The following is a 56190-nucleotide window of genomic DNA, read 5'->3' as shown; positions in this document are numbered from 1 at the left end:
GGACCAGGCGAAGGCGGCGACGGACGGCATCGTCAACGAGCTGAAGATCAACTGGGTCTGGATGCCGCCGTGGGGCCCGGACAAGATCACGGACGATGGGCGCGAGCAGCTGCGCGCGCTCGGCTTCAACGTCTGAGCCTCCACGACGCGGGCCCCGGCGATCCGCCGGGGCCCGCGCGGTACGGGAACGGCCATGCCCCGCGCGGGCATGGCCGTTCCTTTGCGTACGGGCGCCTACCAGCGGCGGGCCGGGGAGCCGTACGGGGGCCAGGACGGGCGGGCGGCGGCCTCGGCCAGCGTGGGCGCCAGGTTCTCCGTACGGATGCGCCGGTCCACGTACAGCAGGGTCTGCACCAGCGGGGTGAACGCCGACGTCACCGTCTGCGAGACCAGCGCGCCGAGCAGGCCGATCAGCACCGCGGCGACCAGCCCGGCCATGAGGGACCCGGAGGACGTGCCGTCGTCCGGCCCTCCCGCCGTCAGTACCGCCGACGGCACCAGTCCCAGGATCTGGAACGGGAGCTGCACGACCCACGCGGCGAGTATGGCGATGACCGCCGCCAGCAGGGTGATGCCGAAGACCCGCCACCAGTCGCCCCGCACCAGCCGGGCCGAGCGGCGCAGCGCGGTGACCGGGCCGAGGCCCTCGAAGACCGCCGCCGCCGGGGCGAGGCTGCACCGCACCCAGAACCAGGCGCCCAGCACCCCCCAGGCGAGGCCGCCCAGCAGCCCCACGGGGACCAGCCAGCCGGGCAGGTCCCAAAGCCGCTGCCCGTCCGCCGCCGCGAACAGGGCCGAGCCCGTCAGCCCGAGCCAGCCCGCGTAGACCAGCACGAACGCCGGGAGCACGGTCACCAGCGACACGAGCAGATTGACGCCGATGACGGCCCACACCCGCGACCACGTCTCGCGCCACACGGTGCCGAACGGCAGCGACCGCCCCAGCACCGCGCCGCGCAGCACGGCCGCGCACACGGCCTGGATCACGCTCGTGCCCAGCAGCAGCGCGCACATGGCCACCAGCCAGATGACGCCGAGGCCGATGAGCAGCGACATCAGCATCTCCTCGGCGCTCGCCGGCGTGATCTCCTCCGGGGGCTCGTCGAGGAAGTCGAGGACGCTCCCGGCGCCGATGAGCAGCGCCGCCCCGGCGAGCAGCGCGAGGACGCCGAAGACCAGCAGCGACATGCCCATCAGCTGCCGCCACGCGCGGCGGTAGGTGGCAAACGCGCCGCCGAGGACGTCCCCCACCCCCAGCGGGCCGAGCGGGATCACGCCCGGCCTGGGCGGACGCGGCGCCCCCCGGGCTACGTACGGGTGTCGGCCGGCGCCGGGCGGTATGCCGGGCCCCGTGTGGTGTGTCATCCGTGTCCCCTCCCCTTGGTCCCCTGTCCGCCCGCCGACGCCTTCGGCGTCCGGGTGGCGGACCGGGACACGGTAGCGGGAGCACGGCAGGGGCGGGAGCGCGGGTGCGGGTGGGGCCGCGGGGCGCGTCCCGGGAGGCGGCTCACGGGGTGGGACCGGTTCGCACGGGGGGCGTCCGGACGGTTAGGTTCGGGGCATGACTTCTGCACCTCGTACCACCGGAGCCGTGGCCGCCGGCCTCGCCACCATCGCCGGTGACGGCACCGTTCTCGACACCTGGTTCCCCGCCCCCGAGCTGGTCGCGGAGGCCGGGCCCGCCGGGACCGAGCGGCTCACCTCCGACCAGGCCGTCAGCCTCCTCGGCGAGGGCGCCGCCAAGGCCGTCGGCACGGACGCCCGGCGCGGCGTCGAGGTCGTCGCCGTACGCACGGTGATCGCCTCCCTGGACGACAAGCCGCTCGACGCGCACGACGCCTACCTGCGGCTCCACCTGCTCAGCCACCGGCTCGTCAAGCCTCACGGCCAGAACCTCGACGGCATCTTCGGCTTGCTGGCCAACGTCGCGTGGACCTCGCTCGGCCCGGTCGCCGTGGACGACATCGAGAAGGTCCGCCTCAACGCGCGCGCCGAGGGCCTGCACCTCCAGGTGACGGGCGTCGACAAGTTCCCGCGCATGACGGACTACGTCGTCCCGAAGGGCGTCCGCATCGCCGACGCCGACCGCGTCCGGCTGGGCGCGCACCTCGCGGCCGGCACGACCGTCATGCACGAGGGCTTCGTCAACTTCAACGCGGGCACGCTCGGCACGTCCATGGTCGAGGGCCGCATCTCGGCGGGCGTCGTCATCGGCGACGGCTCCGACATCGGCGGCGGCGCGTCCACCATGGGCACCCTGTCCGGCGGCGGCAACGTCGTGATCTCCGTCGGCGAGCGCTGCCTCATCGGCGCCGAGGCGGGCGTGGGCATCGCCCTGGGCGACGAGTGCGTGGTCGAGGCGGGCCTGTACATCACCGCCGGTACGCGCGTCACGATGCCCGACGGCCAGATCGTGAAGGCCCGCGAGCTGTCGGGCGCGTCGAACATCCTCTTCCGCCGCAACTCGGTCACCGGCACCGTGGAGGCCCGCCCGAACAACGCGGTGTGGGGCGGCCTGAACGACATCCTGCACAGCCACAACTGAGATCCCCGTGGCGCGACGAGCGCCCCTTCCCGCCTCGCGGCCGGGGAGGGGCGCTCGCGTGCGGGCGGCTCCGGACGGGCGCGGGCGGCCGTTCGCCGGCGCCCTGCCCGCAGGCGAAGCGGCATGGCCCTCGGGGCCCGCGGGCGTCAGGGGCAACGCGACACGCCGCACGCGAGGGTGAAGGGGCGTGACCTCTGGGCCGTTCGGGCGATGGACAGGGAGACGCAGGGTCACATCGAACGGCAAGGCGAGGAACCCAGATGAAGATCACCAGGACCGTAGTGCTCGTGGGACTGCTCGCGGTGGCGGGGGTGTTCGCCGCCGGCACCGCCCACGCCGACGAGACCAACAGCCACGCCCACAACGGGCCGCGGGTCGCGTTGATCAACGCCGGTCAGATCGACGACCCGATGGAAGACGTGCTGGAGCACGTGGCGGTCCTCGGGCGCAACATCATCACCGGCTGACCAGCTCCTCGTACGCCGCTCGCAGCCCGTCGGCCGCCCCGCGGCCCGCGGGCTGCAGCGGTTCGCGGACGGGGCCCGCGTCCAGCAGGGCCTTCGCCGTCACCGCGCCCGGCAGGCCCGACGCCATCATCAGCTCCGTCAGCGGCAGCAGCCGCCGGTTCAGCCGGGCCGCCTCCGCCGTTTCGCCCGCGTCGAAGGCGTCCAGTACGGCCCTGACCTCGGCCGGGGCCACGTTCGCGACCGTACTGACGCAGCCCGCGCCGCCCAGCGCGTACAGCGGCAGGTTCAGCTCCTCGCAGCCCGAGTAGAACGCCAGTGCCGTACGGGCGAGGACCTTCGTGGTGCCCAGCACGTCGTACGCGCAGTCCTTCACCGCCACGATCCGCGGGTGCTCCGCCAGCCGCACCATCGTGTCCGGCTCGATCCGCGTGCCCGTCCGGCCCGGGATGTCGTACAGCATCACCGGCAGGCCCGTCGCGTCCGCGACCCGCCGGAGGTGGGCCTCGACGGCGGCCTGCGGCGGGCGGCTGTAGTACGGAGGGACCACCAGCAGGCCGTCCGCGCCCGCGGCCTCCGCCTGCCGCGCCAGCTCCACCGAGTGCGCCGTGTCCGCCGTGCCGACCCCCGCCACGAGCGGCACCGAGGCGCCGACGGCCGCCCGTACGGCGGTGATCAGCTCCCGCTTCTCCGCGTCCGAGGTGGTCGGGGACTCCCCGGTCGTGCCGTTCAGGACCAGCCCGTCGCAGCCGCGCGCCACCAGGTCCGCCGCCAGCTCGGCCGCCCGGTCCAGGTCGAGGGCGGCGCCGGTCCGGGTGAACGGCGTGACCATCGCGCACAGGGCGCGGCCGAAGGGGCGGGGTGTCGTCGTGTCGTCGATCATGCACGCAGTCTTCCGGCTCCTATTTCTTAGGTCTACTTAGTTCTTCTCCGTGGGTGTGTGAAGTGCTGCTTAAGCGTGGTGTGGCGGGGGTACGTCCGGGTACTCGGAGGACTCCCGTACGCACACAAGGAGGGAGGCGACCGCCGTGGCGTACCGAACCGCGGAACCCTCGGTCGGCGAGCTGGTCAAGCGCGCCTCGGAGCAGCTCACCGACCTGGTGAAGGCCGAACTGCGCACCGCGCAGGCCGAACTCGCGCAGAAGGGCAAACGGGCCGGAGTGGGCGGCGGGCTGATCGGCGGCGCCACCGCCGTCGCCTACGTCGGCCTGATGGCCCTGGCCGGGACGTGTGTGGCGCTGCTCGCCCTGGTTCTGGAGGTGTGGGCCGCCGCCCTGATCGTGACCGGTGTGCTGTTCCTCATCGCCGCCGTCCTGGGCCTCGCCGGACGCGCGCAGATGCGGCGCGCCGTGCCGCCGCTGCCCGAGCGGGCCATCGACGGCGTGCGCTCCGACCTCGACGAGATCAAGGAGAGGGTCCATCGATGACACGGCCGGATGAACTGCGCCTGGAAGCGGCGCGCAAACGGCAGGAGCTGGTCGAGACGATCGACCAGTTGATGGCGAAGACCGATCTGCGGGCGCGCGCCGCCCGCATGGACCGCCGCCCGCTGGTCGCCGCGTCGGCGGGCGGCGTGGCGCTGGCCGCGCTCGGCGCCGTGCTGACGAACCGTGCCCGCGCCCGTACGCGGATGCCCGCCGCGGCCGGTGCGGGTGCCGGTGTGCGGCAGGGCGCCATGTCCGCCTCCGCCGTACGGGTCCGGCGGGGCCGGGCCGCCGCCGCCCGGCCCGGTGGGCTCGCGGCGACCCGGACGCGGACGCGGCCCGGTGCGGGTGGGCGGCGGCGTGCCGGTGGCGGCTTCCCCGGCAGCGTGTTCGGGCACGGGAAGACCGGCCGGGGCGGATGGTCCCGGCGCGGCGGCGGGAAGACGGCTCTCGGGCGGCTCCGGTCCGGGGGCGGGCTCGGGCGGCTCCGGTTCGGAGGGGGCAAGTGATGGCGCGCAAGCCGCCGAGGCCCAGGCCCGGTTCCAAGCGGAAGACCAGTCTCCTGTACCGCCCCTTCGGGCTGCTCGTCGGCATCGTGAGCGGTGCCGCCGCGAGCGCCCTGTTCACCCAGGCGTGGAAGGCCGTCGGCCGGGGCAGCGACGCGCCCGACGCGCTGGACGAGGACCGCACCTGGCGCGAGATCCTCATCGCCTCCGCGCTCCAGGGCGCGATCTTCGCCGCCGTGCGGGCCGCCGTGGACCGGGGCGGCGCCATCGGGGTGCGGCGGCTCACCGGCACCTGGCCGGGTGGCTCCTGAGCGCCGGCCCCGACGAGGCTTGACCTCGAGTTCGCTTGAGCTTCCAGGATGGGTGTGCCCGGCCGGACCACGGGGGTCCGGCCGGGCACCCGTCCGAGGAGGCGACCCATGACCGCGCACCGCACGCACCCGCAGACCCCGAGCCCGCACGCCCCGAGCCCGCACGAGCCGGGCCGGCACCTCGTGGGCCCGTACGTCCGGCCCCATGCCCGGCCCGACCTCTCCCGGCCCGGCGTCGGCCTCGTCAAGGCGAGCACCTGGCGCGTCGGCACCCCCGAGCGGCAGCGGGCGGCCGTCGACGCCATCGCCCGCACCTGGCAGAAGAGGCCCTGGCCCACCGAGGGGCTCCTGTCGTACACCGTCCACATCGGCGAGGACGGCGACACGCTGCTGCACTACTCCCAGTGGCGCTCCGAGGAGGACTACCAGGAGCTCGTGCGCACCGAACGCGCCGAGCGCAACGCGGAGATCGACGCTGCGGTGCCCGGCATCGAGCGGGTCGCCCTCCACTCGTACGAGCCGTACCGCGGGACCGGGCCCGGGGCGGAGGGCGGCGCGCGGGTGCCGGGGTGCGTCGTCACGGTGGACGTGGAGTTCGACGGGCCCGACCCGGCCCGGCAGCGCGCCTGGGCGGACGCGGTCCTGGCGGCGCTCGCCGGCGACCCGGCGCCGGGTGGCATCTCGGCCCGCTTCCACCTCGGCCTCGACGGCACCCGCGTCCTCAACTACGCCGAGTGGGAGAGCGCCGGCGCCCACACCGCGTGGGAGAGCGGCGACGCGGACCTGGAGGCCCCGGACGCGACGGGCGGCGGCACCGGGGCGCCGGCCGCGCGGTGGCGCGCGGTGCGGACGTACCCGGGGCTGGTGCGCAGCACGGTGCGCCGCTACGCGCCCGGGCTCAGCCTCGCCCCGGACGCGTAGCGGCGCCGTACCGTTTCCTCGGCCGGGTCCTCCGCCGCGCTTACGGGCGGAAGCGCAGCACCTGCGGGTCGTGGTCGCTGTTCTGGTCCGCGAACTCCGCGTTGATGTGCACGCTGTCGTACTCGAAGTGGCGGATGCCGGGGCTGGTCAGGATCTGGTCCAGCACCTGGCTGTTGCCCTGGAAGACGTACGAGTAGCGCTCCGCGCGCGGCAGGCTCGTGACGGCCGCGCGCAGGGCGCCGCCGTCGGTGAGGGCCTTCGTCGTGTCGGAGAACTCGAAGTCGTTGATGTCGCCGAGGACCACGACGTCGGCGTTGCGCTGCACCGCGAGGACGTCCTTGACGAAGGCGTTGACGACCTTCGCCTGCTGGATCCGCTTCACCTCGGAGGAACGGTTCGGCGGCTGGCGGTGGCCGACGATCGGCTCGTCGCCGCCCTTGGAGCCGAAGTGGTTCGCGACGACGATCACCGGGCGGCCGCGGAAGACGAACTCGCCGGCCAGCGGCTTGCGGCTGTTCTCCCAGGCGGCGTCCGCCGGGGCGATCCGGCCGGGGGAGGCGGTCAGCGCCGCCTTGCCGCGCTCCTTGACGACACCGGTCGCGGTCGTGGCGTCGCCGCCCGCCCGGTCGGTGAACGACACGCGCTCGGGGTTGAAGAGGAACACCTGGCGGATGTTGCCGCCGGGCTCGCCGCCGTCCTTATTGTTCTCCGGGTCGACGGAGCGCCACTCGTACGCGGGGCCGCCCGCGGCGACGATCGCGTCCGTGAACTTCTTCAGCGTCTCGTCGGCGGCGACCGTGCCGTCGTTCTTGGCGCCGTTGTTGTCCTGGATCTCCTCCAGGGCGACGATGTCGGGCAACGCCAGGTTCTCCACGACGGCCTTCGCCAGCGCGTCGAACTTCTCCTGCGGGTCCGTCGGGTCCAGGTTCTCCACGTTGTACGTGGCGACGGCGAGCTCGCTGATGTGCTGCGGGCGGGTCTTCTCGCGCTTCAGGCCGCGGTCCTCGACCGTGCCCATCGTGCGGGCGGTGAGGGTGTAGCCGCCGTACTGGTTGAAGTCCAGCGGGCCCTCGGTCTCACCGGTCAGCACATCCCCGACGTTCGCGGTCGGGAACGGCTGCTCGGCGAGCGGGACGAGCGACTGCACCTTGAGGCGGCCGGAGTTCTGCGAGGTGTACGAGCCGTAGACCGTGCCGCCGCGGCGGCCCGGGTTCTCGTCGGGCTTGACGGTCACCCACAGCTCGGCGTGCTCGGTGCTGGGGCCGACGACACGGGAGGTGCCGATGCGGATGTTGGCGCCCTCCAGCGACTCGTAGTAGTCCAGGGCGTACGAACCGGGCCGCAGCGGCAGGTGGTTGACGGAGCCGTCCTTGGCCGGGTCGCCCTCGGGGGTGTACGCGTCCGGGACGGACTCGGCGGTGACGGTCACCGGGGCGGGCACCGGGTTGCCGGAGGAGACGACGGTGACGGTCGGCTTCGAGATCTGCGTGAGCGACTGGTTGCCGGAGTTCAGACCGCCCGGAACGTACTCGGTGACCGTGCCCGACACCTTGACGGCGTCGCCGACGGAGACGGTCGGCTTGGAGCTGGTGAAGACGAAGACGCCCTCGCTGGTCGCCGGATCGCCGTCCGCCTGCGGGTCCTGGAACCAGAAACCGCGCGAGCCGTAGGTGCGCACGCCGGTGACGACGCCCGTGACGTCCGTCACGCGCTGGCCGGCGAGCGGGGATATGCGCGTGGAGCCCTGGATGTCGTGGATGCGGACGATGTCGGTCGTGTCCGCCGCCGAGGTGGAGGCGCCGGCGAGCAGCCCGGCGGCGATGGCGGCGGTGACGACCGCCGAGACCGCGGCGGTTCTCGGCAGGGAGGAAGCCATGAAGGGACTCCAAGGGATGGTGGGAGGTGAGGGTGTGTGGAGTGGCCGAAAAGGTGTGGTCGCCGCTCTACGCGCGTCAATCTCTTGGGTGAGCGGGGCACTTGTCAAGGGGTTCCGGGTGGACGCCCCGGGTCGCTCGCGTGAACACCCGGCACGCCTCCCCGTGCGTCTACGCTGGGGTCGGCCTGGACCCGCACCGCCGGCGCGCGGCCTGGACCCGCACCGCCGCCCGCCCCGAGGAGTTGCCGCCGATGCCCGCAGACCGCCCGACCCTGCCGCCGGTACGGCTCCGGCCGGACGCCGAACTGGCCCGGGCCGCGCTGGCCGCCCCGGTACTGGCGCGGGCCGTCCGGCTCGCCCGCTGGGCCGGCCCGGAGACCAGGGTCGGCGCGGGCGGCGAGCTCGTCGACGCGCAACTGGCCGGGGCCGCCGAGGCGCTGGGACTGGCGGCGGACGAGGACGGCGAGGCCTACGCGAGCGAGGCGTGGCGGGTCGCCGTCGACACGGGCCTCGTGGAGGTGCGCGACGAGCCGGACGGCGCCGGGGAGAGGGCCGCCGTCACGGCGGGCGAGGCCCTGCCGCTGGTGACCCGCGGCGGGCCGCGCGATGTGCTCGCCCTCTGGCTGGACGGCCTGGAGACCGTGGTCGCCGACGCCGCCGCGCCCGTACTGGACGACCCGGCGGCGCTGGAGGCCGCGGCCGGACCGGACGGGCGGATCGACTTCGACGCGCTGGGCTGGGACCCGGAGGCGGAGGCCCGCCTCCTCGACGAGGTGCTGGCCAACCTCTACCTGCTGACCGTCTCCGAGGGCGGTCCCGGCGAAGGCCCGGTGCCGCTGCCCGCGCTCGCCGCGTCCGTCATCGTCCCCGACGACATGGGCGAGCCCACCGACGACGTACTGGAGCAGGTGTCACGGGCGATGATGCGCCTCGACGACCAGTTCCGGGTGCTGGAGCCGATGGGCCTGGTCGAGTACCGGCCCGTCGACGAGGCGCTGATGACCGAGGAGGCGCCCGACGAGCCGGCGCCCGCCGAGCTGGACGAGGACGACGTCGCCCGGTACGGGATGGTGCGGCTCACCCCGCTCGGCCTGTACGGCGTCCGCAGCCGGCTGCTGGAGGCCGGGATCGACGCCCCGGCGGTCGGGGACCTCGCGGAGCGGGACGCCGCCGAACTGCTCGCCGCGGTCGGCGGTTTCCCGCAGGCCGCGGCGCGGGCCGAGACCGAGCAGTGGCTCGCCGGCCGCGAACCGGTCGCCGCCGCGCGCGAACTGCTCGCCGCGGCGAAGGGCGCCGACGCCGGGTCGCCGCTGCGCCGCCTCCACTGCCAGCAGGCGCTGGCCCTGGTGGGCGCGGAGGCCGAAGTGGCCGTACGGGAGGTGCTGGACGACCCGGAGCTGGGCGGGCTGGCGCGGGTGTGGCTCGCCGAGCGGGGCGCGGCGGACGTGCCGCCGCCGCCCGAGGCGATGATCTTCTGGCTGGCCATCGACACGATCGCCGCGCAGCTGGACGCGGACGGGGACCTGGAGGAGCTCCAGGACCTGGTGGAGGGTCTGACGGGGCGCCACGGCGGCTTCTTCGCCGAGGCGTGGCGGGTGGAGCATCCGGCCACGCCGGAGGTGCTGGAGGCGATGGGGCGGCTGCACAGGGACCGGCGGGTGGCGAAGGAGGCGCGGAAGGCGGCGTTCAAGGCCCGCTCGCGCGCCTGACCCCGCCCGGCGGGCGACCCGCGCGGGGAGGCCGCTGGTCGCCTGGTGTTTGCCGGGGGTTCAAGGGGCGGGTGCACCTTGGGGGGCGCCCCGGATGCCGTCCACACAGGAGCCCACATGCCGCTCAGCCGTAGAGAGTTCGCCGCCACCGGCACCGCCCTCGCCCTCACCGGAACGGTCGGCGCCCTCGCCACCGCGCCCGGTGCCGTCGCCGCGCCGCCGGAGCGGGACGGGACGCGCGGGTACGGGCCGCTGCTGGACGACCCGGCCGGGCTGCTCGCCCTGCCCGCCGGCTTCTCGTACCGGGTGCTCACCCACAGCGGTGTCACCCGCCTGGAGAGCGGCGAGTTCACGCCGGAGCGGCACGACGGCACGGCGGCCTTCCCCGGCGCGCGCGGCGTCACCCTGCTCGTCAACAACCACGAACTGAAGGGCCCGCGCGCCGGCTGGAAGCACCCCGTGCCGCTCGCCGACGGCCTGGTCTACGACCCCGCCGCGGCCGGCGGCTGCACCGTCGTGGAGGTGCACCGCGACGGCCGCACCGCCGAATGGGTCGGCATCGCCGGCACGTCCACCAACTGCGCGGGCGGCGCCACCTCCTGGGGCACCTGGCTGACCTGCGAGGAGAACTCCGACCGCGCCGGCGAGAACGGCATGACCAAGGACCACGGCTACGTCTTCGAGGTCGACCCGCACGACCGGCGCGCCAACCGCGACCCGAAGCCCGTCAAGGCGTTCGGCCGGTTCGACCACGAGGCCGTCGTCATCGACCCGCGGCGCGGCCACGCCTACCTGACCGAGGACGACTCCTCGCCCAACGGCCTGTTCTACCGGTGGGTCCCGCCGGAGGGCTTCCGGCACGGCCGGGGCCGGCTGCGCACCCTCGCCGACGACGCGGGCGTCCTCCAGGCCCCGCGCTGCTTCGACGCGGGCGGCCGGTTCGTGGACGACCTGTCGCGCGCCACCCGCATCGGCACCGTGTACGGCGTGGACTGGGTGGACGTCCCGGACCGCGACGCCCGCACCGTCCCGGTGCGCGAGCAGTTCGGCGAGGGCGACGTGACGCGCGGCCGGAAGCTGGAGGGCATGTGGTGGGCGGACGGCGGCGCGTACATCGTCTCCTCGTACGCCCGTGAGGAGAGCCCCGGCACCCCGCATGACGGGCAGGTCTGGTTCTACGACCCCAAGCGCCGCACCCTCACCCTCAAGGTGCTGCTCGGCGTCAACGCCGCCCCCGACGAGGACGGCGCGCTCGACGGGCCCGACAACATCACCGTCTCGCCGTACGGCGGGCTGGTCATCGCCGAGGACGGCGAAGGCGTCCAGCACCTCTTCGGCGCGACGGACTCCGGGCGGACCTACCCGATCGCCCGCAACGACCTCAACGACTCCGAGTTCGCCGGTGTCGTCTTCTCCCCGGACGGGCGGACGCTGTACGCCAACATCCAGAAGCCCGGTCTGCTGCTCGCCATCACCGGCCCCTGGCACCGCGCGCCCCGGCGCTGAGCCCGGTCGGCGAAGGCCCCGACCCGCCCGCCGGGGCGGGGCCTTCGCGCGGGGAGGGTCCTACAGGGCGGCCGCCGCCGGGCGGACCATCTCGCGGACCGTGCGGGCCTTGGCGAAGGAGCCCATCGCGGTCATCTCCCACTCGCCGGAGAACTGCCGGATCAGCTTGCACATCATGACGCCGGTCTGCGGCTCGGCGCTCGTCAGGTCGAAGCGGACCAGCTCCTCGCCCGTCGCCCCGTCCAGCAGCCGGCAGTACGCCTTCGCGACCTGGGTGAACTTCTGCCCGGAGAACGAGTTCACCGTGAAGACCAGGCCCGTCGCCTCCGCGGGCAGCCGGCCCAGGTCCACCGTGATCACCTCGTCGTCGCCCGCGCCCTCGCCCGTCAGATTGTCGCCGGAGTGGCGGATGGCGCCGCCCAGGATGGTCAGCTTGCCGAAGTAGCAGCTGTCCAGATGGTTGCGCTGCGGGCCGTACGCGATGACGGAGGCGTCGAGGTCGATGTCCTTGCCCCGGTAGGCGGGCTCCCAGCCGAGGCCCATCTTGACCTGCGACAGCAGCGGGCGGCCGCCCTTGACCAGCGACACCGTCTGGTTCTTCTGGAGGCTCACCCGGCCCTTGTCCAGGTTGATCTTCCCGGTCCCCGGAGCGGCCGGGGGCGCGGCGGGCGCCGGGGCCGAGGGCGCCGCGGGGGCGGCGCCGGCACGGGCGCGCGCGGGCTCGGCGGCCGGCGGGGCGGGGGGAGCGGGCGGGGCCGCCGGGGCCTGGGCGGCCGGGGGAGCGGCGGCGGGCTCCTCGACGGTCACCCCGAAGTCGGTCGCGATGCCCGCGAGGCCGTTCGCATACCCCTGGCCCACCGCGCGCGCCTTCCACGCGTCGCCCCGCCGGTAGACCTCCATCACGAGGAGCGCCGTCTCCTGGCCGAGCCGCGGCGGGGTGAACGTGGCGAGGACCGCGCCCGTCGCGGCGTCGCGGACCGTCGCCGTCGGCTCGATGCCCTGGAACGTCTGGCCCGCGGCGTCCGGGCTCGCGGTGACCACGATCCGCTCGATGTCGGCGGGCACCGCCGCCGTGTCCACCGTGATCGCGTCGGGCGCCGTGCCGCCGCCGGAGCGGTAGCCGACACCGGGGCCCGAAGGCTGGTTGTAGAAGATGAAGTCGTCGTCGGAGCGGACCTTGCCCTGGGCGGTGAGCAGCAGGCCCGAGACGTCGAGCCGCACGGGGGCGGAGACGTCCACCTCCACACGCGCGGCGGACAGGGGGATGTTCGAGCCGGGGGTCATAGCTGTCATGACTGCCGTAACGATCGAGTCCGCTTTGCCGTTCCCTTACCTTCCGCCGGCCGGGTCACGGACCCGGCGGTCACGGTGCGCAGATGCGGGAGGCATATTCTCTCGCCCCGTGACTGCAGGGACCATTTTTCGCACGGGGGACGTGGAGGAGGCGCGCCGGGAGATCGGCGAGCGCTTCTACGCCACCTTCATGGACGTCGCCGAAGGGCAGGCGCGGCGGTTCGACGCGCGTTTCGAGACGGTCCGCCTCGGGCCGCTCGTCGTGGGGGACATGCGGTGCGGCGCCGATGTGCGGATGCGCTTCGGCGACCTCGGCGCGTACCACGTGAACGTGCCGCTCAGCGGACGGCTGGAGCTGCGGCAGGGCTGCGGCGCCCCGCTGGTCGGCACACCGGAGCGGGCCACGGTGCTGAACCCGGCCGGGCCCGTCGTGGTCGACCGCTGGGCGGGGGACTGCCGGGTCATCGCCGTCAAGGTGGAGACGGCCGCGCTGCGGCGCAGGCTGGAGGAGCTGCTGGGCCGCACCCCGTCCCACGCGCTCGTCCTGGAGCCGACGCTGGACGTGGCGCGCGGGGCGGGCCGCGACTGGGCGGCGCTGGTACGGCGCCTGGCGCGCGAGGCGGCCGACCCGGCGGGCCTGGCCCAGCACCCGCTGGTCGCCGCGCCGCTGAAGGACGCGCTGCTCTCCGGACTGCTGCTGGCCGCCTCGCACCCGTACCGCGACGAGCTCGCCGAGCCGGCCCGCGCCCTGCGGCCCGCGCCGGTGAAGCGGGTCATGGACGCGGTGCGCGAGCGGCCGGAGCATCCGTTCACCGCGACGGAGCTGGCCGGTCTCGCGCGGGTGAGCACCCGGCGGCTGCAGGAGTCGTTCCGCGCGCATGTCGGCACGACCCCGATGGGGTACGTCCGCGACGTACGGCTGGCGCGGGTCCGCGACGAGCTGCGGGACGCGGAGCCCGGCGGGGGGCTGACCGTCAGCGAGGTGGCGTGGCGCTGGGGCTTCACCCACCTGGGGCGGTTCGCCGCGCGGTACCGGGACCGGTTCGGCGAGACGCCGTCGCAGACCCTGCACGCCCCGCCGCCGGGCCGGGCGTGAACGGCTCACGCCCCGCCACCCGGCGGGTGTGAGCGGCGCACCCCCGCGGAATCCCACGCGCGCGGGTGCGTGCGCCGGGGCGTGCTTCCTCGTGCCGCGGTGCGCCGCGTTCGGCGGACAGGGCGCCGCGCTCCCCGGATAAGTGATCGTTTGAGTCGGCTTTAGTGTCGCTTTGTGACGCGGACGTATCCGTCCCCCGTGGATACGCGCGTCCCCGCACAGGCCCGGCCCGGGTCGCCCCCCGTGAGATCGGGCCGGGCCTGTGCCTTCCTCCCCCTCCGCCGTCCGAGCCCCGTCAGTGAGGCCACATGGTCGGAGTGGTGCAGAAGTGGCCGCCCAGGCCGGCGTGGTCCGGGTTCGCGTCGTCCAGCGCGCCCTGCTCGGCGATGAGCTTGCGCGCGTACGGCTCCGAGTCGTCCCGCGGCTCGTATCCCAGCGCGCGCGCCGACGACAGGTCCCACCACAGGCGGGTGTTGGCGGACGACCCGTACACGACCGTGTGGCCGACGCCCTCCGCGGTGAGCGCCGCGTGGAAGAGGCGGGCGGCGTCACCGGGGCTGAGCCACAGGGACAGCATCCGCACGGACGTCGGCTCGGGGAAGCAGGAGCCGATCCGCACGGAGACGGTCTCGATGCCGTGCCGGTCCCAGTACAGCTGTGCCAGGTCCTCGCCGAAGCACTTGGACAGCCCGTAGAACGTGTCCGGGCGGTGCGGCGTGCCGACCGGGACCAGCGGGTCCCCGTCGCGGGGGCGCGGGGTGAAGCCGACCGCGTGGTTGCTGGAGGCGAAGACGACCCGGCGGACGCCCGCCTCGCGCGCCGCCTCGTACAGGCGGTACGTGCCCTCGATGTTGGCCCGCAGGATGCGGTCGAAGGGCGCCTCCAGGGAGATGCCCGCGAGGTGGACGATCGCGTCCACGCCCCGGACCGCCTCGCGCAGCGCGGCCTCGTCCGCGGGGTCGCCGATATCGGCGGTGACCGCGTCGGGGGCGCCCTCGACGGGGACCATGTCGAGCAGGCGCAGCGCGTACCCGTAGTCGGGAAGCAGTCCCCGCATCAGGGTGCCGAGGCCGCCGGCGGCGCCGGTCAGCAGGACGGTGCGGGCAGCGGGCATCAGCGGGGCTCCTTGTTGGATACATGGACGGCATTCACATGCGTGGACACGCTAGGGAGGGTGTCCCGGACCGTCAAGTGCCGCTGCGGTCTGCGGTTTTACGCCTTGACCGGCTCCCGAGGGCTGGCTTAGCGTGCGCCGGGTTCAGAGACATGGACGGCCGCCCGTAGCAGCGTGCGCCGGCTGAACCCTTCGACGGTCCTGCTCAGGGAGCCCCCGTGACCCCACCTCCGCCCCCCGGACGCCCCCGCGGCCTGACGGCGTCCGCCTTCCTCTACCCCTGGGACGTCAACGGCGACCCGGACGCCGCCCGGCGCGTCGCCGCGCTCGGCGTCCGGCAGGTCACGCTGGCGTCCGCGTACCACTCCACCCGCGCCCTGACGCCCCGCCACCCGCGCCACCGGATCGTCACCGCCGAGTACGCCGCCGTGCTCTACCCGCCGGACCCCGCCCGCTGGGCCGGCCGCGCCCCGCGCCCGTACCCGGCCGGCGACTGGGCGCCGGGCGACGCGTTCGGCGCGGCCGCGAAGGCCCTGGAGGCCGCCGGCCTGGAGGTGCACAGCTGGGTGGTGCTGGCGCACAACAGCCGCCTGGGCGCCGAGCATCCCGGCACGTCCGTCGTCAACGCCCACGGCGACCGCTACCCGTGGGCGCCGTGCGTCGCCCGCCCCGAGGTACGCGCCTACCTCACCGACCTGGCCGCGGAGGCCGCCGTACGCCCCGGAGCGCGCGGCACCGAACTGGAGTCGTGCGGCTGGTACGGCCTGGCGCATCTGCACGCCCACGACAAGACCGGCGGCGTGGCCCTCGGGGACGCCGCGCAGTACCTGATGTCGCTCTGCTTCTGCGGGACCTGCCGCGCGGGGTACGCCGGTGAGGGCGCCGACCCGGACGGGCTGGCCGCCGCCGTGCGGGCCGCGCTGGAGCCCCTGTGGGCGGGCGCGGGCGGGACGGGCGCGGCCGACGGGCCGTACGGCGCGGGCTGGGCCGGCGTCGCGGAACTGCTGGGCGCCCCGCTCGCCGAGGCGACCCTCGCCTGGCGCACCCGGGCCGCCCGCGCCCTCCAGGAGGACGCCGTCGCGGCGGTCCGGGCGGCCGCCCCGCCGGGGTTCCGCGTCCTGCTGCACGCCGACCCCGTCCCGTACCGCACCGGCGCCAATCCGGGCGTGGACCCCGCGCACATCCTGGGTGTGGCCGACGGGGTGGTGCTGCCCTGCACGGGCGGCGCCGCCGGGGCCGTACTGCCCCCGTTCGCCCCGCACACGCGCCCCGGCACCACCCTGGCGGCCAACTTCACCGTGGTCGAGGGCATGGGCGGCGCGCCCGGGAGGCTCGCCGAGGACGCCGCGCACGCCGCCGCGCTCGGCGCCACCGAACTGCGCCTCTACCACGCGGGCCTCGCCTCCGGCGCCGATCTGGAGGCGGTGGCCGCCGCACTGCGCACCCTGGGCTGACGCCCCGTCATATCGGTGCCCCCGCGCCCCGGTCGCCCGGCGACCAGGGGCGCTCAGGCATGCCCGGAAGGGGCCCGGAGGCGCGCGAAAACCGTTCGGACGAGTTTTGTCAGAAGCGTTGACGAATCCCTGACCCCGTCTTACGTTCATCGCCGTCGTACTTCGTACGTCATATATGAGACGCGATACGCGAGATATGAGACCCCGGATGACCTTCGCTCCCAGTCCCGTGCCCTCCCGCACCCAGTACGTGCTGGAGGAGATCAAGCACGCCATCCTCACCGGTCAGCTGCCGCCCGGCCGCGCCCTGGTGGAGACCGAACTGGCGGCGCGCTTCGGGGTGTCGAAGACGCCCGTACGGGAGGCGCTCAAGACGCTGGCCGGCACCGGCCTCGTCGTCATGAGCCAGTACAAGGGCGTCACCGTGCGCACCGTCGACGCCGCCATGGCGCGCGAGGTCTACGACGTGCGGCTGCTGCTGGAGCCCGAGGCGGTGCGCCGCACCATCGCGCGCCGCGCCTCGCTCGACGAGGCCGGGCAGGCGCTGGTCCGCGCCGACGAGGCCGCCGACCAGGCCGAACGGTCCCTCGCCAACCGGGAGTTCCACCGCGCGCTGTATCTGCCGTGCGGCAACCCGCTGCTGGCCCGGATGCTCGACGAGGTCCGCGACCAGGCCGCGCTGGTGTCCACCGTCGCCTGGAGCGCCGACCCGTCGTGGCGGCGCGAGGCCGACGAGCACCGCGAGATCCTCCGCCTCGCCCTGGCCGGGGACGCCGAGGGCGCCGCCCGCGCCGTGCACGAGCACATCGCCCGGTTCGTCCAGCGGGCCTTCCCCGAGGGGGCCGGGGCCGCGGCGGACGCCGCCGCCCCGGACCCCGCGGCGCCGCCCGCCGCCCTGCCGCGCCACCCGTAGTACCCCCGGCCCGGCGCCGCCGCCCCCGCACCGGCGGGCGGCGGTGAACCGGGACCGCCCCGCACCCGTGACAGTCAGAGAAAGGCCGGTACGCATGGACCACTCATCGCTGAGGGCGGCGCTCGCGGATGTCGTCGCGATCCCCGTGACCCCGTTCGACGCCGACGGCGGTGTCGACCGGGACACGTATCGCGCCCTCCTGCGCCGGCTGCTCGACGGCGGCGTACGGGCCGTGACCCCGAACGGCAACACCGGCGAGTTCTACACCCTCACGCCCGACGAGCGCCGCCTCGTCACGGAGATCACCGTGGCGGAGACCGGCGACCGCGCCGCCGTCCTGGTCGGTGTGGGACACGATGTGCCGACCGCCACGGCCGCCGCCCGGCACGCCCGCGACGCGGGCGCCGGCATGGTCATGGTCCACCAGCCCGTCCACCCGTACGTCTCGCGCGACGGCTGGGTCGACTACCACCGCGAGATCGCCGACGCCGTCCCCGAACTGGGCGTCGTCCCCTACATCCGCAATCCGCTCATCGACGGCGCGTCCATCGCCCGCCTCGGCGAGCTGTGCCCGAACGTCATCGGCGTCAAGTACGCGGTCCCCGACGCGGCCCGCTTCGGCGCCGTCGCCCGGGACGCGGGGCTCGACCGGTTCGTGTGGATCGCCGGTCTCGCGGAGCCGTACGCCCCCTCGTACTGGGCGATGGGCGCGACCGGCTTCACCTCCGGTCTGGTCAACGTCGCGCCGGGGATCTCCCTGGCCATGCTGCGGGCGCTGCGCGGCGGCGACTACCCGGCCGCCCTGGAGGTGTGGGAGCGGGTCCGGCGCTTCGAGGACCTGCGGGCCGCCGACCAGGCGGCGAACAACGTCAGCGTCGTCAAGGAGGCCCTGGCCGCGCTCGGCCTGTGCCGCCGCGACGTCCGTCCGCCGAGCCGGCTGCTGCCCGAGCCGCGCCGCGCGGAGATCGCCGAGATGGTCAAGGAGTGGGACGCGTGAGCACCGAAGGAACCCGGCCCGCCGGGCCCGGCACCCCGGCCGCACAGGACCCGCAGGCCCCCGCGGCCACCGCCGGGGCGCCCGCCCCGGAGCCCGCCGGAGCGCCCGCCGCGCGGACCCTCCGCAGCCACCAGTGGTACGGCAGCGGCGTCGCCTCGGGGCTGCGCTCGTTCAGCCACCGCGCCCGCACCCGGCAGCTCGGCTACCTCCCCGAGGAGCACCTGGGCAAGCCGGTCATCGCGATCCTCAACACCTGGTCCGACATCAACCCCTGCCACGTCCACCTCCGCGACCGCGCCCAGGCCGTGAAGCGCGGGGTGTGGCAGGCGGGCGGCTTCCCGCTGGAGTTCCCGGTCTCCACGCTCAGCGAGACCTTCCAGAAGCCGACCCCGATGCTCTACCGGAACCTCCTCGCCATGGAGACCGAGGAGCTGCTGCGGTCCTACCCGGTCGACGGCGCCGTCCTGATGGGCGGCTGCGACAAGTCCACGCCCGCCCTCCTCATGGGCGCCGCGTCGGCGGACCTGCCGGCCGTGTTCGTCCCGGCCGGGCCGATGCTGCCGGGCCACTGGCGGGGCGAGGTGCTGGGCTCCGGCACCGACATGTGGAAGTACTGGGACGACAAGCGGGCCGGGCTCATCGGCGACTGCGAGATGGCCGAACTGGAGAGCGGCCTCGCCCGTTCGCCCGGCCACTGCATGACCATGGGCACCGCGTCCACGCTGACCGCCGCCGCCGAGGCGCTCGGCGTGACCATGCCCGGCGCCTCCTCCATCCCCGCCGTCGACTCGGGCCACGACCGGATGGCCGCGGCAGCCGGACTGCGGATCGTCGAGCTCGTACGGCAGGACCTGCGGCTCTCGCGCATCCTGACGCGCGAGGCGTACGAGGACGCCGTCACCACCGTCCTCGGGCTGGGCGGCTCCACCAACGCGGTCATCCACCTGATCGCCATGGCGGGCCGCTCCGGGGTGCGGCTCACGCTGGACGACTTCGACCGGATCGCCCGCACGGTCCCGGTCCTGGCGAACCTCCGCCCCGGCGGGCAGTACCTGATGGAGGACTTCCACTTCGCGGGCGGCCTGCCCGGCTTCCTCGCGCAGCTGACCGACCTGCTGCACCTGGACCGGCCGACCGTCGCCCACGCCACCCTGCGCGAGCAGCTCGCCGGCGCCCTCGTCCACAACCCGGAGGTGATCCGCCCCCGCGAGAAGCCGCTCGCGGAGGAGGGCGGCCTCGCCGTGCTGCGCGGCAACCTCTGCCCGGACGGCGCCGTCGTCAAGCACATCGCCGCCGAGCAGCACCTGCGCCGCCACACCGGGCCCGCCGTCGTGTTCGACGACTACCGCACGATGCAGCGCACCATCAACGACCCGGCGCTCGGCATCACCCCCGACCACGTCCTCGTCCTGCGCAACGCCGGCCCCAAGGGCGGGCCCGGCATGCCCGAGTACGGGATGCTGCCCCTCCCCGACTACCTGCTCAAGCAGGGCGTGCGGGACATGGTGCGGATCTCCGATGCCCGGATGAGCGGCACCAGTTACGGCATGTGCGTGCTCCACGTCGCGCCCGAGTCGTACGTCGGCGGGCCGCTCGCGCTCGTGGAGAGCGGTGACCTCATCACCCTCGACGTCGACGCCCGGTCGCTCCACCTCCATGTGAGCGACGAGGAGCTGGCGCGGCGGCGCGCCGCGTGGACGCCGCCGGTCCACCCGTACGAGCGGGGCTACGGCGCGCTGTACCAGGAGCAGATCACCCAGGCGGACAAGGGCTGCGACTTCGCGTTCCTGGCCAGGCCTGGGACCGTACCGGAGCCGTACGCGGGCTGAGCGCGGCCCGCCCGGGGCGTCGCACGCCCAGCGAGAAAGCGCTTACCGCCCCGGGCGGCCCGGTCGCCTCCCGCCTCCGGCCCGGCCCGCCGGCCCCCGCAGGCCCCGCCCTCGACCCCGCGGCCGCCTCCCGGCCACGCCAGCACGACCACCCCCACCCCGCACGATGAACGGAGACATGTCATGGCCCAAGCCGCAGCCGTGGCGAGGCAACCCAGGGCCGGTCGGCGCCGCACGGGGGCCGAGCCACGTCGCCTGCCGTATCTGCTGATCGCGCCCGCCGGTCTGCTGATGCTCGGCTTCATCGCCTACCCCGTGCTCAGCGTCTTCTACTACAGCCTCCAGCACTACAACGTCACCAAGCCCTGGAAGAACGGCTACGCGGGCTTCGACAACTTCACCCGCGCCTTCACCGAGGACCCGCTCTTCTGGTCCACGCTCGCCTTCAGCGCCAAGTGGGTCGTCGTCCAGGTGGGCCTCCAGCTCGCCCTCGGACTCGTCCTGGCCCTGCTGGTCAACCAGACGTTCGTCGGCCGCGGCATCGCCCGCGCTCTGGTCTTCTCGCCGTGGGCCGTCTCCGGGGTGCTCACCACGACGATCTGGATGCTGCTCTACAACCCGTCCACCGGCCTGAGCCGCTACCTCGCCGACGTCGGCGTCGGCACGTACGGCACGTCCGTGCTGTCCGACACGGGCACCGTCTTCTGGGCGGCCGTCCTCGCCGAACTGTGGCGCGGCGTCCCCTTCTTCGCGATCCTCATCCTCGCCGACCTCCAGTCCATCCCGAAGGACCTCTACGAGGCGGCCTCCGTCGACGGCGCCGGCCGGATGCGGCAGTTCCTCCACATCACCCTGCCGCACCTCAAGGACGCCATCATCCTCTCCACGCTGCTGCGCGCCGTGTGGGAGTTCAACAACGTCGACCTGCTCTACACCCTCACCGGCGGCGGCCCGGCCGGCGTCACCACCACCCTGCCCCTCATGATCGCGAACACCGGCATCGAGGGCCACGACTTCGGTTACGCCTCGGCGCTGACCACCGTCGCGTTCGTGATCCTCCTCTTCTGCTCGATCCTCTATCTGCGCCTGAGCAAGTTCGGAGGCGACCGCCGATGACCGCCGCACTCGCGGAGAAGGGCACCCCCGCGCCCGTGTCCGCCCACGCCACCCCGGCGCCTCCCGCCGCCCCGCGCCGCCGCACCCGGCGGGAACGCGCCTTCGACGACGTACCGCGCTGGCAGATATACCTGCCCCTCGCCCTCTACCTGCTGTTCACGCTCGTCCCGTTCTACTGGATGCTGCTGTTCGCGGTCCGGCCGGCGGGCTCCACCTCGCTGGTGCCCTGGCCCGTCACCACCGAGCACTTCGAGAAGGTCTGGAACGAGCGCAGCTTCGGCGTCTTCTTCCAGAACAGCATGCTCGTCGGCGTCGCCACGCTCGTCGCCACCACCGTCGTCGCCCTCGCCGGCGGCTACGCGCTGGCCCGCTTCGACTTCCGCATCAAGAACGGCTTCATGCTGGCGCTGCTGTGCTCCCAGTTCATCCCGGGCGCGCTGATGCTGGTCCCGCTGTTCGAGATCTTCCGCAACCTCCAGATGATCAACTCGCTGGGCAGTGTCGTCATCGCGGAGACCGTCTTCCAGCTTCCCCTGTCCATCATCCTGATCAGCGGATTCATCAAGAACGTCCCCGTCTCCCTGGAGGAGGCCGCCTGGGTCGACGGCTGCTCCCGCTTCCGCGCCTTCCGCGCCGTCGTCCTGCCGCTGCTGCGCCCCGGCCTCATCGCCGTCGGCTCCTTCGCCTTCGTGCACAGCTGGAACCACTTCCTCTTCGCCCTGATGTTCCTCAGCGAGCAGGACAAGCAGACGATCCCCGTCGGCCTCAACACCCTGATCGGCGCCGACAGCGTCGACCTGGGCGCGCTGGCCGCGGGCGGCGTCATCGCCGCCGTCCCCGTGGTGATCGTCTTCGCGTTCATCCAGAAGTGGCTGATCACCGGCTTCAGCGCCGGCGCGGTGAAGGGGTGACCGGATGAACCACGGACCGCTGCCCGAGCCCCTGTCCCTGCCCTCACCCCCGGCCACGCCCGTCCCCGTCGTCCTCGCCGGGGCCCGCGGCCACGGCCGCTGGCACCTGCGCAACATCCGCCGCCTCTCCGACGCCGGCCTCGTACGGCTCGTGGGCGTCTGCGAGCTGACCCCGCTCGACCCCTCCGAGCTGTACGGCTCCGACAGCCCCGCCCCGTCCTCCGGCACGCCCGGCGGGCCCGGCACCGGCCTCTCCCCGTCCGGGCGCACCCCCGGCGGGCCCGTCGCCCAGTCCGACGACTTCGGCGCCCTCCTCGACGCGACCGGCGCCCGGATCGCCGTCGTCTGCACCCCCATCGACACCCACACCGACCTGGCGCTCACCGCCGCCCGGCGCGGCGTCCACGTCCTGCTGGAGAAGCCGCCCGCGCCGTCCTTCGCGGAGTACCGCCGCCTGACCGACGGGGTGCGCCTCGCGGGCACCGCCTGCCAGATCGGCTTCCAGTCGCTCGGCTCGCACGCCCTGACCGCCATCGCCGGCCTGGTCGCCGACGGCGCCATCGGGGAGGTCACCGGCATCGGCGCCGCCGGGGCGTGGGCCCGCGACGAGGCGTACTTCCGGCGCTCCCCGTGGGCGGGCAAGCGCCGCCTGAACGGCACCGACGTGGTCGACGGGGTCCTCACCAACCCGCTCGCCCACGCCGTCGCCACCGCCCTCGCCCTCGACGGCAGCCCGTTCGCCGAGGACGTCGCGGACCTCGAACTGGAGCTGGCCCGCGCCAACGACATCGAGTCCGACGACACCTCCTGCCTGCGCGTCACCACCGCCCGCGGCACCCGCGTCACCACCGCGGTCACCCTCTGCGCCGAGGAGCCCGGGGAGCCGTACGTCCTCGTCCACGGCCGCCACGGCCGGATCACCTTCTGGTACAAGCAGGACCGCGTCCTCCTCCAGCGCGCCGGACACGGCCCCGTCGAGACCGAGCACGGCCGCACCGACCTGCTGGAGAACCTGGTCCACCACATCGTGGACGGCGACGAACTGCTCGTGCCGCCCGACCGGACCGGCGCCTTCATGCGGGTCGTCGAAGCCGTCCGCACGGCACCCGAGCCCCGCGCCCTCCCCGCAGCCGACTGGTACGCGCGAGACACCCCCGGCGGATCGCGGCGGCGGATCGTCAAGGGCGTCGACCACCTGGTCCACACGAGCGCCGAGACCCTCTCCCTCTTCTCCGAGCTGGAGGCGACCGCCCGATGACGCCCCTGGTACTGCGCTGCGCCGGACGCCCCGTCGGCCACTACGTCCACCCGGCCGGCCTGCCGGCCCGGCTCTCCCCGCGCCCCTACCTCCACCCCGTCACCACCCTCGCCGGCGTCCCCGTCACCGAGGAGCGCCCCGCCGACCACCTCCACCACCTCGGCGTGTCCGTCGCCGTGCCCGATGTGGCCGGACGGAACTTCTGGGGCGGTCGCACCTTCGTCCGCGACCGGGGACCCACCGAACTGGACAACCACGGCGAGCAGCGCCACACCGGCTTCAAGCTGCGCGACCCGGACGGCTTCGTCGAGGACCTCGCCTGGACGTCCGGCGGCACGGTCCTGCTGCGCGAGTGCCGTACCGTCGCCGCGACCCCGCTCACCGACGACGCCTGGGCGCTCGACCTCACCTTCGCGCTCACCAACCCCGGCGGCCAGGAGCTGTCCATCGGCTCACCGGCCACCAACGGCCGCCCCGGCGCCGGCTACGGGGGCTTCTTCTGGCGGGCCCCCAAGGAGCCCGGCCCGCCGGACGTGTTCACCGCGGGCGCCGAGGGCGAGGACGCCGTCCACGGCGAGGCCGCCGACTGGCTGGCCCTGCGCGGGCGGGAGTGGACCCTCGTCTTCGCCGGGGCGACCGCCGGCACCCGCCGCGACCCGTGGTTCGTCCGCACCGGCGAGTACCCGGGCGTCGGCTCGTCCCTCGCCTGGGCGCGGCGGCTGCCCGTGCCCCCCGGCGGGACCGTCGTACGCCGCGTCGTCACCGTCGTCGCCGACGGCCGCCTCGACCGGGCGGCGGCGGCCGCGCTCGTACGGAAGGCGCTGTCATGAGCCGGTCCGCACCCGCACCGGCCGCCACGAGCCCCGTCCGTCCCGCGGCGCCCCGCGTCCACCGCGCCGACCAGGGCGACGGCACCTACCGCAACCCGGTCCTGGCCGGCGACTGGTCCGACCCCGACGTCATCGCGGTCGGCGGCGACTTCTACCTCACCGCCTCCAGCTTCGGCCGCGCCCCCGGCCTGCCGCTGCTGCACTCCCGCGACCTGGTCAACTGGACCCTCGTCGGCCACGCCCTCGAACGCCTGGAGCCCGCCGCCGAGTTCGCCGCGTCCCGCCACGACCGCGGGGTGTGGGCGCCCAGTCTGCGTCACGCCGACGGGCGGTTCTGGATCTTCTGGGGCGACCCCGACCACGGGATCCACCAGATCAGCGCCGAGGACATCGGCGGCCCGTGGACCGCGCCGCACCTGCTGAAGCCCGGCAAGGGCCTGATCGACCCGTGCCCCCTGTGGGACGAGGAGACCGGCGAGGCGTACCTCGTGCACGCCTGGGCCCGGTCCAGGTCCGGGGTGAAGAACCGGCTGACCGGCCACCGGATGAGCCGCGACGGCCGCGCCCTGCTCGACGAGGGCCGGATCCTCGTGGACGGCGACCGCATCCCCGGCTGGTTCACCATCGAGGGACCCAAGCTGTACCGGCACGACGGCTGGTTCTGGATCCTCGCGCCCGCCGGGGGCGTGGAGACCGGCTGGCAGGGCGCCTTCCGGGCGCGGGAGTTCTCCGGCCCGTACGAGGAGCGGATCGTCCTCGCCCAGGACGGCACCGACGTCAACGGCCCGCACCAGGGCGGCTGGGTGCGCACCCCGGCGGGCGAGGACTGGTTCCTGCACTTCCAGGCCCGCGGCCCGTACGGCAGGGTCGTCCACCTCCAGCCCATGGCGTGGGACGACGAGGGGTGGCCGGTCATCGGCGACCGGGGGCGGCCGGTCCCGCGCCACCGCAAGCCGGCCGCGCCCGAGCAGCCCCCGGCGGCGCCCGCGGTCGACGACTCCTTCCCCGGCGGCCGGTTCGGCCCGCAGTGGCAGTGGACCGCGAACCCCCGGCCCGGCTGGACCGCCGAGCACGGCGGCGACGGGCTGCGCATGAGCTGCGTGCGCACCCCGGACGTCCACGACCTGCGGCTGCTGCCGCACGTCCTGACGCAGCGGCTGCCCGCCGAGACGTTCACCGCCGAGGTGGGGCTGACGCTGGAGAGCGCCGAGCCGGGGGCGCGGGCCGGGCTCGTCGTCCTGGGCGACGCGTTCTCCTGGATCGGTCTGGAGCGCGGCGCCGACGGGTCCGTACGGCTCGTGCACCGGTTCGCGGAGCCCGTGGCGGAGGCGGAACGGGACGCCGCCCCGCCCCGGCCAGCACCGGAGGGGCGGGCACGGCTGCGGGTCTCGGTGTCGGCCGGCGCGCGCTGCCGGTTCGAGGCCGACACGGGGGACGGGTGGCGGGCGTCGGGCCCCGTGTTCGCCGCGACCCCCTGGCGGTGGGTCGGCGCGCTGCTCGGCCTGTTCGCCGCGGCGCCGCCGGGGCGGGGGAGCGGCGGGACCGCCTCCTTCACCGGCTTCCGCGCCATCTGACGGAGCGGCCGGCGCCGTACGCGTACCCCCGCGCCCGGCGCGCGCCAGCGCCCGAGCCCCGCGCAGCAACCCACGCCCCGCGCATCACCGCGAGCCCCGCGCATCACCACCGGCACCACCGGCACCACCGCACCACCGCACCACCGGCGCCAACCCGGCACCGCCAGCACCACGCGCACCACCCGCATCACCCGAAGGACATCCTCCCCACGACCCGCACAGCGAAAGAGAGCCGACGACATGACCATCTCCAGAAGCCTCAGAGGACGCGCGGCCACCGCCGTCGCCCTGACCGCCACCCTCGCCCTCACCGCGACCGCCTGCGGCGACGACGGCAGCGGCGGCACCGGCGCCGAGGGCTCGGGCACGGGCACGATCACCTTCTGGGACAACAACGGCGGGGTCAGGACCGCCGTCTGGCAGGAGATCATCAAGGACTTCGAGGCGAAGAACCCCGGCATCAAGGTCAAGTACGTCCCGATACCCAGCGAGGACGTCCAGTCGAAGTACGACACGGCGATCGCGGGCGGCGGTCTGCCCGACGTGGGCGGCGTCGGCGCGGCCTACCTGGCGAACATGGTGGCGCAGAACGCCCTCGACCCGGTCGGGGAGCGCATTGAGGGCTCGTCGCTCAAGGGCAGACTCGTGCCCGGCATGGTGGAGTCGGTCAAGTCGGCCGGCGGGCGCGGCGACGAGATGTACTCGGTGCCGACCTCGGCCAGCAACGGCGTTCTCTACTACCGGACCGACCTGTTCAAGGCGGCCGGGCTGAAGGCGCCCACCACCTGGGAGGCGTTCTACACGGCGGCGGAGAAGCTGACCGACGCCAGGAACAACAAGTTCGGCTACACGATCCGCGGCGGCGCCGGCTCCATCGCCCAGGCCCTGGACGCGGTGTACGGCCAGTCGGGCATCACCGAGTTCTGGAACGGCGGCAAGACGACCGTCAACGACCCGAAGAACGTCGCCGCGCTGGAGAAGTACGTCGGCCTGTACAAGAAGGCCACGCCCGAGGCGGACGTCAACAACGACTTCAAGAAGATGAACGCCCAGTTCGACTCGGGCTCCATCGCCATGATGAACCACAACCTGGGCTCCTACACGGACCACGTGAAGGCCCTGGGCACCGACAAGTTCGCCGGCATACCGAACCCGGTCGGCCCCGGAGGCGTCCGCGTCCAGGTGTCCAACCCGGTCGACGGCCTGGGCCTCTTCCGCACCAGCCGGAACAAGGCCGCCGCGTGGAAGTTCATCGAGTTCGCGGCCTCCCGCGCCGCGAACAGCAAGTGGAACGAGTCGGCGGGCGCCATCCCCGCCAACACGGAGGCGGCGAAGGACCCGTGGCTGGAGAAGGCGCAGGCCACCAAGCTCGGCGCGCAGGCCCTCACCGACGGCTCCACCAGGATCGTCCAGCTGCCGTACTACCTGCCCGACTGGAACAAGATCAGCAAGTCGGAGAACGAGCCGAACTTCCAGAAGGTGCTGCTGGGCGCGATGACCCCCAAGGAGTTCCTGGACACCCTCGCCAAGCAGCTCAACGAGGCCCAGGCCGAGTGGAACGAGCAGCTCAAGAAGGGCTGACGCCCCCGTGGACCGGCCGGCGGCGGTCCGGGTCGCGCCCCGCCGCCGGCCACACCCTCCGGCCCGTCCCCCTCGCCCCTCCGGCGCGGGCCCCGGCGCGACCCCCACCGGCGCGACGCTCGTCGCCGCGCCCCCGTCCGGCACGAGAGTGAGGCACGACGTGTCCCTGAGCCGTAGACAGACCGTGGCGGCGCTCGCCGCCCTTCCCGTGGCGGGTGCGGCCGCCACACCCCCGGCGGCGGCCGCTCCCCACCCGGCGGCCGCCGCCGGACAGGCCGTGCCCGGACGCCCGGGCACCACCCTGTTCATCGCGGGCGACTCGACGGCGGCGCAGAAGTACGCCCCCGCCGCCCCGGAGACCGGCTGGGGCATGGCCCTGCCGTTCTTCCTCACCCCGCGTCTGCGGGTCGCCAACCACGCGATGAACGGCCGCAGTTCCAAGAGCTTCGTCGACGAGGGCCGGCTCGGTCCGATCCTGGCCGCCATCCGCCCGGGCGACCTGCTCCTCGTCCAGTTCGGGCACAACGACCAGAAGTCCGAGGACCCGGCCCGGTACACCGAGCCGTGGACCACCTACCGCGAGCACCTCGCCCGGTACGTCTCCGGGGCCCGCGCCCGGGGCGCCCGGCCGGTGCTGCTGACCTCCGTGGAGCGGCGCCGGTTCGACGCGGCGGGCCGCGCGGTCACCACCCACGGCGAGTACCCGGCCGTCGTGCGCGCCCTGGCGGCCGAGCACGACGTGCCGCTCGTGGACGTCCAGGCGCTGTCGCTCGCCGAGTGGCAGCGGCTGGGGCCCGAGGGCTCGAAGGCGTACTTCAACTGGCTGGCGCCCGGCGAGTCGCCCAACTACCCGGACGGCCGCCAGGACAACACCCACTTCCGGCCCGGCGGCGCCGTCGAGGTCGCCCGCATGGTCGCCCGCGGGCTGCTCGCGGCGGGCGTGCTGCGGCCCGGCGACGTACGGCGCCTGGACGACGAGGTGCCGGCCGGGCGGATCACCTGGCCGCCCGCGCCCTGACCCGAGACCCACCCCGCCCCACCCTCCCTTCGCACCCCGTTCAGGAGCCGCCATGCGCACCCATGTATGTCATGCACAGGTCAGTCGGCGAGGGTCGGCGGCCGGACGCCGCCGCACCGCACTCGCCCTCTCCCTGACGGTCCTCGCCGCCCTCGCAGCCCCCGCGGCGAGCGCCGCGACCACCGCCGGGGCGACCGGTTCGGCGCCGGCCCCCCGGGCCGCCGGCCGCGACCTCGCCCGCCAGACGCTCCCCGCCGGCGACGGCTGGGCCTCCGCCGACGGCGGCACCACCGGAGGCGCCGCCGCCGACCCGGCGCACGTCCACACGGTCACCACCTGGGACCAGTTCCGCGCCGCGCTCGCCGCGGGCGGCGACACACCGAAGATCATCCGAGTGGTCGGCACCCTCGACGCCACCGAGGGCGGCTGCGAGACCTTCGAGGCGCCCGGCTACGACTTCGAGCGCTATCTCGCCGACTACGACCCGGCCGTCTGGGGCCACGACCGCGAGGTCAGCGGCCCGCAGGAGGACCTGCGCGCCGCCTCCGCGAAGAACCAGGACCAGGCCATCAAGGCGTACGTCCCCTCCCACACGACCATCGTCGGCGTCGGCCGGAACGCCGGGATCACCGGCGCCAGCCTCCAGATCAAGGGCGTCCACAACGTCATCGTCCGCAACCTCACCCTGGAGAGCCCCCTCGACTGCTTCCCCCAGTGGGACCCCACGGACGGCGCGACCGGCGCCTGGAACTCCGAGTACGACGCGATGGTCGTGTACGGCTCCACCCATGTGTGGATCGACCACAACACGTTCACCGACGGCCGCTACCCGGACAGCTCCCTGCCCCGCTACTACGGCGAGCTCTACCAGCAGCACGACGGCGAGCTGGACATCGTGCGCGGCGCCGACCTGGTCACCGCCTCCTGGAACGTGTTCGCCGACCACGACAAGACCCTGATGATCGGCAACAGCGACAGCGCGGGCGCCACCGACCGGGGCAGGCTGCGCGTCACCCTCCACCACAACCTCTTCAGCGATGTGGTCGAGCGGGCGCCGCGCGTCCGGTTCGGCCAGGTCGACGCGTACAACAACCACTACGTCGTCCCGGCGGAGGGCTACGCGTACAGCTTCGGCATCGGCGCCGAGTCGCGGCTGGTGGCGGAGAAGAACTCGTTCCGGCTGCCGGAGGGCGTGCCCGCCGGGCAGATCCTCAAGAAGTGGAAGGAGGCCCCGGTCACGGTCGCGGGCAACTACGTCAACGGCCGGCCCGTGGACCTCCTCGCCGCACACAACGCGCAGTTCCCGGCCGAGGTCCTGCAGCCCGACGCGGGCTGGACGCCCACGCTGCGCACCCGCGTGGACCACCCGCGCGTCCTGCCGGCCCTGGTCACCCACCGCGCCGGGGCGGGCCGCCTCCGCTAGCCGCCGCGCGCCCACCCGCCACCGGGCGCGGGCCTCCGCCACCGGGCGCGGACCCGACCTCACCGGGTGCGGGCCCGCCCCCGGGCGCGGTCCGCCTCCGGTGGCGGGGCGTGGGCGCCCCTGGTTCGTACGACTCCACACCGCGAGGAGCACCACATGTCACCGCTCAGCCGCAGAAGCCTCCTGTGGGCCGCAGCCGCGGGCCTCGGGACCCTCCTGGGGGCCGCCGCACCCGGCCACGCCACCGCCGCCGAGGGCGGCACCGCGCCCTTCGGCCCGTACGGCGCGCCCGGCCGCCGCCTCACCCCCCGCACCCTGTACGTGGACCCGGCGGGCCGCGGCGACCACCCGACCGTCCAGGCGGCCGTCGACGCGGCGGGCCCCGGCCACACCCTGGTCCTCGCCCCGGCCACGTACCGCGAGACCGTCACCGTCCCCGCCACGCACACGGACCTGACCCTCGTCGGCGCGAGCGGCGACCCGCGCCGCACGGTCATCGTGTACGACAACGCCGCCGGCACCCCGAAGCCCGACGGCTCGGGCACCCACGGCACGTCGGGCTCGGCCACCACCACGGTCGCCGCGGCCGGGTTCACCGCGTACCGCGTCACCTTCGCCAACGACTTCCTGCGCGCCGACCACCCGGAGATCACCGCCACCCAGGCGGTCGCGCTCAAGGCGACCGGCGACCGGTCGGCGTTCCTCCACTGCCGGTTCCTCGGCCACCAGGACACCCTGTACGCCGACTCGCCCGCCCTGTCGGTGTTCGCCCGGCAGTACTACGCGCACTGCTACGCCGAGGGCGACGTCGACTTCGTCTTCGGGCGGGCCACGGCGGTGTTCGAGCACTGCCGGTTCCACACCCTCGCGCGGGACGTCGACTTCACCCCCAAGGGGATGGTCTTCGCGCCGTCCACGGCGGTCGCCAACCCGTACGGGTTCCTCGCCACCGGGTGCCGCATCACCAGCGGCGCGGAGGACGGCGCGTACAAGCTGGCCCGGCCGTGGGTGCCCAGCTCCGACCCGACCGCCCGGCCGTCGCTCGTGGTCCGCGACAGCCTGCTCGGCCCAGGCATCGACGCGGCGGCGCCGTACACGGACATGCGGGAGCAGTACCCGTGGCAGGCGCAGCGGTTCGCGGAGTACCGCAACGCGGGGCCGGGCGCGCGCATCCTCGACCCGGCCCAGCGGCCGCAGCTCACCCGCGCCGAGGCGGCGACGGCGACCCGCGCGGCGTACCTGGGGGAGTGGAGGCCGTACGCGCCGTAGGAGGCCGGCGGGCTCGGGCTTCCCCGGCCGGCTCCGGATTCCCGGCCGGTCCGGGCTCCCCCGGCCGGCTCGGGGCTTCAGTCGGCGGCGGCCGCCGTCCGGCGCTCGTACCGCAGCGCCGCCCAGGTCGCCGCCGCGCCCGCGCCCTCCCACAGACCCACGCCCAGGAACCCGGCCGGGGCGCGGCCCGAGACGACCGCGGCGGTGAACACCGCGCAGGTCAGCAGCCGGAACGGCACCGTCCAGGCGTAGAACGCCCGCCAGTCGGAGAGGGCGGCCAGCACGTAGTACACGCCCATGTTGACCGCCGCCATGGAGGACGCGGTCAGGAAGACCAGGGTGTGGTCGCCCGGCGCCCGCGCCCCGTCCGGTACGGGCGCGAAGCCCATCACCGACAGCAGCGCGTCCGGGGCCGCCAGGCCGACCGCGCCGAGCACCGCGGCCAGCAGCCCGAAGACGGCCATGGTCCAGCCGGACAGGGAACGGGGGCGGGACGACAGGCGGCGCACGGAGCCTCCAAGTGCGGGACGGGAACGGCGAGTCGATGCTCGCAGGCACCGGGGCGCCCCCCGCGCCCGGGTTTGCCATCCGGGGCCGGTGCGGGCCGCAGGGCCTGAGGCGGCCCGCGGACCGGCCTGCCCCGCGGGGGCGGGAGCCCGGCGGCGGCCTCCTCACCCGGCGGCGGCCCCCTCACCCGGCGGCCGGTGTGATGAACCCCGACTCGTACGCGACGATCACCGCCTGGGTCCGGTCCCGCGCGCCGGTCTTGGCGAGGACGGCGGCCACATGGGTCTTCACCGTCGCCGCGCCGACGCCCAGCCGCGCGGCGATCTCCGCGTTCGTCATGCCCGTCGCCATCAGCCGCAGCACATCGGCCTCCCGCTCGGTCAGCCGCGCCACCCACGGCGCGGGCGGCGCGGCGGGCCCCCGGCGCCCGTACGCGGCGGCCAGCCCCCGCAGCGCGGCCGGGTAGAGCAGCGAGTCGCTGCGTGCCACGAGCCGCACCGCCGACACGAGGTCCTCCGCCCCGGACCGCTTCAGCAGGAACCCGGCCGCGCCGACGCGCAGCGCGTCGTACACGTACTGGTCGTTCTCGAAGGTGGTGACGACGACGATCCGCGGCGGGTCGGGCAGGGACGCGAGGATCCGCTCGGTGGCGCGGATGCCGTCGACCTCCGGCATCCGCACGTCCATCAGCACCACGTCCGGCCGCAGTTCGCGGACCACGGACACGGCCTCGGCGCCGGTCGCGGCCTCGCCGACGACCTCCAGGTCCGGCTCGGCGGAGAGGATCACCCGCAGCGCGGTGCGGACCATCCGCTCGTCGTCGGCGAGTACGACGCGGATCACCGGTGGCCTCCCGCCAGCGGCAGCCGTACGGTGAGCCGCCACACGGCGCCGCCGTCGGCGGGCCCCGCGACCGCGTGCCCGCCCAGCAGCGAGGCCCGTTCGGCGATGCCGCGCAGCCCCCGGCCACCGCCCGGCCGTACCACCGGCGCGCGGCCGGTGAGCGGATTGTCCATGGTGACCTCCAGTTCCCCGTCGGCCGCGCGCAGGCGCAGTGACACCGGCGCGGCCCCTCCGTGGCGCAGCGCGTTGCTGAGCCCCTCCTGCACGATTCGGTACGCCTCGCGGGACACCGGCCCGGGCACGGCCGCGACCGGGTCGCCCACCAGGTCGCGGCGCACCCTCAGCCCGCTGTGCGCGAGCAGGGTGTCCAGGGCCTCCAGGCCGGGGCCGGGCAGTTCCCCGTCGTCCTCGCCCTGCCGCAGCAGGCCCAGGACGGAGTCGAGTTCGCCGACCGTGCGGCGCGTCGTCTCCTCGATGGCCGTCAACGCCTCCCGGACGAAGCCCAGATCGGGCTCGGGCGCGTCGACCACCCGTCGCGCGGCGCCCGCCTGGAGGGTGACGGCGCTCAGGGCGTGGCCGACGGAGTCGTGCAGTTCGCGGGCGAGCCGGTTGCGCACGGCCAGTTCGGCGGCGCGCCGTTCGGCGGCCGCGAGCCGGTCGGCCGGGGTCGGGCCGAGCAGCACCGGCGCCTGCCGTGCCAGCAGCGCGCCCGCCCCGGCGGCGGCCGCGGCGAGCGCGAGCAGCATCAGCAGCCCGGCCGGTACGCCGAGCGCCGCCCACCACGGCTGGTCGAGCCCGTACGCCCGGCCGAGCGCCGACTCCCGCAGGCTCCGCGAGAACGGCACCGCCATGGTGGTGACCGCGAACGGCGGCAGGGCCAGCGACGCCCCGCTGACCAGTCCGCCGACCCCCACGTGCAGGGTGAACCAGGCGGCCGTGCGGGTCTTCGCCGCGCGGGAGGTGGCCGGACCGTCGGCGAACCGCTCGGCCGGGACCCCGCACAGCACCCGTGCCACCGCGACCGACATGGGCCGGGCGAGCGGGACGAGCCCCGTGACCGCCGCGAGGGGCAGCGCCAGCAGATACGCCCCGAACTGCATGGGCGTCGAACCGAGGAACGCGTCCACGCGGTCGGTGAACAGCGCCAGGACGACCGTCCCGACCAGCCAGTACGGCATGAGCAGGGCCCCGCCCAGGATCAGGTGCGTCCAGCGCAGCCGCGCCCGCCGCCCCAGCAGCGCCACCCCCATCCGCCGCAGGCGCCCGCCGGCGCGGCGTGCCGGGCCGGTCATCCGGCGCGGCGGCGCAGGAAGACGGCCACGCAGCAGGCCAGCGCCATTCCTGTGATCATCTCGCCAGCGTAGGTCAGCGTGAGCAGCGCCGTGGGCTCCTCGGCCGGATCGGCGGCGGGCGCGAGGGCGACCAGGAACTGCCAGCCGCCCCAGCAGCCCACGGCCCCGGAGCCGGCCCAGGCCAGCGCCAGCGGAACCCGTACGGGAAGCCCCCGGCCGCGCCGGAACACCAGCAGCGCCACCCCGGTCACGGCGGCCGCCGCGTACAGGACGCGCAGCACCTCCAGGGCGTGGAAACTCGCCGTGCGCGCGGCCGCCTGCGACGGGGACAGGCCCTCCGTCATCCCGGACGCCCAGCCGAGGTGCACGGCGGCGGCCGGCACCAGGGCGAGCGACGCGGCGACGGCGACGGCCCGCACCACGGGCCCGGACACGCGCGGCGGCAGGTCCCACACGGTGCCCCGCCACAGCCGGCCCCACCGCCCGGTCGCGTACCGGACGAACAACGCGCCCAGGGCGAGGCCCTGCACGATGAACCCGCCGTAGACGACGGTGAACACCCACGCGTCGAGGAACGGCTCGGAGGAGGCGGCCGGGCTCTGCCGCCCCTCCCACAGCCCGGCGGCCAGGCCGACGGGGAAGCCCGCCATGATCGGGACGAGCAGCCCGGTCGCCACCCACAGGGGGAAGGCCGGCAGCCAGGCGGGCACCCGCCGCCCCCACGGCTGGGTCAGCAGCAGCGCCAGGACGATCACGGCGAGGTCCATCAGCAGCGTCACGGCGTTGGCGACGGCGATCAGCCGGGGCTGCTCCAGCAGCACGCTCCCCTCGGGCACCCCGACCCTGCTCCCGGCCAGCCAGGCGGCCTTCAGCGTCAGATAGGGCAGGCACGCGAGGATCGCGACGGCGCGCAGCACGCGTACGGCGGTGCCGGGAGGGCCGGGAACGGCGAGCGGGGTCGTGGTCATGCCCCCCACCCTCGCGCCCGCCCCGGTGCGGCACGTCCTGCCCGCCGACGATCCCCCTCCACCGCACGGGGGAGACCCCCTGCCCGCCGGGCGGACCGGCCCCCGCCGTCACCCCAGCGTGAACACGACCTCGTCGACTTCCTCCCCGCGCCCGTGCGCCCAGCCGCGGTCGCGGCCGGTCGCCGCGAAGCCGCACTTGGCCAGGACGCGGCAGGAACCGGCGTTGTCGGCGGCCGCGCGGGCGTGCAGCGGGCGCTCCGGGACCAGGTCCAGCAGCGCGGCGAGGGCGGCGGTGGCGACGCCGCGCCCCCAGTGCGCGCGGTCGATCCAGTACGTCACCTCCCGCTCGCCGGGCGGCCCGTACACGGCCGCGTGCCCGGCCGGGGCGCCGTCCACGAGGACGAGCCGGTTGACGTCCGGCGACGAGGGGTCCAGCAGCCGCGCCCAGTGCGCGTCGAACGCCGCCCGGTCGTCGGGGTCCCGGGCGGTGAAGGCCGCCATGCGGCGCGCCCCGGGATCCCGGAAGACCGCGAACAGGTAGTCGAGGTCGCCGGTGCCGACCGGACGCAGCGACACCCGCCCCGCGGCGGTCATCGCAGGCCCCGCGTGGCGAGGGTGAGCCGGTCGCGGGCGTCGAACAGCGCGTCCTTGACGGCCTGTTCGTGGGACGGGGTGAGCCGGGCCGCCGGCACCGAGCAGCTGAGCGCGTCGCGGGCGGGGGTGCGGTAGGGGACGGCGACGCCGAAGCAGCGCAGGCCGAGGGTGTTCTCCTCGCGGTCGACGGCGTACCCCTGCGCGCGGATCGCGGCCAGCTCGTCGATGAGCTTCTCGCGGTCGGTGATCGTGTGCTCGGTGAGCGCGGGCAGCGTCCCGGGCAGCAGCTCGCGCACCCGATCGTCGTCGTACGTGGCGAGCAGCGCCTTGCCGAGCGCGGTGGAGTGGACGGGCAGGCGCCGCCCGACGCGGGTGAACGGCCGCAGGTAGTGCTGGGCCTGGCGGGTCGCCAGGTAGACGACGCTGGTGCCGTCGAGGCGGGCGAGGTGCACGGTCTCGGTCGTGTCGTCGGCGAGCCGGTCGAGCGTGGGGCGCGCCGCCGCGACGACCTCGTCCCCGTCGATGTACGAGGTGCCGACGAGCAGCGCGCGGACGCCGATGCCGTACCGGGTCCCCGTCGCGTCCGTCTCCACCCAGCCCAGCTCCACCAGCGTCCGCAGCAGCATGTACAGGCTGGACTTGGGATAGCCGACCGCCTCCTGGACGGCGGCCAGCGTGTGCATGCCGGGGCTCCCCGCGAAGTACTCCAGCAACTCCACGGTGCGCACGGCGGACTTGACCTGCGCCCCACCGGATTCGGCAGCCGACATTCGCTCTTGACCCCTTCGGACGCCCGTCAATAGAGTCCCTGTGGATTCACCATCAGGAACGCCGTTCAGAATACCGAACAGGCGGCAAGCGCACAGTCGGAGAGGACGTCCGCGGTGTCCGCAGCAGAAGTCTGGAGTGTCGACCCCCGAACCGGGAAGAGGCGGGAGCGGGTCGCGACGGAGGCGACCGGCCACGACGTGGACCGCGCGGTCCGGGCCGCGCACGGCGCGCGCGACGCGCTGGCCGACCGCGGCGTGCGGTCCGCGTTCCTCAGGACGGCGGCCGAACGGCTGGAGGCGGCGCGGGACCGCCTCGTCGGGGCCGCCGACGCCGAGACCGCCCTCGGGGCGCCGCGCCTCACCGGCGAACTGGCCCGCAGCTGCTACCAGCTGCGCGCGTTCGCCGACACGGTGGACGAGGGCGCGTTCCTGGACGTGATCATCAATCACCCCGATGAATCCGCGACCCCGCCGGTCCCGGACCTGCGCCGCTACAAGGTCCCGCTGGGCGTCGTCGCCGTGTACGCCGCGTCGAACTTCCCGTTCGCCTTCTCCGTGCCGGGCGGCGACACGGCCAGCGCCCTCGCGGCCGGCTGCCCCGTCGTCGTGAAGGCCCACCCCGACCACCCGGCCACCTCCGAACTGGCCGCCGCCGCGCTGCGCGAGGCCGCCGCGGCGCACGGCATCCCCGAGGAGGTCGTCGGCCTGGTCCACGGCTTCGACGCCGGTGTGGAGCTGGTGCGCCACCCGCTGGTCGCGGCGGCGGGCTTCACCGGTTCGGTACGGGGCGGCCGGGCGCTGTTCGACGCGGCGGCGGCCCGTCCGGTGCCCATCCCGTTCCACGGCGAGCTGGGCTCCCTGAACCCGGTCGTGGTGACCGAGGCCGCCGCGGCCGAGCGCCCCGACGAGCTCGGCGCGGGCCTGGCGGGCTCCATGACGCTGGGCACCGGCCAGTTCTGCGTCAAGCCCGGCCTGGTGCTCACCCCCGAGGGCGAGGCGGGCGACCGGCTGGTCGCGGCCCTGGCCGACGCGGTGGCGGCCGTCCCCGAGGGCGTCCTCCTCGACGGGCGGATGCGGGACCACTTCGTCGCGGGCGTCGCCGAGCGGGCCGCGCTCCCGGACGTCGAGGCCCCGGTGGCCCCGGGCGCGGCGGGGGAGCGCGCGGTGGCGGCGGGCTTCCTGACCGTACCGGCCGCCCGCCTCGCGGAGGAGGGCCCGCACGACCTGCTGCTGGAGGAGTGCTTCGGCCCGGTCACGGTCGTCGCCCGGTACGCGGCGCGGGAGGAGGTGACGCGCGTCCTGTCCCGGCTGCCCGGCAACCTCACGGCGACCCTGCACGTCTCCGAGGGCGAGGCCGGGGGCGAGGGCCCGGGCGCGTCGCTCCTGACGGCGCTCCCGGCGCTGGCGGGCCGCGTCGTCGTCAACGGCTGGCCGACGGGCGTGGCGGTGGCCCCGGCCCAGCAGCACGGCGGCCCGTACCCGGCGACGACGTCCACGTCCACCTCGGTCGGCGCGACGGCCATCGACCGCTGGCTCCGCCCGGTCGCCTACCAGTCCACCCCCCACGCCCTGCTCCCCCCGGAACTGAGGGACGACAACCCCCTGAAGCTCCCCCGCCGCGTCAACGGAACCCTGGAGCCCTGACCCGACTCTCACCCGTGGCCCTCGGGAGGTGCGCGTCACACCCGAGGGCCCAGCGGGCGGCGGAGGCACGGCGGGAATGCGGAGGGGGTTCGAGGTGTTGGGAGGCGGTGGTGCGGAGGTGACCTCCGTATCGTCCGCCGCCGTGCCGTACGACCTGGAGAGAACCCTCATGCGCGTGGAGATCTGGAGCGACATCGCCTGCCCCTGGTGCTACATCGGGAAGGCCCGCTTCGAGGAGGGGCTCGCCGCGTTCGCGCACCGGGACCAGGTCGAGGTCGTGTACCGCTCCTTCGAGCTCGACCCCGGCCGGGCCAAGGGCGATGTGGCGCCCGTCGTGGACATGCTCGCCGCCAAGTACGGGCGCACCCGCGCCGAGGCGCTCGCCATGGAGCAGCACGTCGCCTCCGTCGCCCACGGCGAGGGCCTCGCCTACCGGGTGGAGGGCCGCACGCACGGCAGCACCTTCGACATCCACCGGCTCCTGCACCTCGCCCGTGAGCGGGGCCGCCAGGAGGCCCTGCTCGACCTCGCCTACCGGGCCAACTTCGCCGAGGAGCGGTCCGTGTACGACTCCGAGACGCTGGTGGCGCTCGCCGTCGAGGCCGGGCTCGACGAGGCCGAGGCGCGGGCCGTGCTCGCCGACCCCGCCGCGTACGCCGACCAGGTGCGCGCCGACGAGCGCGAGGCCGCCGAGCTGGGCGCGAACGGCGTGCCGTTCTTCGTCTTCGACCGCCGCTACGGCATCTCCGGCGGCCAGCCCGCCGAGGTCTTCACCCAGGCGCTGGACCAGGCGTGGAAGGGCCGCGCCCTCCAGCCCGTCGCCGCCGCCGACCCCGCGCCGGCCTGCGACGCCGACGGCACCTGCGCCGTCTGACGGGAACCGCGTAACGGGCCCGCCCCCGCCGGATGCGACGGGGGCGGGCCCGGCCAGCGGCTCACCGTGCCTGCGGCTCACCGCGCCTGCGGGCTCACCGCTCCGGTGCCTCATCGCACCGGGGTGAAGTCCCTCGCGCCGATGAACTCCGGGCGCCGCACCGGCGCCGCGAACGGCTCCACCGCCGCGTTCTCCACGCTGTTAAACACGATGAAGACGTTGCTCCTCGGGTACGGCGTGATGTTGTCGCCCGAGCCGTGCATCGCGTTGCAGTCGAACCACGTCGCCGACCCGGCCCGGCCCGTGAACAGCCGGATCCCGTGCGCGTCCGCCAGCCGGGTCAGGGCCTCGTCCGACGGCGTGCCCGCGTCCTGCATCTGCAGCGACTTCTTGTAGTTGTCCTTCGGCGTCTCACCCGCGCACCCCAGGAACGTGCGGTGCGACCCCGGCATGATCATCAGCGCGCCGTTCGTGTCGTGGTTGCGGGTCAGCGCGATCGACACCGACACCGTCCGCATCCGCGGCAGCCCGTCCTCCGCGTGCCAGGTCTCGAAGTCCGAGTGCCAGTAGAACCCGGACGCCCCGAACCCCGGCTTCACATTGATCCGCGACTGGTGCACGTACACGTCCGAGCCGAGGATGCGCCGCGCCGTCCCCACGACCCGCTCGTCCCGCACCAGCTTCGAGAAGACGTCGCTGATCCGGTGCACCTCGAACACCGACCGCACCGCCTGCGACCGGGGCTCCACGATGGACCGCTCGTCCGCCCGTACGTCCGGGTCCGCGATCAGCCGGTCCAGCTCGGCCCGGTAGACCGCGACCTCCTCGTCGGTCAGCAGGTCCTCGACCGGCAGGAAACCGTCCCGTTCGAACGCCTCCAACTCCGCGTCGAGCGGCCCCCACACGACCGGGTCGCGGCGGGGCGTGACCACCTCGGCCGTGCCGCGCGTCGGGTACAGGTCCTCCATCGCTCAGTCCTCCTCCGTCAGCAGCGGGTACACGCCGTTCTCGTCGTGGTCCTCACGGCCGGTCACCGGCGGGTTGAAGACGCAGACGCAGCGGAAGTCGGTCTTGGGCCGCAGCGTGTGCCGCTCGTGCCCGTCGAGGAGGTACATCGTGCCGGGCCGGATCCAGTGGACCTCGCCCGTCTCGTGGTCGGTCAGCTCGGCCTCGCCCTCGACGCACAGCACGGCCTCGATGTGGTTCGCGTACCACATGGACGTCTCCGTGCCCGCGTACAGCACCGTCTCGTGCAGCGAGAAGCCGACCTTCTCGCGGGCCAGCACGATCCGCTTGCTCTCCCATGTCCCCGAAGCGGATTTCACATGGCGCTCGGTGTTCTCGATCTCCTGCAGGGATCGGACGATCACGGTGAACCGCACCCTTTCGTCGTGTGAGAGGGGCCTGACCGGCAGGCCCCGGTGGTTTGTCCGGTGTCCGTACGGCGCTGCCCCGCGCTCAGGCCGGGCGCGCCGCCGTCTCGCGTACCGCGCGGGCCAGCGTCCGCAGGCCCTCGTCCAGCTCCTCGGCGGTGACGGTCAGCGGCGGCAGCAGCTTCACGACCTCGCTCTCCGGCCCGGACGTCTCCAGCAGCAGGCCCAGTTCGAACGCCCGCCCGCAGATCCGCGCCGCCCGTTCCTTCTCCGCGAACTCCAGCCCCCAGACCAGGCCGCGCCCCCGGTAGTGGGCGCCGTCCGCGGAGTTCTCGTCGCAGATGGTGAGCAGCGCCTGCTCCACCTGCTCGCCCCGCGCGAGGGTCTGCCGCTCCAGGCCGGTGTCCGCCCAGTACGCGCCGAGCGCCGCCGTCGCGGTGACGAACGCCGGGTTGTTGCCGCGGAACGTGCCGTTGTGCTCGCCGGGGCCCCACACGTCCAGCTCCGGCCGGAACAGGCACAGCGACATCGGCAGCCCGTACCCGCTGATCGACTTCGACACCGTCACGATGTCCGGGGTGATGCCGGCCTCCTCGAACGAGAAGAACGCGCCGGTCCGGCCGCAGCCCATCTGGATGTCGTCGACGATCAGCAGCATGTCGCGGCGGCGGCACAGGTCGGCGAGCGCCCGCAGCCACTCGGGGCGCGCCACGTTGATGCCGCCCTCGCCCTGCACGGTCTCCACGATGACGGCCGCCGGGTGGTTGAGCCCCGAGCCGCTGTCCTCCAGCAGCCGCTCGAACCACAGGAAGTCCGGCACCCGCCCGTCCAGGTAGTTGTCGAACGGCATCGGCGTGCCGTGCACCAGCGGGACGCCCGCGCCCGCCCGCTTGAAGGCGTTGCCCGTCACGGCCAGCGAGCCCAGCGACATCCCGTGGAAGGCGTTGGTGAACGACACGATGGACTCGCGCCCCTTCACCTTCCGGGCCAGCTTCAGCGCCGCCTCCACGGCGTTGGTGCCGGTCGGCCCGGGGAACATCACCTTGTACGGCAGGTCGCGCGGCCGCAGCACCAGCTCGTTGAACGCCTCGAGGAACGCCCGCTTGGCCGTCGTCGCCATGTCCAGGCCGTGCGCGATGCCGTCCCGCTCCAGGTAGTCGAGCAGGGCGCGTTTCAGTACGGGGTTGTTGTGGCCGTAGTTGAGCGAGCCCGCGCCGGCGAAGAAGTCCAGGTACGTGTGGCCGTCCTCGTCGGTGAGGCGGGCGCCCTGCGCGCGGTCGAACACCACGGGCCAGCCGCGGCAGTAGCTGCGCACCTCCGACTCCAGCGCCTCGAACACGCTCAGCGCGGAGGAGGCCGCTCCGCCGTAGCCGCGCCGGCCGGGCGCGGCCGGGGTGGGGAGGGGCGAGGGGTCTGCGGAGGGGGTGATGGTCATGGCTGGATCACTCCTGTGGTGAGGGGAGGAAGTCGGGGGGAGGTGCGGGGGGTGGGGGAGGCGTCAGGGGAGCCGGCCTGCCGGCACGCGCGGCAGCCCGTACGGCCTGCCGGGAGGCGCCGGAGCCGCGGGGCGCCGGGGCCTGCGGGGGCGTCCGGTTCCGCCGGGCAGCCGATCCGCCGGGGCAGGCTGATGCCGCGTGCACGGACCTGCCGGGCGTACGGCCTGCCGGGGGTGCGGGGCCTCAGCGACGGTGCGGGACCTTCCGGGCGCCGCCCTCGTACGGCCGGGTGGCGCGCCCGCCCGCCGTGGCGGCGCGGCCCGCGACCAGGCGGTCACCGGACGCCCGCGACCGGGCGGTCACCGGACGGGCCGCGATCGGACGGCCCGGGACCAGGCGGCGCGAGACCAGGCGGCCCGCGTCGGCCCGTCCGGTCGGCCCCGTCCGGCCGGCTCCGCCGGGGCGTTCCCGTCGGCTCAGTCCGGTCGGCCGGCCGCGCCGACGGGCCGGATGCGGTACAGCACCTCGGGCTCGTGGGTGCCCTCCGGGAACAGCCGGCCGTCGAAGAGGACCTCGCGCTCCAGCGTGGCGCCCCGGCGCTCGGCGAACGAGGTGAACAGCCGGTCGGAGGCGGTGTTGTCCGGGGTCACGGTCGTCTCGACGGTGTGGACGCCCCGGTTCGCGAGCCGGGTGGTCAGCGCCTCCAGCAGCGCGGAGGCCAGGCCCCGGCCGCGGTGCCGGCGGTCGACGGCGACCTGCCAGACGACGAGGGTACCGGGCCGGTCGGGGCGCAGGTAGCCGGTGACGAACGCGATCGGCTCACCGTCGTCGCCTCGGGCGACGAGCGACGTGGCGGCGAAGTCACGGCACCACAGGAGGTAGCTGTACGAGGAGTTCAGGTCCAGCACCTCGGAGTCGCGGGCTATCCGCCAGATCGCGGCCCCGTCCTCCACTCGCGGGCTTTCGATGAATTCGTATCGGGCACGTGCAAGGTCTGCTTGTGCGGCGGTCATGCGAATTGAACTTACCCAGCAATTTCTTGGATTGCATCGCCCCGACCTCTTGGGTGGATACGGCGCCTGTGTTATCACGCGGGCGCGGGACGCGGAGGAAGGGGAAGCGGTTGCGGGTGATTTGGGCGTGCATATACGGGCAAAGCGGACGCGATGTGGAGTCGATCACACCCACTGCGGGTGACTGACGTGCCGTCGGATCGGTGCGGAATCGTTCTGAGAAACCCCCGTTTAGGATCACGGAAACCGGGCAGAAGAATGCGGGAAGCTGCCCATCGGAATGCCGGGCAGGACACTGGGAATTCACCCGGATAATGCTCGACCGCAGCGCGGGGAAGGGAAACTCTTCCGCATTGCCGGGCACCTCCCGGCCCCATGCGGGCCCCGTCGGGATCCCGCCCGGAGCCTCTGCGCGCGCCGCCCTCCCCGTGGCCGGTTTCCCGCATCGGTCGCGCGTCGTGTGCGCACATCCGCGGCCATCGCCCGTACACATGGGGAAGAGGCCGTCCCCGTCCGGTCGTTGAGGCACCGGACGGACGGGTGCACGGGTCGGGCAGCGAACATGAGGGGCGGGTGGGCGCGGCTGTGGAACTGCGTCAGCTGGAGTACTTCGTCGCCGTGGCCGAGGAGCTCGGCCTCGGGCGCGCCGCCGAACGGCTGGAGGCCCCCGAGGGGGAGGTCGGCCACCGGATCGACGGACTGGAGAGGGAGCTGGGCCTGCGGCTGTTCGAGCGCGGCGCGCCGCCCCGGCACGTACGGCTCACCGCGGCGGGCGAGCGCCTGCTGCCCGAGGCGCGGGCCGCGCTCGCGGCGGCCGAGCGGGTGCGGCAGACGGCCGCGGGCATCGCGACGGGCACGGAGGGGCTGCTGCGGCTCGGGACCAGTCGCGCCTTCGCCGACCGCGTGTACCGCGCGCTGGGCACCCTCGCCGAACGGCGCCCCCGGCTGCGGGTGCGGCTGGAACGCGCCCCGCAGGAGGCCCGGCTCGCGGCGGTCCGCTCCGGCACGTTCGACGCGGCGCTCGTACGGACGGTGCGCCGCGCCGAGGGCATCGCGCTGTACTCGGTGTGGACCGAGCCGCTGCTGGCCGCGCTGCCGGCCGGGCACCCGCTCGCCGCGCCCGACGTCCTGCACCCCGCCCAACTGGCCCGCCTGCCCCTGCGGCTGGCGCCCCGTGAGACGAACCCGGCGCTCCACGACCTGGTCACGTCCGCCGTCCCCGACTGGACGCCGGGCCCGCCGTTCACCACCCTGCCGGCCACGCTCGACGACCTGGCCGCGGCGGCCGAGCCGTCCTGGACGGTGTTCCACCCGGCGGGCCCGCTCCCGCGCGACCGCCGCCTGGCGATCCGGCCGCTCGGGGCGCCGCGCGTCCCGGTGTCGCTGGCCGTGCGGCCCGGCCGCCTCGCCCCGGCGGTACGGGCGCTGCTGGAGGCCCTCACCGCCACGGCGGAACCCCCGTACACCCCGCACCCCCGGACACCCCACCGGACCGGCCCCGCAGCGACCGGCCCCGCCCCGGCCGCGCACCCGGCGGAGACCGCCTCCGGCTAGCGCGCCCGGCCAGGCGGCCGCGCCCGGCGAAGCGGCCTCCGGTCGGCGCCCGGACGCGAGCCCCCTCACCGCGCCCCGGCCGCCGCACCGGTGCGGGTCAGGTCTCCCGTACCGCCGCCCGCCCCTGGAGGGCCGCCTCCTCCCGGAGGGCCCGTACCAGCGTCGCGAGCTCGGCGTCGTCGCGGCGGGCGACCGTGGCGACGCCGATGTGCCGGGTGGGGGCCGGCGGCGCGATCGGGACGGTGCGCAGTCCCGCCACCCGCGGGGCGAGCGCGATGGAGGGGACCAGCGAGAGGCCCATGCCCGCGGCGACGAGCGAACGGGCGAAGAAGTAGTCCGTGGTGGTGCCGCGCACCTCCGGGGCGAAACCGGCGCGTCCGGCGCACTGGCGCAGGTACGCCTCCGTCTTGAGGCAGCCGAGCACCCACGGTTCGGCTGCCAGTTCGGCGATGTCGACCGCCTCGCGCCCGGCGAGGGGATGGGTGTCCGGCAGGACGACGTGCAGCGGGTCCTCCATGAGCGCGGTCCACGCCAGGCCGGAGTGCGGGCCCGTCCGGCCGGGCGGCGGCCCGTCGAAGTGGTAGGCGAGGGCGAGGTCCACGGCGCCCCGGCGGACCAGCGGCAGACTGTCCTCGGGCTCGCTCTCCCGCACATGCACCACGGTGCCGGGGTGGGCGTCGGCGAGGCGGGCCAGGGCCCTCGGCAGCAGGAGCCTGCCGCCGCTGGTGAACGTCGCGATGGTGAGCCGGGTGCGGCCGCTGCCCAGCCGTTCGATCTGCTGCCTGGCGTGCGCGAGTTCCGCGGCGACCGACTCCGCGGCCCCCACCATGATCCGCCCGGCCGGGGTGAGCGTGACCCCGCGCGTGCTGCGCGCCACCACCCGTGCCCCGACGCCCCGCTCCAGCGCGGCGATGTGCTGGGACACCGCCGAGGGGGTCAGACGCAGCGCCGCGGCCGCCCGGTTGAAGCTGCCGTGCTCCGCCACCGCTCGCAGGACACGCAGACGCTGCACATCGATCAACAGAAATCCTTTATACGCATCCAGTAAGCGGGCACTTCTGCTGATGACGGTAGGCGCCCAGGATCAAGGCATGCAAAAGGTCTGCGTCATCGGCGGAAGCCGGTACTTCGGCAAGCTCCTCGTCCAGCGCCTCCAGGCCGCCGGCCACCGGGTCACCGTGATCAACCGGGGCTCCACCCGGCCCCCCACCGGAGTCGAGCACCTCGTCGCCGACCGCGACGACGAGGCCGCCCTGGCCGCCGCGCTCGGCTCCCGCGCCTTCGACACGGTCGTCGACCAGGTGTGCTACACCCCCGTGCAGGCCGCGGTCACCGCCCGCGTGTTCGGCGGCCGGGTCCGGCGCGTCGTGATGACCTCCACCATCGAGGTGTACGACCCGGCGACCGCCGCCCTGCCGGCCGTCCCGCCCGGCACGCCGGTGCGCGAGGAGGTCGTGGACCCGTGCACATGGCCGGTGGACCCGGACCTCCCGTGGCACGACGCGGCCCACCGGGAGGCCCACTACGCCGAGGGCAAGCGCCAGGCGGAGGCGGTGTTCGCCCGGCACCGGGGCTTCGCCTTCACCGCCGTACGCGCCGCGCACGTCCTCGGCGGCGGCGCGGCGGAGTTCACCGGCCGACTGGCCCACCACGTCCGGCACATCACCCGCGGCACGCGGATCACCGCGCACGCCGACGCGCTGCCCACGGTCTTCATCCACCACGAGGAACTGGCGGATGTCCTCGCGTGGGCGGCGACACGCACCGACGCCACCGGCCCGGTCAACGCCTGCTCCGACGGCCTGCTCGACGTGTACGGCCTGGGCGCCGCCATCGCCGCGCGCACCGGCCGGGAGGCCGTGTACCGGAGGGTCGCGCGGGGCGAGCCGGCCTCGCCGTTCTCCCTCGACCGCCACTACGCCATGAGCAACGCCCGCGGGAAGGCACTGGGCTTCGCCTTCTCCCACGTCACCGACTGGCTGCCGGGAGCCGTCGCCGAAGCCCTCCACGCGTCCGCCGCCCCCACCGCCTGAGGAGCCACAGACCATGCGGTACCGCACTCTCGCGCACACCACCGTCAGCGCCGTCGGCCTCGGCGCCATGCCGCTGTCCATCGAGCACCGCCCGGACGAGAAGCGCGCCGTCGCCACCGTCCACGCCGCCCTGGACGCCGGGGTCACGCTCATCGACACCGCCGACAGCTACCACTGGCACGCGGGCGAGACCGGCCACAACGAACGGCTCATCGCCCGCGCCCTGGCCCGCTACGGCGGCGACACCTCCCGCGTCCTCGTCGCCACCAAGGGGGGCCGGGGCCGCCCCGGCGACGGCAGCTGGACCGTCACCGCGACCCCGGCCCACCTCAAGCGCGCCGCCGAGGCGTCCCTGAGGCGCCTGGGCGGCGACGCCATCGGCCTCTACCAGCTGCACAAGCCGGATCCGGCCGTCCCCTGGGCGGAGTCCGTGGGCGCGCTGCGCGAGCTGCTCGACCGCGGCACCATCCGCGCCGCCGGGATCTCCAACGTCACCACCGGCCAGATCCGCGAGGCCCACGCGATCCTCGGCGACGGCCTCGTCTCCGTGCAGAACCGGTACTCCCCGGCGGTCCGCGACAGCGAGCCCGAACTGCGGCTCTGCACACGGCTCGGGCTGGCGTTCCTGCCGTGGAGCCCGCTGGGCGGCATCTCCCGCAGCTCCCTCGACGGGCCCCTCGGCCCGAGCGCGGGGCGCACCGCCTTCCACCGCGTCGCGGCCGCACGCGGAGTCAGCCCGCAGCAGATCGCCCTGGCCTGGCTGCTGAGCCGCTCCCCGGCGGTGATCCCGATACCGGGCGCCAGCCGCCCGGAGTCGGTCCGGGACTCCGCCGGGGCGGCCGGGATCGAGCTGAGCGCGGCCGAACAGGCGCTGCTGGAGGCCCCGCTGCCCGCCTGAGGCGCCACGCCCGGTCGCCCGCCGACCCGGACGCCCCGTCGCCCGCCGGCCCGGACGCCGCGCCCGTACGGGCTCGGCCGGCGCCCCCGCCCCCGACGGCCCGCGCCTACGCCCAGGCGTGCCCGGCCGCCGCCAGCGCCGCGTCCACGTCCGCCTCGCGGCCCAGGCTCCGCAGCGCGGCGCCCAGGGCCGCCAGGGACGCCCGTACGGCCTCCGGGGCGGCCGACGGCCCGTAGTGGTTGACGCGCACCATCTCGCGCGCCAGCGCGCCGCCGCCCGCCGCCAGCGGCGCCGACGGGTCCACCGCGAGGGCCTTCGCCACCAGTTCCGCCGCGTCGACCCCGCCCGTCGTCCGCAGCGTCGTCGCGACCGGCGCCGCCTCGGCCGCCTCGTACACGTACGGCTCCAGGCCGCCGCCCAGCGCCGCCGCACCCGCCCGCGTCGCGGCCTTGGCCGCCGCGTGCCGCGCCATCAGCACCGGCAGGCCGCCCTCCGCGTCCATCCGCTCCAGGCACGCCTCCAGCGCCAGCATCTCCAGCTGCGCCGGGGCGTGCGGCAGCGCACGCCGGCCCGTGTCGATCCAGCGCTCCTTCCAGTCGAGGAGCGACAGGTACGAGCGGCGCGGCGCCTTCGGGTTGGCGGCGAACCGCTCCCACGCCCGGCCGCTCACCGACACCGCCGACACCCCGGCGGGGCCGCCGAGCGCCTTCTGCGCGCCGATCACGCACAGGTCGACGCCCCACGCGTCGGGCAGCAGCGGCTCGGCGCCCACCGAGGCCACGGCGTCCAGGTAGAACAGGGCGCCGTGCGCGCGGACGACCTCGCCGATCTCCGCGACCGGGTTGGTGTTGCCGGTGGCCGCCTCGGCGTGGACCAGCGACACGAAGTCGGTCTCCGGGTGCGCGGCGAGCGTCCGCTCCACGTCCTTGGCGGTCACCGCCGTGTGGAACGGCACCTCCAGGTCGATCACGTGCGCCCCGCAGTCGCGCAGCCAGTCGCCGAAGGTCTGGCCGTACGGACCCGTGACGATGTTCAGCGCGGTCGAGCCGGGCCGCGCGCCGCTGCGGATGCAGCCCTCCAGCGGCAGCAGCGCCTCGCCCTGGGCGATCACCACGTCGTGCTCGGTGGCCAGGAGGGCGGCCACGCGCCGCTCGATGGCGGCGAAGCGGTCGGCGGTCAGCGGGGGCAGGTCCAGGAGGGGGTGGGGGTGGGTCACGTCGGCTGCTCTCTTCACGTCTCGTCGGCGCCCCCTCTGTTCGGATGGGCCACGGGGCGCCCCGCCGAGGGTACCCAGCCCCTCGTACAGTGCAGGACATGAGCGATCGCATGGTGGTACTGCATGTGAAGGGGCGGGTGCTCGTCGGCCCGGAGGACGTACGCGACGAACTGTGGGTCGTGGACGGCAAGGTCACCTACACCGAGCCGTCCGGCCCCCTCGCGGCCGACGTCCGCACGGTGACCGGCTGGGCGCTGCCCGGCCTGGTGGACGCGCACTGCCATGTCGGCATCGACGCGCACGGCGCCGTCGACGCGGCGACCAGCGAGCGGCAGGCGCTGACCGACCGCGACGCGGGCGCGCTGCTGCTGCGCGACGCCGGGTCCGCCGCCGACACGCGGTGGATCGACGACCGCGACGACCTGCCGAAGATCATCCGCGCGGGGCGGCACATCGCCCGCACCCGCCGCTACATCCGCAACTACGCGCACGAGATCGAGCCCGCCGACCTCGTCGCGTACGTGGCGCGCGAGGCGAAGCGCGGCGACGGCTGGGTGAAGCTCGTCGGCGACTGGATCGACCGGGAGGCGGGCGACCTGACCGCCTGCTGGCCGCGGGCCGAGGTCGAGGCGGCCATCGCGGAGGCCCACCGGCTGGGCGCCCGCGTCACGGCGCACTGCTTCGCGGAGGAGTCGCTGCGCGACCTGGTGGAGGCGGGCATCGACTGCGTGGAGCACGCCACGGGCCTCACCGAGGACACGATCCCGCTGTTCGCGGAGCGCGGTGTGGCGATCGTGCCGACGCTGGTGAACATCGCGACGTTCCCCAAGCTCGCCGCCGGGGGAGAGGCGAAGTTCCCGCGCTGGGCGGACCACATGCGGCGGCTGCACGAGCGGCGGTACGACACCGTCCGCGCCGCGTACGACGCGGGCATCCCCGTCTTCGTCGGCACCGACGCGGGCGGCTCCCTCCCGCACGGACTGGTCGCCGCCGAGGTCGCCGAGCTGGTGAAGGCCGGCATCCCGCCGCTGGACGCGCTGTCCGCGACCACCTGGGGTGCCCGCGCCTGGCTGGGGCGCCCCGCCCTGGAGGAGGGCGCCCCGGCGGACCTGGTCGTCTACGACGAGGACCCGCGCGCCGACGTCCGCGTCCTGGCGGCGCCCCGGCGGGTGATCGTCAACGGCCGCGTGGTCGTCTGAGCCGTACGCCGGGGAACCGGGCGGCGGGCGGGCGGCTCAGCCGCGGGAGAGGAACGCCAGCCGCGCCCGCTTCTCCACCAGGTGGACCTCCGGGAGCACGACCTCCGGGAGGACCACCTCCGGGCCCAGCTCGAAGCCGCTGCGCGCCATCAGCGCGACGGCCTTCTCGTTCGCCGCGTCCGGCTCCACCACGATCCGCTCGTGGGTGCTCAGGCAGTACGCGACGAGCGTCCGCAGCAGGTGGCCGGTGAAGCCGGGCTCGGGCGCGTCGGCGGGCGCCAGCAGCAGGTGCACGCCGATGTCGCCGGGCCGCACCTCGTAGCACTCGGACACCCGGTCCGCCCCGGGGTCGTACGTCTGGAACAGCGCGACCGGCACACCGTCGCGCAGCACCAGGTACGCGTGGTGCGTGGTCAGCGTGTCCATGTGGGCGTAGATGTCCCGGACGTCCTCCACGCTCGCGTCCCGCATGCCCCAGAAGCGGGCGCGGTCCTCGCTCACCCAGGAGTGCAGCAGCGGAGCGTCGGCGTCCGGGTCGAGCGGGACGACGCGGACGGTGCCGAAGCCGTCCACGGCCTGCTCGTACACGGCGGTCCTGGAGGCGGCGCCGGAGGCGTGGGCGGCGGTGTCGGGGGTCATGCGGGGTGCTCCTTGCTGAGCCGGTTCCAGTCGGTGATCACGGGGGCGAGCTCGCCGCGCAGCCACAGCGGCAGCTGGTCGCGCCGGTGCGGGTCGCCGGGCACACCCGACGCGCCCAGCGGCACGATCCACAGGCTGTCCTCGCGGCGGGCCAGGTCCCACACGTAGCGGGCGGCCGGGCCGCGCGCGCTGCGGTCGGTGACGCCGGGCACGCTCGACGTGGACAGCACGCAGTCGTGGTCGCCGTCCAGTCCGGGCCACGACGCGTCGTCCTCGTCGGGCAGCGCCGCCCAGGGGGCGAGCCGGTGGGTGGCGCCCCAGGGCTCCTCGGGGGGCGCGGCGGCGACCTCCTCCAGCGCGTCCCGCACGGCGCCGGCCCGGTCGGCGGGCGGCACGGGCCCCGAGGTGAGCAGGGTCTCCAGGGCGTAGGCGACCCGCGCGACGGGCGCCATCCAGGGCGCGAACAGCGCGGGGTACGCCGGGAGTTGCGCGAGCGGCGCGAACACCGGGTGCGCGGCGATCCGCCGGACGACCCCGGACCGCACGGCGGCGTACAGCGCGGCGTCCACGCTGTCGGCGGCCATGCGACGGTTCCAGCACAGCAGCCGGTCGCGCAGGGCGGAGGCCTCCGGCGAGAGCCCGTCCAGGCGGGAGGCGAGCGCCAGCAGCGGGCGGGCCGAGGCGAGCCGCGTGTCGGTGTGCACCGCCGCCATGCCGGGCGCCGTCCACTCCTTCGACGCCTCCAGCAGCCTGGTGATCCGCTCGGCCCGGTGCGGCGGGGCGAACTCGACGCCCAGCGGCCCCGCCAGCCCCCGCTCGTTGGCCATGACGGCGATCCCGTCCACGGCGGCGCGGGGGAGCGGCTCGTACCGTCCCCGCCACGCGTGCGCGGGGTCCCACGCGGGCACGATCCGCAGCATGTTGTCCCGCGGCCGTACGGGGACGTGCCCGGCGACCCGGTGGAGGGTGCCGCCCTCGGTGTCGGCGGCCTGCACCACGTTGACCGGCTCCACCCAGCGGTCGAAGGCCCGGTCCACGTCGGCGACGGTCCGCGCGGCGAGCAGCGCGGGCAGCGCCGCGAAGCCCAGCTCGCCCGTGACGCGCGGCGGGTAGCGCAGGCTGAGCGCGCCGCCCTCGCCGTCGTCGGGGACGATGACCGGACCGCGGTCGGTCTCCACGACCTCGACGGCGACCGGGTCCGCGCCCTTCACCTCGATCGTCTCGGTGTGGGCGCGGGCGGGCCGCCACCCGTCCGGGCCGAGCGCCTCGGGGGTGCCGTCGGGGCCGCGGCGCAGGCGTTCGCGGTAGACGTCCTGGTAGTCGGCCATGGCGTTGGTGATGGCCCAGGCGGCGGTGCCGGTGTGGCCGAAGTGCGCCAGTCCGGGGACGCCGGGCACGGCGAGGCCCACCACGTCGTACTCGGGGCAGGCGAGGCGTATCTGCTGGTAGACGCCGGGCGCCTCGATGAAGCGGTGCGGGTCGCCCGCGATGAGGGCGGCGCCGGTGGCGGTCCTGCCGCCGTCGACCAGCCAGCCGTTGCTGCCGGAGGTGCCCGGGCCGTCCGTCGCGAACAGCTCGATCGCGTCGTCGCCGAGCGTGCGGGCCACGTGCTCGCGCCACAGCTTGGTCGGGAAGCCGGCGAAGAGGATGTGGGTGGAGAGCCAGACACCGAGCGGCACCCACGGCTCCCAGACGCCGGGCGTCAGGCCCGTGTCGGCGAACTCGCGGCTGCGGCGGGCGCCTTCGTCCAGGCCCGCGTTGACCCCGTCCGTGTACGCGGTGACCCAGGCGCGGGTGTCGGCGTCCAGCCGGTCGAGGCAGCGCCGCGCGGTGTCGGCGAGCCGCACGCGCCGCGCGAAGACGTCCCACTCGACGGCGTCCGGGCCGAGGAACGCGGCCGTGGTGCCCTGGGCGCGGTGCCGTTCGACCTCCAGCTGCCACGCCCGGTCGCGGGCCGTGACCCGGCCCTGCGCGTAGGCGAGTTCACGCGGATCGTCGGCGCGCAGATGCGGGATGCCCCAGGGGTCCCGGTAGACCTCGATGCTCACTCTTGTCCTGATCTCTTTAGGTAAGGCTGCCCTAACTTAAGCTACGCCCGCAGGAGAAGCAATCCGGGGCCCCGGTGATTCGAATGCGCGACCGGTAACTCCCCTTTGGGGTGAACTCACGTCAGGTGCCGGTCCGTTCACGCTCCGTGCGCCAGGATTCCGGTGTCCCGGCTCGCCACCGCACACATGTCCCCGTGTGCGGGTGTTCGGCGCGCCTTGTCCTTCCGTGGGGGTCCCACCACCGTGAACAGCGCCACCGTCCGCACCGCATCCGGCGTCCGCACCGCATCCGGCGTCCGCACCGCATCCGGAGTCCGCACCGCATCCGGAGTCCGCGCCGCATCCGGAGCCCGTACCACCTATAGGGCCCGTACCGCCGCGGCCCTCGCCGCGACCGCCGCAGCGGCCCTCACCGCCGGCCCGGCGCCCGCCGCCCACGCCGCGCCCGCGTCCGCACCGGCCGCCTCCGTACCCGCCGCCGTGAAGCCCGCCTCCGCGCCGGCCGCGCGCCCGCCCGCCGCGCCGGCCGCTCCGACCGCGCACGCCGCCGTCCTGCGGACCGATCTGGACGTCTCCCTCCTCGACGGCGGCGTCCGCCTCCCCGTGGACGCCGTCCTCAACGAGGTCCGGGCCCCCGCGGCGGCCGACAAAACCGCCCTGACCGTCCGGCTCGACGGCGTCGACCAGGGCAGGCCCGTCCAGCTGCTGCGCGCCGACGTGGCGTCCGCCGAGGCCGCCGCCGACGCCGCACGCGCGGAGGGTTCCGCGCGGCTGGCCAAGGCGCGGGTGCACCTGCCCGGCCTGCCCCTGCTGTCCGTCGTCGAGGTGGACCAGGTGTCGGCCCGCGCGCTGTGCGCGGCCGGCGCCCCGCCGGCCGCCGAGGCGAACCTGCTCGGCGGCGTGACCGTCCTCGGCAAGCGCGTCACGCTCACTCCGGGCGAGTCCAGCACGGTCGCGGTGCCCGGCGTCGGCAGGGTCGTCCTGGACCTGTCGCACCGCACCACCACGTCCACGACGGCCGCCGCCACCGCCCTGAGGCTCACGGTCGCGGTCAACCCGCTGAACCTGAACGTCGCCGAGGTGCGGGGCACGGTCACCCTGGCCGAGGCGGGCTGCTCGGCGCCCGAGGGGTCCACGGCGTCCCCGGCGCCCGCGCCCGCCACGTCATCGGCGGCGCCCGCGCCGGACCCGTCCACCGCGGCCCCGGACCCGTCCCCGGCCGGCGGGACGGCCCCGCGCACGCCCGGGGCGAACCTCGCCGAGACGGGCGCCGACTCGCGCGCCCCCTACCTCGCGGGCGGCGCGGTGGCCCTGCTCGCCGCGGGCGCGGCCGCCCTGAGGCTCACCCGCGGGCGCCGCGCCTGACATCCGAGGCCCCTGGAGGCCCGGCGTCCTGACGCCCCGTGGTACGCCCGACGCTTCCGAAGGCCCGGCGTCCTGACGTCCCGTCGGCCCCGGCCGCGCCCGCCACGGGCCCGGCCGGGGAACGGCACCCGCGCCCACCCCGTACACACGCGTGCCGGGGCACGCTACGCGCGCGTGCCGGGGCCGTACGCGCGCGTGCGGGGGCCGTACGCGCGCGTGCCGGGGCCGTACGCCGCCGACACCCCGAAAGGCCCGTCGGCGCCCCCGCACGCGCCGCTACGACCGTCCGGGGCGGGAGCAGCTCGCCATCACCAGGGCCTGGTCCAGGGCCTGGAGGAACCGATTCGTCGTGGCCCGGTCGCGCACCGCCAGGCGCAGCCACTGCGGCCCCAGCCCCGGGAACGTGTCACCGCGCCGCGCGGCGAACCCCAGCGACCGCAGCCGTTCCCGTACGACGTCCGCGCCCTCCACCCGGATCAGGACGAACGGCCCCTCCGCGGCCTCCACGGCCCGCACCTCGTCGAACTCGGCGAGCCCGGCGAGCAGATGGGCCCGCTCCACGGCCACCCGCCGCGCGGCCTCCTCGGCCTCCGCCAGCGCCTCACGCGACACGCACGCCTCAGCCGCCACCAGCGCGGGCGTCGACACCGGCCACAGCGGCTGGGTCCGCTCCAGCGCCGCCACCGTGTCCGGCGCGGCCAGCACGTACCCGATCCGCAGCCCCGCGAGCCCCCATGTCTTCGTCAGGCTCCGCAGCACCACGAGGCCCGGCACATCCGTGCGCCCGGCCAGCGCCTCGCGCTCGCCCGGCACCGCGTCCATGAACGCCTCGTCCACGACCAGCGTCCGCCCCGGACGCGCCAGCGACGCGATCGTCTCGGCCGGGTGCAGCACGGACGTGGGGTTCGTCGGGTTGCCGATGACCACCAGGTCCGCGTCGTCCGGGACCCGCGAGGGGTCCAGCCGGAAGCCGTCCTCCTCGCGCAGCAGCACCCGCCGCACCTGGTGCCCCGCGTCCCGCAGCGCGGCCTCGGGCTCCGTGAACTGCGGATGCACCACGACCGGCCGCCGCACCGGCAGCGCCCGCGCCAGCAGCACGAACGCCTCGGCGGCGCCCGCCGTCAGCAGCACCCGCCGCGCCGGCAGCCCGTGCCGCTCCGCGACCGCCGCGCGGGCCGCCCGGCCGTCCGGGTAGGCGGCGAGCCCCGAGAGGGACTCCACGAGCCGCTCGCGCAGCCACTCGGGCGGGGTGTTCGTCCGGACGTTGACCGCGAGGTCGGTCAGCTTCTCGTCGCGGACCTCCACATCGCCGTGGTGGCGCAGGTCGTACGCGTCCGAGTCGCGGGGGCCGGGGAAGGGTCTGTCGCTGTCTGTGTGGGTAAACATGGCCGCCAGCCGGGGTGGGGGACAGTGGGGGGTGTCACGGCGGGCCGACGGCGTCGGCGGCCCACCGCGTGGCGTGCTCGGGCCGGACGGGGGATCCGGCACGGGGATCAGCGGTTCGACACGGTGCCCGTAACTCGAACACCGCGTCCCCACGGTGGTACCCCGGCGCCTCGGAGGGCAACCGCCCCTCCCCGTACGCCACCGCGACCGCGCAGGTCACACGCGCCGCACCGGAAGCGGGCTTCCGCTTGGGTACGAGGAGTTCACTGCCCGTCAGCCCGGACCCGCCGCCCCACGCGGCACCGTCCACCGCGACCGCGGCCCCCACCGGAACCACGCCCTCCGCCGGCGGCGCGGCCCCCACCGGAACCGCGTCCTCCGCCGGCGGCGCGTCCTCCACCGGAACCGCGTCCTCCGCCGGCGGCGCGTCCACCGGAACCGCGGCCTCCGCGCCTCCGGGCGCCGCCCCGGTCCCCGCGGCGGCCATCGCCGCCGCCTCCGCCAGCGCCGCGGCCTCGGCGACCGAGGGCGTACCGGCCGCGGCCAGCGCGGCGCCCGACGGATGCGGCACCCGCACGCGGGCCAGCACGTCCGCGGGGTGGGCGCGCAGGGGCACACCGAGGCGTGCCGCGGCCTCCACGAGACCCGGCTCGTCCGCCTTCGCGGCCACCGTCGCCAACGCCACCACCTCCTCGGGCCCCCGCCCCGCCTCCCGCACCACCGCCGCGACCAGGTCGCACACCTCGCGCGCGCTCACCCCGCGCCGGGCGCCGACCCCGACCACCAGTCTCACGGCCGGCAGTGCGCCACGAACCGCCGCGCCACATCGGGCAGCGCCGCCCAGTGGGTGTGCACATAGCTGGCGTGCACCCCGCCCACGACGAAGCCCTCCACGCGCCGCTCCGGCTGCCGCAGCCCCCACGCCGGGCTCGCCCCGGCGCCGGGCTCGATCACCGTACGGTGGAACTCGTGGCCGCGCAGCCGCGTCCCGGCCGCTGAGACGGGGCTGTCGCTCACCGCGACCGCGTCCCGGTAGCCCAGCGTCAGCCGCTCCGACATCCGCGCGTCCGCGTCCAGCACCCCGCACATCGGCCGGCCGTCCAGCGAACGCGCCAGGTACAGCAGGCCCGCGCACTCCGCCGCCACCGGGGCGCCCGACCGCGCCAGCGCGGCCACCGCGTCCCGCAGCGCCTCGTTCGCCGACAGCTCGGGCGCGTACACCTCGGGGAACCCGCCGCCGACGACGAGCCCGCGCGTGCCCTCCGGCAGCTTCTCGTCCCGCAGCGGGTCGAACGCCACCACATCGGCGCCGGCCGCCGTCAGCAGCTCGGCGTGCTCGGCGTACGAGAACGTGAACGCCGCCCCGCCCGCCACCGCCACCACCGGCCGCTCCCCGGCACCGAAGCCACCGGCACCGGCCGCCCCGGCGTCCGGCAGCCCTGTGCCGGCCAGGCCCTGGCCGAAGGCCCCGGCCAGCGCCGCCTCCGCCGACCACGCGTCGCCGCCCAGCGGCGGCGCCGAACGGGCCAGCGCCAGCAGCGCGTCCAGGTCGCAGCCCTCGCGCACCTGCTCCGCCTGCGCCCGTACGGCGTCCACCGCC

The 56190-nt window shown here is 75.2% G+C and carries 52 protein-coding genes (2 of these 52 only partly in view); 30 read left to right on the top strand and 22 right to left on the bottom strand.

The genetic code is table 11. The features are described 5' to 3' along the window. Positions 1 to 136 carry the end of a metal-sulfur cluster assembly factor gene (locus tag ACSUPT_RS06010; RefSeq protein ID WP_023589266.1) on the top strand. Its footprint begins 203 nt before the window's first position, so the window shows 136 of its 339 coding nt (coding positions 204–339); the start codon falls outside the window, past its left edge; the stop codon is at positions 134 to 136. A 98-nt stretch (positions 137 to 234) separates the two neighbouring features. On the opposite strand, the gene ACSUPT_RS06005 is transcribed toward ACSUPT_RS06010, so the two are convergent. After that, on the bottom strand, positions 235 to 1275 hold the full coding sequence (locus tag ACSUPT_RS06005; RefSeq protein ID WP_436943617.1) for a hypothetical protein: 1041 nt from the start codon (positions 1273 to 1275) through the stop codon (positions 235 to 237). A 286-nt stretch (positions 1276 to 1561) separates the two neighbouring features. Between ACSUPT_RS06005 and dapD the strand changes: the two genes are divergently transcribed. Together dapD and ACSUPT_RS05995 are read left to right on the top strand one after the other, a co-directional pair. Further along, a complete protein-coding gene (gene dapD / locus ACSUPT_RS06000) occupies positions 1562 to 2545 on the top strand; it encodes a 2,3,4,5-tetrahydropyridine-2,6-dicarboxylate N-succinyltransferase (protein ID WP_351965427.1) in 984 nt (327 codons plus the stop codon). Positions 2546 to 2805: 260 nt separating this feature from the next. Beyond that, positions 2806 to 3012, top strand: coding sequence for a hypothetical protein (locus ACSUPT_RS05995; protein WP_351965428.1), 207 nt, complete (start codon positions 2806 to 2808; stop codon positions 3010 to 3012). Here ACSUPT_RS05995 and dapA read toward each other — a convergent pair. Beyond that, a complete protein-coding gene (dapA, locus tag ACSUPT_RS05990; protein WP_436943616.1) occupies positions 3002 to 3892 on the bottom strand; it encodes a 4-hydroxy-tetrahydrodipicolinate synthase in 891 nt (296 codons plus the stop codon). The two genes, ACSUPT_RS05995 and dapA, sit on opposite strands and share 11 nt — an antisense overlap. A gap of 145 nt (positions 3893 to 4037) precedes the next feature. On the opposite strand from dapA, the gene ACSUPT_RS05985 reads away from it, so the two are divergent. From ACSUPT_RS05985 to ACSUPT_RS05970, 4 genes are all read left to right on the top strand, one after another. Then, a complete protein-coding gene (locus ACSUPT_RS05985; RefSeq protein ID WP_351965430.1) occupies positions 4038 to 4436 on the top strand; it encodes a phage holin family protein in 399 nt (132 codons plus the stop codon). After that, a complete protein-coding gene (locus tag ACSUPT_RS05980) occupies positions 4433 to 4942 on the top strand; it encodes a hypothetical protein (RefSeq protein WP_351965431.1) in 510 nt (169 codons plus the stop codon). Before ACSUPT_RS05985 ends, ACSUPT_RS05980 begins: the two co-directional genes overlap by 4 nt. Continuing rightward, positions 4942 to 5250, top strand: a complete 309-nt coding sequence (locus ACSUPT_RS05975) for a DUF4235 domain-containing protein (protein WP_351965432.1) — start codon at positions 4942 to 4944, stop codon at positions 5248 to 5250. Before ACSUPT_RS05980 ends, ACSUPT_RS05975 begins: the two co-directional genes overlap by 1 nt. Positions 5251 to 5358: 108 nt before the next feature. Beyond that, positions 5359 to 6171, top strand: coding sequence for an antibiotic biosynthesis monooxygenase (locus ACSUPT_RS05970; RefSeq protein WP_436943615.1), 813 nt, complete (start codon positions 5359 to 5361; stop codon positions 6169 to 6171). A 40-nt stretch (positions 6172 to 6211) separates the two neighbouring features. On the opposite strand, the gene ACSUPT_RS05965 is transcribed toward ACSUPT_RS05970, so the two are convergent. Then, on the bottom strand, positions 6212 to 8047 hold the full coding sequence (locus tag ACSUPT_RS05965) for an endonuclease/exonuclease/phosphatase family protein (protein WP_436943613.1): 1836 nt from the start codon (positions 8045 to 8047) through the stop codon (positions 6212 to 6214). A 251-nt stretch (positions 8048 to 8298) separates the two neighbouring features. Here ACSUPT_RS05965 and ACSUPT_RS05960 point away from each other — a divergent pair, with 251 nt between their 5' ends. Together ACSUPT_RS05960 and ACSUPT_RS05955 are read left to right on the top strand one after the other, a co-directional pair. Beyond that, complete coding sequence (locus ACSUPT_RS05960; protein ID WP_436943612.1) at positions 8299 to 9756, top strand: hypothetical protein; 1458 nt, start codon at positions 8299 to 8301, stop codon at positions 9754 to 9756. A 117-nt stretch (positions 9757 to 9873) separates the two neighbouring features. Then, a complete protein-coding gene (locus tag ACSUPT_RS05955) occupies positions 9874 to 11262 on the top strand; it encodes an alkaline phosphatase PhoX (protein ID WP_351965436.1) in 1389 nt (462 codons plus the stop codon). A gap of 60 nt (positions 11263 to 11322) precedes the next feature. On the opposite strand, the gene ACSUPT_RS05950 is transcribed toward ACSUPT_RS05955, so the two are convergent. Next, positions 11323 to 12546, bottom strand: coding sequence for a TerD family protein (locus tag ACSUPT_RS05950; RefSeq protein ID WP_351965524.1), 1224 nt, complete (start codon positions 12544 to 12546; stop codon positions 11323 to 11325). A gap of 118 nt (positions 12547 to 12664) precedes the next feature. On the opposite strand from ACSUPT_RS05950, the gene ACSUPT_RS05945 reads away from it, so the two are divergent. After that, the gene (locus tag ACSUPT_RS05945) at positions 12665 to 13651 is read left to right on the top strand and encodes an AraC family transcriptional regulator (RefSeq protein WP_351965437.1); all 987 of its coding nucleotides are present in this window, start codon (positions 12665 to 12667) and stop codon (positions 13649 to 13651) included. Between the two features lie 295 nt (positions 13652 to 13946). Here the strand turns inward: ACSUPT_RS05945 and ACSUPT_RS05940 are convergent, their stop codons facing one another. After that, complete coding sequence (locus tag ACSUPT_RS05940; RefSeq protein WP_436943610.1) at positions 13947 to 14765, bottom strand: NAD-dependent epimerase/dehydratase family protein; 819 nt, start codon at positions 14763 to 14765, stop codon at positions 13947 to 13949. 254 nt (positions 14766 to 15019) lie between these two features. Between ACSUPT_RS05940 and ACSUPT_RS05935 the strand changes: the two genes are divergently transcribed. The 13 genes from ACSUPT_RS05935 to ACSUPT_RS05875 all read left to right on the top strand — a co-directional run bounded on the left by ACSUPT_RS05935 (position 15020) and on the right by ACSUPT_RS05875 (position 30938). After that, positions 15020 to 16219 (top strand): hypothetical protein, encoded by a 1200-nt coding sequence (locus ACSUPT_RS05935; RefSeq protein ID WP_436946175.1) that lies wholly within the window; start codon positions 15020 to 15022, stop codon positions 16217 to 16219. Between the two features lie 208 nt (positions 16220 to 16427). Continuing rightward, the gene (locus tag ACSUPT_RS05930) at positions 16428 to 17132 is read left to right on the top strand and encodes a GntR family transcriptional regulator (RefSeq protein ID WP_361657967.1); all 705 of its coding nucleotides are present in this window, start codon (positions 16428 to 16430) and stop codon (positions 17130 to 17132) included. A gap of 94 nt (positions 17133 to 17226) precedes the next feature. Continuing rightward, a complete protein-coding gene (locus tag ACSUPT_RS05925) occupies positions 17227 to 18129 on the top strand; it encodes a dihydrodipicolinate synthase family protein (RefSeq protein WP_351965440.1) in 903 nt (300 codons plus the stop codon). Beyond that, positions 18126 to 19958, top strand: coding sequence for an L-arabinonate dehydratase (gene araD / locus ACSUPT_RS05920; RefSeq protein ID WP_351965441.1), 1833 nt, complete (start codon positions 18126 to 18128; stop codon positions 19956 to 19958). The genes ACSUPT_RS05925 and araD overlap by 4 nt, the downstream gene beginning before the upstream one ends. 183 nt (positions 19959 to 20141) lie before the next feature. Continuing rightward, positions 20142 to 21074: a carbohydrate ABC transporter permease gene (locus ACSUPT_RS05915; protein ID WP_351965442.1), complete on the top strand. Its 933-nt coding sequence runs from the start codon at positions 20142 to 20144 to the stop codon at positions 21072 to 21074. Continuing rightward, complete coding sequence (locus tag ACSUPT_RS05910) at positions 21071 to 21985, top strand: carbohydrate ABC transporter permease (RefSeq protein ID WP_351965443.1); 915 nt, start codon at positions 21071 to 21073, stop codon at positions 21983 to 21985. Before ACSUPT_RS05915 ends, ACSUPT_RS05910 begins: the two co-directional genes overlap by 4 nt. 4 nt (positions 21986 to 21989) lie before the next feature. Then, positions 21990 to 23243, top strand: coding sequence for a Gfo/Idh/MocA family protein (locus tag ACSUPT_RS05905; protein WP_436943607.1), 1254 nt, complete (start codon positions 21990 to 21992; stop codon positions 23241 to 23243). After that, positions 23240 to 24073, top strand: coding sequence for a PmoA family protein (locus ACSUPT_RS05900; RefSeq protein ID WP_365728685.1), 834 nt, complete (start codon positions 23240 to 23242; stop codon positions 24071 to 24073). The genes ACSUPT_RS05905 and ACSUPT_RS05900 overlap by 4 nt, the downstream gene beginning before the upstream one ends. Beyond that, positions 24070 to 25647 (top strand): family 43 glycosylhydrolase, encoded by a 1578-nt coding sequence (locus ACSUPT_RS05895; protein ID WP_436943606.1) that lies wholly within the window; start codon positions 24070 to 24072, stop codon positions 25645 to 25647. The genes ACSUPT_RS05900 and ACSUPT_RS05895 overlap by 4 nt, the downstream gene beginning before the upstream one ends. Positions 25648 to 25887: 240 nt before the next feature. Continuing rightward, positions 25888 to 27228 (top strand): ABC transporter substrate-binding protein, encoded by a 1341-nt coding sequence (locus ACSUPT_RS05890; RefSeq protein WP_399217437.1) that lies wholly within the window; start codon positions 25888 to 25890, stop codon positions 27226 to 27228. Positions 27229 to 27388: 160 nt separating this feature from the next. Beyond that, complete coding sequence (locus ACSUPT_RS05885) at positions 27389 to 28246, top strand: rhamnogalacturonan acetylesterase (RefSeq protein ID WP_399217438.1); 858 nt, start codon at positions 27389 to 27391, stop codon at positions 28244 to 28246. A 52-nt stretch (positions 28247 to 28298) separates the two neighbouring features. Further along, positions 28299 to 29669: a polysaccharide lyase family 1 protein gene (locus tag ACSUPT_RS05880; protein WP_399217440.1), complete on the top strand. Its 1371-nt coding sequence runs from the start codon at positions 28299 to 28301 to the stop codon at positions 29667 to 29669. A gap of 156 nt (positions 29670 to 29825) precedes the next feature. Continuing rightward, positions 29826 to 30938 carry a pectinesterase family protein gene (locus ACSUPT_RS05875; protein WP_436943604.1) on the top strand — a complete coding sequence of 371 codons (1113 nt, stop codon included), beginning with the start codon at positions 29826 to 29828 and terminating at the stop codon, positions 30936 to 30938. 77 nt (positions 30939 to 31015) lie between these two features. Here ACSUPT_RS05875 and ACSUPT_RS05870 read toward each other — a convergent pair whose 3' ends face one another. The 6 genes from ACSUPT_RS05870 to ACSUPT_RS05845 all read right to left on the bottom strand — a co-directional run bounded on the left by ACSUPT_RS05870 (position 31016) and on the right by ACSUPT_RS05845 (position 35912). Next, positions 31016 to 31402, bottom strand: coding sequence for a hypothetical protein (locus tag ACSUPT_RS05870; RefSeq protein ID WP_351965526.1), 387 nt, complete (start codon positions 31400 to 31402; stop codon positions 31016 to 31018). A 226-nt stretch (positions 31403 to 31628) separates the two neighbouring features. Then, a complete protein-coding gene (locus ACSUPT_RS05865; protein ID WP_403506429.1) occupies positions 31629 to 32255 on the bottom strand; it encodes a response regulator in 627 nt (208 codons plus the stop codon). A gap of 29 nt (positions 32256 to 32284) precedes the next feature. After that, positions 32285 to 33580, bottom strand: a complete 1296-nt coding sequence (locus tag ACSUPT_RS05860) for a sensor histidine kinase (RefSeq protein WP_436943602.1) — start codon at positions 33578 to 33580, stop codon at positions 32285 to 32287. Further along, positions 33577 to 34548: a hypothetical protein gene (locus ACSUPT_RS05855; RefSeq protein WP_351965452.1), complete on the bottom strand. Its 972-nt coding sequence runs from the start codon at positions 34546 to 34548 to the stop codon at positions 33577 to 33579. The genes ACSUPT_RS05860 and ACSUPT_RS05855 overlap by 4 nt, the downstream gene beginning before the upstream one ends. 108 nt (positions 34549 to 34656) lie before the next feature. After that, positions 34657 to 35142 carry a GNAT family N-acetyltransferase gene (locus tag ACSUPT_RS05850; protein WP_436943601.1) on the bottom strand — a complete coding sequence of 162 codons (486 nt, stop codon included), beginning with the start codon at positions 35140 to 35142 and terminating at the stop codon, positions 34657 to 34659. After that, a complete protein-coding gene (locus tag ACSUPT_RS05845) occupies positions 35139 to 35912 on the bottom strand; it encodes an IclR family transcriptional regulator (RefSeq protein WP_361657999.1) in 774 nt (257 codons plus the stop codon). Before ACSUPT_RS05845 ends, ACSUPT_RS05850 begins: the two co-directional genes overlap by 4 nt. A 114-nt stretch (positions 35913 to 36026) precedes the next feature. Between ACSUPT_RS05845 and ACSUPT_RS05840 the strand changes: the two genes are divergently transcribed. Continuing rightward, positions 36027 to 37556 carry an aldehyde dehydrogenase (NADP(+)) gene (locus ACSUPT_RS05840; protein ID WP_436943599.1) on the top strand — a complete coding sequence of 510 codons (1530 nt, stop codon included), beginning with the start codon at positions 36027 to 36029 and terminating at the stop codon, positions 37554 to 37556. Positions 37557 to 37725: 169 nt separating this feature from the next. Further along, on the top strand, positions 37726 to 38430 hold the full coding sequence (locus tag ACSUPT_RS05835) for a DsbA family oxidoreductase (RefSeq protein WP_361658100.1): 705 nt from the start codon (positions 37726 to 37728) through the stop codon (positions 38428 to 38430). Between the two features lie 110 nt (positions 38431 to 38540). Here ACSUPT_RS05835 and thpD read toward each other — a convergent pair whose 3' ends face one another. From thpD to ectA, 4 genes are all read right to left on the bottom strand, one after another. After that, the gene (gene thpD, locus ACSUPT_RS05830; protein WP_365727963.1) at positions 38541 to 39398 is read right to left on the bottom strand and encodes an ectoine hydroxylase; all 858 of its coding nucleotides are present in this window, start codon (positions 39396 to 39398) and stop codon (positions 38541 to 38543) included. Between the two features lie 3 nt (positions 39399 to 39401). Continuing rightward, a complete protein-coding gene (locus tag ACSUPT_RS05825) occupies positions 39402 to 39800 on the bottom strand; it encodes an ectoine synthase (protein WP_351965457.1) in 399 nt (132 codons plus the stop codon). Positions 39801 to 39888: 88 nt separating this feature from the next. Further along, positions 39889 to 41238 carry a diaminobutyrate--2-oxoglutarate transaminase gene (ectB, locus tag ACSUPT_RS05820; protein WP_351965458.1) on the bottom strand — a complete coding sequence of 450 codons (1350 nt, stop codon included), beginning with the start codon at positions 41236 to 41238 and terminating at the stop codon, positions 39889 to 39891. A 477-nt stretch (positions 41239 to 41715) separates the two neighbouring features. Further along, positions 41716 to 42252: a diaminobutyrate acetyltransferase gene (ectA, locus tag ACSUPT_RS05815; RefSeq protein ID WP_351965459.1), complete on the bottom strand. Its 537-nt coding sequence runs from the start codon at positions 42250 to 42252 to the stop codon at positions 41716 to 41718. A 585-nt stretch (positions 42253 to 42837) separates the two neighbouring features. Here ectA and ACSUPT_RS05810 point away from each other — a divergent pair. Beyond that, on the top strand, positions 42838 to 43806 hold the full coding sequence (locus ACSUPT_RS05810; RefSeq protein WP_436943597.1) for a LysR family transcriptional regulator: 969 nt from the start codon (positions 42838 to 42840) through the stop codon (positions 43804 to 43806). A gap of 97 nt (positions 43807 to 43903) precedes the next feature. On the opposite strand, the gene ACSUPT_RS05805 is transcribed toward ACSUPT_RS05810, so the two are convergent. Further along, positions 43904 to 44827: a LysR family transcriptional regulator gene (locus ACSUPT_RS05805; protein ID WP_351965461.1), complete on the bottom strand. Its 924-nt coding sequence runs from the start codon at positions 44825 to 44827 to the stop codon at positions 43904 to 43906. Positions 44828 to 44897: 70 nt separating this feature from the next. On the opposite strand from ACSUPT_RS05805, the gene ACSUPT_RS05800 reads away from it, so the two are divergent. Then, on the top strand, positions 44898 to 45839 hold the full coding sequence (locus ACSUPT_RS05800) for an NAD-dependent epimerase/dehydratase family protein (protein WP_365727970.1): 942 nt from the start codon (positions 44898 to 44900) through the stop codon (positions 45837 to 45839). A 13-nt stretch (positions 45840 to 45852) separates the two neighbouring features. Then, complete coding sequence (locus ACSUPT_RS05795) at positions 45853 to 46737, top strand: aldo/keto reductase (RefSeq protein ID WP_399217456.1); 885 nt, start codon at positions 45853 to 45855, stop codon at positions 46735 to 46737. A 106-nt stretch (positions 46738 to 46843) separates the two neighbouring features. Here the strand turns inward: ACSUPT_RS05795 and ACSUPT_RS05790 are convergent, their stop codons facing one another. Continuing rightward, positions 46844 to 47953, bottom strand: coding sequence for a pyridoxal-phosphate-dependent aminotransferase family protein (locus ACSUPT_RS05790; RefSeq protein WP_436943594.1), 1110 nt, complete (start codon positions 47951 to 47953; stop codon positions 46844 to 46846). Positions 47954 to 48051: 98 nt separating this feature from the next. Here ACSUPT_RS05790 and ACSUPT_RS05785 point away from each other — a divergent pair, with 98 nt between their 5' ends. Then, positions 48052 to 49152 (top strand): amidohydrolase family protein, encoded by a 1101-nt coding sequence (locus ACSUPT_RS05785; protein ID WP_351965465.1) that lies wholly within the window; start codon positions 48052 to 48054, stop codon positions 49150 to 49152. Between the two features lie 36 nt (positions 49153 to 49188). On the opposite strand, the gene ACSUPT_RS05780 is transcribed toward ACSUPT_RS05785, so the two are convergent. Together ACSUPT_RS05780 and ACSUPT_RS05775 are read right to left on the bottom strand one after the other, a co-directional pair. Then, entirely contained in the window at positions 49189 to 49791 is a 603-nt protein-coding gene (locus ACSUPT_RS05780; RefSeq protein WP_361658015.1) for a GNAT family N-acetyltransferase, read from the bottom strand. Then, on the bottom strand, positions 49788 to 51839 hold the full coding sequence (locus ACSUPT_RS05775; RefSeq protein WP_436943592.1) for a penicillin acylase family protein: 2052 nt from the start codon (positions 51837 to 51839) through the stop codon (positions 49788 to 49790). The genes ACSUPT_RS05780 and ACSUPT_RS05775 overlap by 4 nt, the downstream gene beginning before the upstream one ends. Positions 51840 to 52082: 243 nt before the next feature. Between ACSUPT_RS05775 and ACSUPT_RS05770 the strand changes: the two genes are divergently transcribed. Then, entirely contained in the window at positions 52083 to 53204 is a 1122-nt protein-coding gene (locus ACSUPT_RS05770) for an SCO1860 family LAETG-anchored protein (protein ID WP_436943590.1), read from the top strand. Between the two features lie 276 nt (positions 53205 to 53480). On the opposite strand, the gene cobC is transcribed toward ACSUPT_RS05770, so the two are convergent. The 3 genes in view from cobC to ACSUPT_RS05755 are tightly spaced (at most 34 nt apart) and all read right to left on the bottom strand, a layout consistent with a single transcriptional unit that may run on beyond the window. Then, positions 53481 to 54590, bottom strand: coding sequence for an Rv2231c family pyridoxal phosphate-dependent protein CobC (gene cobC, locus ACSUPT_RS05765; protein WP_404142188.1), 1110 nt, complete (start codon positions 54588 to 54590; stop codon positions 53481 to 53483). A 34-nt stretch (positions 54591 to 54624) separates the two neighbouring features. Next, on the bottom strand, positions 54625 to 55383 hold the full coding sequence (locus tag ACSUPT_RS05760) for a cobalamin biosynthesis protein (protein ID WP_436943589.1): 759 nt from the start codon (positions 55381 to 55383) through the stop codon (positions 54625 to 54627). Further along, on the bottom strand, positions 55380 to 56190 hold the 3' portion of the coding sequence (locus ACSUPT_RS05755; protein WP_351965469.1) for a cobyrinate a,c-diamide synthase. It continues 602 nt past the right edge of the window; 811 of the gene's 1413 nt are visible here — the last part of the coding sequence; its start codon lies off the right edge, out of view — the gene reads right to left on this strand; its stop codon occupies positions 55380 to 55382. Before ACSUPT_RS05755 ends, ACSUPT_RS05760 begins: the two co-directional genes overlap by 4 nt.

This window comes from Streptomyces sp. SudanB25_2051, from assembly GCF_964272635.1.
GTDB lineage: Bacteria > Actinomycetota > Actinomycetes > Streptomycetales > Streptomycetaceae > Streptomyces.
The sequence above is the reverse complement of the archived record's forward strand: the minus strand, read 5'-3'. Positions and strand labels throughout refer to the sequence as shown.

Bases quoted from the DNA above. Each gene is read 5' to 3' on its own strand.
- ACSUPT_RS05955 (WP_351965436.1), top strand. From the start codon at position 9,874: ATGCCGCTCAGCCGTAGAGAGTTCGCCGCCACCGGCACCGCCCTCGCC.
- ACSUPT_RS05795 (WP_399217456.1), top strand. From the start codon at position 45,853: ATGCGGTACCGCACTCTCGCGCACACCACCGTCAGCGCCGTCGGCCTC.
- dapA (WP_436943616.1), bottom strand. From the start codon at position 3,892: ATGATCGACGACACGACGACACCCCGCCCCTTCGGCCGCGCCCTGTGC.
- ACSUPT_RS05880 (WP_399217440.1), top strand. From the start codon at position 28,299: ATGCGCACCCATGTATGTCATGCACAGGTCAGTCGGCGAGGGTCGGCG.
- ACSUPT_RS05835 (WP_361658100.1), top strand. From the start codon at position 37,726: ATGCGCGTGGAGATCTGGAGCGACATCGCCTGCCCCTGGTGCTACATC.
- ACSUPT_RS05870 (WP_351965526.1), bottom strand. From the start codon at position 31,402: ATGGCCGTCTTCGGGCTGCTGGCCGCGGTGCTCGGCGCGGTCGGCCTG.
- cobC (WP_404142188.1), bottom strand. From the start codon at position 54,590: ATGTTTACCCACACAGACAGCGACAGACCCTTCCCCGGCCCCCGCGAC.
- ACSUPT_RS05915 (WP_351965442.1), top strand. From the start codon at position 20,142: ATGGCCCAAGCCGCAGCCGTGGCGAGGCAACCCAGGGCCGGTCGGCGC.
- ACSUPT_RS05930 (WP_361657967.1), top strand. From the start codon at position 16,428: ATGACCTTCGCTCCCAGTCCCGTGCCCTCCCGCACCCAGTACGTGCTG.
- ACSUPT_RS05865 (WP_403506429.1), bottom strand. From the start codon at position 32,255: ATGGTCCGCACCGCGCTGCGGGTGATCCTCTCCGCCGAGCCGGACCTG.
- ACSUPT_RS05905 (WP_436943607.1), top strand. From the start codon at position 21,990: ATGAACCACGGACCGCTGCCCGAGCCCCTGTCCCTGCCCTCACCCCCG.
- ACSUPT_RS05965 (WP_436943613.1), bottom strand. From the start codon at position 8,047: ATGGCTTCCTCCCTGCCGAGAACCGCCGCGGTCTCGGCGGTCGTCACC.
- thpD (WP_365727963.1), bottom strand. From the start codon at position 39,398: ATGGAGGACCTGTACCCGACGCGCGGCACGGCCGAGGTGGTCACGCCC.
- ACSUPT_RS05900 (WP_365728685.1), top strand. From the start codon at position 23,240: ATGACGCCCCTGGTACTGCGCTGCGCCGGACGCCCCGTCGGCCACTAC.
- ACSUPT_RS05875 (WP_436943604.1), top strand. From the start codon at position 29,826: ATGTCACCGCTCAGCCGCAGAAGCCTCCTGTGGGCCGCAGCCGCGGGC.
- ACSUPT_RS05925 (WP_351965440.1), top strand. From the start codon at position 17,227: ATGGACCACTCATCGCTGAGGGCGGCGCTCGCGGATGTCGTCGCGATC.
- dapD (WP_351965427.1), top strand. From the start codon at position 1,562: ATGACTTCTGCACCTCGTACCACCGGAGCCGTGGCCGCCGGCCTCGCC.
- ACSUPT_RS05970 (WP_436943615.1), top strand. From the start codon at position 5,359: ATGACCGCGCACCGCACGCACCCGCAGACCCCGAGCCCGCACGCCCCG.
- ectA (WP_351965459.1), bottom strand. From the start codon at position 42,252: ATGACCGCCGCACAAGCAGACCTTGCACGTGCCCGATACGAATTCATC.
- ACSUPT_RS05780 (WP_361658015.1), bottom strand. From the start codon at position 49,791: ATGACCCCCGACACCGCCGCCCACGCCTCCGGCGCCGCCTCCAGGACC.
- ACSUPT_RS05910 (WP_351965443.1), top strand. From the start codon at position 21,071: ATGACCGCCGCACTCGCGGAGAAGGGCACCCCCGCGCCCGTGTCCGCC.
- ACSUPT_RS05940 (WP_436943610.1), bottom strand. From the start codon at position 14,765: ATGCCCGCTGCCCGCACCGTCCTGCTGACCGGCGCCGCCGGCGGCCTC.
- ACSUPT_RS05950 (WP_351965524.1), bottom strand. From the start codon at position 12,546: ATGACCCCCGGCTCGAACATCCCCCTGTCCGCCGCGCGTGTGGAGGTG.
- ACSUPT_RS05855 (WP_351965452.1), bottom strand. From the start codon at position 34,548: ATGACCACGACCCCGCTCGCCGTTCCCGGCCCTCCCGGCACCGCCGTA.
- ACSUPT_RS05960 (WP_436943612.1), top strand. From the start codon at position 8,299: ATGCCCGCAGACCGCCCGACCCTGCCGCCGGTACGGCTCCGGCCGGAC.
- ACSUPT_RS05890 (WP_399217437.1), top strand. From the start codon at position 25,888: ATGACCATCTCCAGAAGCCTCAGAGGACGCGCGGCCACCGCCGTCGCC.
- ACSUPT_RS05785 (WP_351965465.1), top strand. From the start codon at position 48,052: ATGAGCGATCGCATGGTGGTACTGCATGTGAAGGGGCGGGTGCTCGTC.
- ACSUPT_RS05860 (WP_436943602.1), bottom strand. From the start codon at position 33,580: ATGACCGGCCCGGCACGCCGCGCCGGCGGGCGCCTGCGGCGGATGGGG.
- ectB (WP_351965458.1), bottom strand. From the start codon at position 41,238: ATGACCATCACCCCCTCCGCAGACCCCTCGCCCCTCCCCACCCCGGCC.
- ACSUPT_RS05895 (WP_436943606.1), top strand. From the start codon at position 24,070: ATGAGCCGGTCCGCACCCGCACCGGCCGCCACGAGCCCCGTCCGTCCC.
- ACSUPT_RS05995 (WP_351965428.1), top strand. From the start codon at position 2,806: ATGAAGATCACCAGGACCGTAGTGCTCGTGGGACTGCTCGCGGTGGCG.
- ACSUPT_RS05980 (WP_351965431.1), top strand. From the start codon at position 4,433: ATGACACGGCCGGATGAACTGCGCCTGGAAGCGGCGCGCAAACGGCAG.
- ACSUPT_RS05975 (WP_351965432.1), top strand. From the start codon at position 4,942: ATGGCGCGCAAGCCGCCGAGGCCCAGGCCCGGTTCCAAGCGGAAGACC.
- ACSUPT_RS05845 (WP_361657999.1), bottom strand. From the start codon at position 35,912: ATGTCGGCTGCCGAATCCGGTGGGGCGCAGGTCAAGTCCGCCGTGCGC.
- ACSUPT_RS05800 (WP_365727970.1), top strand. From the start codon at position 44,898: ATGCAAAAGGTCTGCGTCATCGGCGGAAGCCGGTACTTCGGCAAGCTC.
- ACSUPT_RS05850 (WP_436943601.1), bottom strand. From the start codon at position 35,142: ATGACCGCCGCGGGGCGGGTGTCGCTGCGTCCGGTCGGCACCGGCGAC.